Raw genomic sequence first — 57215 nt, 5'->3', positions numbered from 1 at the left:
ACGGCACCGGCGGCAAGATCACGCTCCTGGTGACGCCGATCAAGAACGCCGACGACGGCCTCGCCGGCGCCGTTCCCCTCTCCGTGCCGGCCGGCGTCGTCGGCTACGAGGCGATCGCCGTGCGCCGCATCTGGTCGACCGGCTCGACCGGCCTCGCCGCCGGTCTCGCCGCCGGCACGGTCGAAGTCATCCTGTTGACGGAGTGAGCCCATGACCTACGGAAATTTCGCCGGCGGTTCGCCGCGCCGGCCGATCGTCACCGGTCTCGGCTCGATCGTCGATACGCTCGCCCGCAACCTCAATTCCGTGGTGCTGGCGGTCAATGGCGATTCGACCTCGGCCGAGGTCGTCTCCCCGGGCTACGGCTTCCTGTTCTCGTCGCTGTTCACCCAACTCGCGCCGCTGGTGCCGCGGGCGCGGATCCAGTCGCGGCTGTGGTCCGACGCCACCCAGACCCATGCCCCGTGGGCCGTCGCCCAGGCCGGCGCGAGCGGCGAGCGCGGGATCTCGATGGGCACCACCAACGGCCGATATTGGACGGCGACGGAAGTCGGCAGTCCGGCCGGCGACTTCCTGCTCGAGGTCAAGGTCGCGCTCAACGAATGGAGCGACGCCGCCCTCAATCGCTGGTTCCTCTCGCAATGGAACCTCCCCACCGCGTCCGGCCGGCGCCTCCGCTTCGGCAAGACGACCGCCAACGCCATCATGTTCGAGTATTCGTTGGACGGCATCGCCTCGCAGTACTTCCCGGCGACGGCCGGGGCCTGGACGGTGCCCGCGAATGGCGCCCCGACCCGATTCCGGCTCGCCTATCAGGTCAACAACGGGGCCGGTCAGCGCGTTCTGACCATGTCGCAGTCGCTCGACGACGGCGCCACCTGGGCGCAGATCGCCACCACGACGACCGCCGGGGCATCCGCACCCTATGCCTCGACGATGAACGTCGAGGTCGGTTCGTCGTTCGGGGCCGCGGCGGCCGCCGGATCCGGCGGCATGAACGGCACGATCTTCGAGGCGATCTGGCTCGACGGCCTCGCCTCCGGCGCCGACCTTCTGCCGAAGCCGCTCGAGACCGCACGGCCCTATTTCGGCACCGACGGTTGCGCGGTCGTCGGCTCGCCGACCCTCTACCTCTACAACGCCTCCGCCGCCCAGAAGAACATCGCCTATCACGCCGACGCGACGCGCTTCCCCAAGACCGTGCCCAAGGCGTGGCCGCTCGTCCACGTCCTCAACGACGGCCACAACGAGGGCGCCCTGGTCGGCCCTTCGTGGACCGCCCAGCTCGCGGCTTGGGCGACGGCGGCGAAAGCCCGCAACCCCGACGCCGACCTCGTCGCGCTGACCCAGAACCCCCAGGCGCCGACGTCGCCGGATGGCTACTACCCGGTCCGCCATCTCGCCCGACAAGCCCAGCTGCCGATGTGGTGTGCCCGCAACGGGGTGCGCTGCATCGACACCGCCCGCGACTTCTGGGGCGCCGACGGCGCCGTCGTGGCGTCGCTGATCCAGGCCGATTCCGTCCATCCGACGCTCGCCGGCGACAAGCTGCGCGCCACGGCGATCCTGCGCGAGATGGCCGGGACCTGAACCGAACGGCGCCCTTCGGCGCCCGCTGCCACCGGTCGGGGCTCGCGCCCGCCGGCGGCTCACGCACGCGTCCGTCCGCGCGTCGCGGACCCGCGCTTTCCTCCAAGAGGTGCCAAGATGAAGGGTTATCGTACCATCGCTCTCAACACCGTCGCCGCCGTCCTCGGTGCCCTGATGTCGACCGACTGGGGCGCCGTCGCCGATCCGAAGACCGCCGGTCTGGTGGTCGGCGGCCTCGGCCTCGCCAACACCGTGCTGCGCTTCTTCACCGACGGTCCGGTCGGCGGCGCCCGCACCGGCGCGTGACCGCGTGCGCGACGCCGGCCCCCCGGCGTCGCGCCGTCGTTCATGGTGCATTCAGCGGCCGCTCCGCAGGATGGACCCCATGAAGCGTCTCCTCGCCGTCCTCGCCCTGATCGTCTCGTCTCTGCCCGTCGCGGCCGAGGAGCCTCTGCTTCCGCCCGGCAACGGCGGTCGCAGCCTGACCCCGCCCGCCGAGATCGTCTGCCTCGGCACCGCCGCCGCGCAAGGGGCGATCCGCGACGGCCGCGCCCGCCGCTTCGCCGAGGTCGGACGCGATCTCGACGGCGACCTGCTGCGCGCCGATCTCTGTCGCTCCGACGACACGCTGCTCTACCGGGTCACCGTCCTCGACCACGGCGGCCGGGTGCGCCGTCTGCAGATCGATGCCACCTCGGGACGGATGATGTACGATGGCCGCTGACCGCCCGCGAAGGGCGGTCAGCGCTGTCGATTCGCGAGGTGTGACGTGCGTCTGCTGGTGGTCGAGGACGATCGGAACCTGAATCGGCAAATCGTCGATGCGCTGGTCGAAGCGGGTTACGTCGTCGACAGCGCCGTCGACGGCACCGAGGGTCATTTCCTCGGCGACACCGAGCCCTATGACGCGGTGGTGCTCGACATCGGCCTGCCCGGCATGGACGGCATCACCGTGTTGGAGACCTGGCGTCGCGCCGGTCGCCGCATGCCGGTGCTGATCCTCACCGCCCGCGACCGCTGGTCCGACAAGGTCGCCGGCATCGACGCCGGCGCCGACGACTACGTCGCCAAGCCCTTCCACATGGAAGAGGTGCTGGCCCGAATCCGCGCCCTGGTGCGCCGCGCCGCCGGCCGCGCCTCCAACGAGATGGTGGTCGGCCCGGTCGTCCTCGACACCCGCGCCGGCCGCGTCACCGTGTCCGGGGCGACGGTCAAACTGACCTCCCACGAATATCGTCTGCTCGCCTATCTGATGCTCCACCAGGGGCGGGTGGTGTCGCGCACCGAGCTCGTGGAACATCTCTACGATCAGGACTTCGATCGCGATTCCAACACGATCGAGGTCTTCGTCGGGCGCCTGCGCAAGAAGCTCGGGGTCGACCTGATCCAGACGGTGCGGGGGCTCGGCTACAGCGTGGGCGCCACCGCCGATGCCGGGTAGTTCCCTCGCTCGTCGATTGTTCGTGCTGATCGCGCTGTGGAGCGCCCTGTCGCTGGCTTCCGCCGGCTTCGTGCTGATCACCGCCTATCGCTCGTCGGTGGAGGCCGCCTTCGACGAGCGGCTGGCGGTCCACCTGAAGACCCTGATCGGCGCGCTCGCCGCCCAGGCCGACGGCGCCGGCACCTTCCGCCAGCCCGAGAACCCCGGCGAGGCGCGGTTCGAACTGCCGCTGTCGGGCTGGTACTGGGTGGTCCGTCGCGTCTCCGACGACGGCATCGCCGCAATCTCGCGCTCGCTGGTCGGCGAAGTCCTGCGCCTGCCCGGCGACCTCGGCGCCACCGCCGGTCGCGACCACATCCTGCGCGCCTATTCCGAAGGGCCGGATCGCCAACATCTGCGCATCCTCGAGCGGATCGTCGATTTCGACGGCCGCGAGCGCTTCCGCATCGCCGTGGCCGGCAACGCCGGCGATCTGGAAGCCGACATTTCGCGCTTCTCCTGGCGCACCGCCTTCCTGCTCGGGCTGGTCGGCCTCGGTCTGGTGGTCGCCACCCTGGTCCTGGTGCGTATCGCATTGGCGCCGCTCGAACGCATGCGGCGGGCCCTGTGGCGCATCCGCTCCGGCCGTTCCGAGCGCCTGGAGGGCCGCTTCGCCGCCGAGATCGACCCGCTCGCCCAGGAGCTCAACGCCCTGATCGAGGCCAATCGCGAGGCCACCGAACGCGCCCGCACCCATGTCGGCAACCTCGCCCATGCGCTGAAGACGCCCCTGTCGGTGATCGTCAACGAGGCCCGCGCCTCCGATCAGCCGATGGCGCTCCGGGTCGTCGAACAGGCCGAACTGATCCAGAGCCACCTCGCCCATCACCTCGACCGCGCCCGCATGGTCGCCCAGCGGCGCACCATCGGCGTGGTCACCGAGGTCGAGCCGGTGGTCGAGCGGCTGATCCGCGCCATGCGCCGGATCCACGAGGACAAGAACCCCGAGATCACCCTGGCGCTCGATTCCGGCCTGCGCTTCCGCGGCGAGCGCGAGGACCTCGAGGAGGCGCTCGGCAATCTCCTCGACAATGCCTGCAAGTGGTGTGCGACCCGCGTCGCCGTGTCGGTGCGGGCGCTGCCGCCCGACGGGGCCGACGATCGCCGCCATCTCCTCGCCCGGGTCGACGACGACGGCCCCGGCCTCGATCCCGATCAGCGCGCCGCGGTGCTGGCCCGCGGCCATCGCCTCGACGAGAAGGTCCCGGGCTCGGGGCTCGGCCTGTCGATCGTCGCGGAGCTCGCCGCGCTCTACGGCGGTAGCCTGGTGCTCGCGGCCGCGCCCGAGGGCGGTCTGCGTTGCGATCTGCGCCTACCCGCCCTGTGATCGCGCTTCCCCGATCTCTGCTGGGAGTCTCGGCCCAATTCGGCCATGATGGCATGGCCAAGAGGTCGGGGTCCGGTGGCGATTCCGCCGCCCGCTTCTTCGACCCGTCCGATCGTCGCTTCTCGCCCGCCGCCCGGTGGGCGCAGGATCGGACCGCCATTGCGGGAAGTCCTCCATGCCGCTCCGCCGTCCGTTCCTGATCCTCGTCCTTTCGGCTTCGGTCGCCGGCTGTACCGCCACCTCCGACCCGAAGCCCACGCTCGGATCGGTCGCCGGCTCGCTGACCGGCGGCCTGATCGGCACCAAGGGCGGCAAGGCCGCCCATCGCCCGACGTCCCCGGAAGCCGCGGCTCTCGCCGACGCCTGGGCGGGAACCGAACTCGGCCGCCGCCTCGACGAACGCGATCGCCAGATCGCCGCGGAGGCCGAATTCGACGCGCTGGAGACCGGCGCCGCCGGTGCCGCGCGCGATTGGCAGAACCCGGCGACCGGCCGCCGCGGCACGGTCACGCCCGGCGCGCCCTACTCGGTCAATCAGTACACCTGCCGCGATTACGTCGACGTGGTGACCATCGAGGATCGGCCCGAGGCTCACCGTGCCACCGCCTGCCGCCAGCCCGACGGCAGCTGGCGCCCGCTCGGCTGAGCATCCCGCGACGATCCCTCGTCGTCACTCATCAATTCTTAAAATATCCGAACCATCTTGTAGGTGACGGCGGAAGTGCCGGGGCGTCGTCGAACCGGTCGGGTTCGTCGCTTCCGGTGACGTCGTCGGGTCGACGCGCGCTCGCGATGGAGCGCGCGGGCGATCGGTTCTGTTTCGAACGGGGGTCGCCGATGCCCGAACCCGGGCTGCTCACGTCCAAGGTCCGCGCCTACATGGAGTCGCTCACTCCGATGGCGCGCGCCATGCTGGTGCGCTCGCTGCGCGCTTCGGCGTCGCATGGCGACATTCCCAACGAGGTCATCCTGGCCGCCATCGAGGGCCTGGAGATCGCCGGCGAACCGACGACCCCGGTGCGGCGGCCCGCTTCCGCGCCCGCGCCGACCGTCGGCGAACCCTGGTCGCAGCGCCTGGAATCGGCGTTCTTCGCGCCGCTGGCGCCGTTCCTGGTCGACGATTCGGTCACGCCGCATCTCACCGGTCGCATCGCCCGCGCCCATCTGCCGGTGATCTGGAACTGGATCCGCCGCGACGCGGCCGCCGAGGACGTCGATCGGGCGCTCGCCGCCGACCCCTACGACGCCGCCGCCGACGCCACTCCGGTCGCCCGCAAGCTGCGCCGCGACGCAATGGTCCAGGTGGTCGGCTTCCTGCGCGACGCCGGCACCGAATCGCGCGCCCGCCAGAAACTGATCGGCCAACTCGGTGGCGAGGCGATCTATCGCGATCTCGTCGACGTCGCCTATGTGCTCCAGAACGAAGCGGCCTTCGCCAATCTGTTCGCGCAGCTGCCCTCCAACATCACCACCTTCGACGTGGCCGAGCCCTCGCGTCTCGCCGATGTGATCCGCGCCTCGATCGAACAGGTGCAGATGACGCTGGAGTGGATTACCGCCGCGGTGCTGACCCGCACCGCCAATCCGGTGGTGGTCGCCCATCTCGCCTGCCGTCTGGTCGGCTCGAGCGATCCGCGCCTCGTCGCCGGCAGCCGTTACGCCTGCCTGATCGAAGGTCTGCTCGCCCTGATCGAGCGCCACGCCGCCTGCGCCAAAAGCCGCGGCACCGATCCGCAGTCGCGCACTCGCTTCTTCTCGGATCTGCGCAGCTATCACGACATCAGCCGCTCCTTCGGCCATGTCTTCGTCATCGAGGACGTGCCGACCTGGTTCCGTCGCCTCGGCGCCGCCCGCGTCGTGATGTCGGAAGCCGTGTCGCAGCGCATCGAAGTGGCGCCGGGCCTCGTCCGCCGGGCGCTGCGCGTCGAAGCCTCGGGCGGCCAATACGGTTCGCGCTTCGACCCGGAAGCGGTCGAGGACGCCGAATTCGCGGTGCGCCTGTCGATCGAAGCCCGCCTCGCCGCCGAGACCCTCGCCGTCAACGAGGTGGTCGGGCGCATCCGCAAGCAGATCGAGACGACGCTGGAGCACATCTCCGGCAAGCTCCTGGCCGATCTCAAGGCCTCGCCGTCGCTCGACCGACGCGCCCTGGTCGACGCCAGCGACGCGGCGATTCGCCTCGCGGCGATCGTCTTCGGCGAGGATTATGCCGCGGTGCTGCGCAAGAGCCGCGACAACGCCCTGCAGAAGCCGGCCAAGGCCGCCGGCTGATCTCGCCGCTCCCCGCGGTCGCTTGATCCCGGTCAATACCCCGTGTGGCGCCCGACGATACGGTCGTGCACCATTGCTCCTCGGTCGCGCTCCGCGTATCTGACCGTTCGGGAGCGCGTCCCGCGTCGATCGACGACGGGCGCCGGTCGATGCCGAGACGACGAGGAGCGGGTGTCCACACGATGCTGATCTGGGCCCTGTTCGCCGCGATGACCGCGCTCGCCGCGCTGATCGTCCTCGTACCGCTCGCCCGTCGCGGGCGCGCCGGCGTCGGTGCCGCGACCGAGAGCGGCGACGCCTCGGTCTATCGCGACCAACTCGCCGAGCTCGATCGCGATCTCGCCGAGGGCCGGGTCGGCGACGGCGAGGGCGAAGCCGCGCGCGCCGAGATCGCCCGCCGCCTGCTGCGCGCCGCCCGCCGCTCCGACATGCTCGGCGATCCCGCCTCCGCCGCCGCTCGGCTGCGCCGCCGCGCCGTCGCAGCGATCGCCGTGATCGTCCTGCCGCTGGTCGCGGTCGGCGGCTATCTGGCGCTCGGCCGTCCCGACGTGCCCGATCGGCCGCTCGCGTCCCGACTCGCCGCCCGCCCCGAGGGCCAGTCGATCGACGAACTGGTCGCCCGCGTCGAGGCCCATCTCGCCGCCGAGCCGAACGACGCTCGCGGCTGGGACGTGCTCGGGCCGATCTACATGCGGCTGAACCGCCCGGCCGATGCCGCGGAAGCCTTCCGCACCGCCATTCGCCTCGCCGGCGCCACCGAGCTCCGCCAGAACGGCCTCGGCGAGGCGCTGACCGCCGCGGCGGACGGCGACGTCGGGCCCGAGGCCAAGGCCGCTTTCGAGGCCTCGCTGACCGTCGCCCCGGCCGGCGTGCTGCCGCGCATGTATCTGGCGCTCGAGCGCGCCCAGGCCGGCCGCCTCGACGAATCCGCCGAGCTCTGGCGCCGCCTGATCGCCGCCGGCACCGAGGCCGACGCCTGGCTGCCGGTGGCCCGCGCCGAACTCGCCAAGGTCGAGGCCGCGGCCCGCGAAGCGGCCGCCCCCGGCGCCGCCCCGCCGTCGCCCGCGCCCACCCCGGCCGAGGTCGAAGCGGCGTCGCGGATGACCGCGGCCGAGCGCGCGGGCATGATCGAGGCGATGGTCGCCCGGCTCGACGAGCGCCTGAAGCGCGACGGCGGCGGCATCGACGACTGGGAACGATTGATCCGTTCGCAACGCACGCTCGGACAACGCGACGCCGCCGCGGCGACGCTGGTCCGGGCCCGCGCCGCGCTGGCCGCCGATCCGGCGGCGCAGACGCGGCTCGACGCCCTCGCCGCCGGCGACGGGGAGGGGAAGGCACCATGACCCGCAAGCAGAAGCGACTGACCCTGATCGGCCTCGCCGGTCTCGTCCTGGTGGCGGCGGTCGGCCTGGTGCTGATGGCGCTCGGCGACAAGATCACCTTCTTCACCTCGCCCAGCGACCTCGCCGACGGCCACCTGCGCCCGGGCACCCGCCTGCGCCTCGGCGGGCTGGTCGAGCCGGGCTCGGTCGAGCGCGACACCGGCACCACCGTGCGTTTCCGCGTCACCGACGGTGCCAAATCGGTCGCGGTGTCCTATACCGGGATCCTGCCGGACCTGTTCCGCGAGGGTCAGGGCACGGTGGCGGAGGGCACGCTCGCCGCCGACGGCAGCTTCCGCGCCGACACGGTGCTGGCCAAACACGACGAGAAATACATGCCCAAGGAGGTCGCCGACGCACTCAAGGCGAGCGGCCACTGGCAGGAGGATGCCGCCAAGGCGACGCCGAAGCGGTGACGGGCGGGGGGCGCCCGCCGCCGATGGCGGGTGACCCTGTGAGTTTCGCGGAGCCGCGGGCGCTTCCTTCTCCCCTCGTGGGAGAAGGTGCCCGAAGGGCGGATGAGGGGGAGAGCGGTTCCCCGCGATGCGGCGTCGGTGGTGAGGTCGAGACCACTCATCCGGCGCTGACGCGTCCCCTTCTCCCGCAAGGGGAGAAGGGAACCGGGCTTCGCCCGCAACGGGATCGCGCGCCGTTCGGGGCCGGGCGCAACGCAAGAATCGGATCTTCGGATCCGCAGACGAACCGCCGATCGGCGGAACGAGGGGAGGGGAGCCGGAATGATCGTCGAACTCGGACATTATGCCCTGGTCCTGGCTCTCGCCCTCGCCCTGGTGCAGGCGGTGGTGCCGATCTGGGGGGCCCGGATCGGCGACGCCGCGCTGATGGCCACCGCCGGCCCGACCGCCGCCGGCCAGTTCCTGTTCGTCGCGCTGTCCTTTGCGGCGCTGACCTGGGCCCACGTGGTCTCCGACTTCTCGGTCGCCAACGTCTTCGAGAACTCCCATTCGCTGAAGCCGATGATCTACAAGATCTCCGGCGTGTGGGGGAACCACGAGGGCTCGATGCTGCTGTGGGTGACCATCCTGGCGCTGTTCGGGGCCCTGGTCGCCGTGTTCGGCCGCAATCTGCCGCCGATCCTCAAGGCCGACGTGCTCGGCGTCCAGGCCTGGGTCGCCGCCGCCTTCTACCTGTTCGTGCTGGTCACATCGAACCCCTTCGCCCGGCTCGTCTCGCCGCCGCTCGAGGGTCGCGACCTCAATCCGGTCCTCCAGGATCCGGGCCTGGCGATCCATCCGCCGCTGCTCTACCTCGGTTATGTCGGCTTCTCGATCGCCTTCTCCTTCGCGGTCGCCGCGCTGATCGAAGGCCGCATCGATGCCGCCTGGGCGCGCTGGGTCCGGCCGTGGACGCTCGCCGCCTGGGTGTTCCTGACGCTCGGCATCGCCATGGGCTCCTACTGGGCCTATTACGAGCTCGGCTGGGGCGGCTGGTGGTTCTGGGATCCGGTCGAGAACGCGTCCCTGATGCCCTGGCTCGCCGGCACCGCGCTGCTCCATTCGGCGATCGTCATGGAAAAGCGCGACGCGCTGAAGATCTGGACCATCCTGTTGGCGGTCCTGGCCTTCTCCCTGTCGCTGCTCGGCACCTTCCTGGTGCGCTCCGGCGTCCTGACCTCGGTCCACGCCTTCGCCTCCGATCCGACCCGCGGCGTGTTCATTCTGGCCATCCTGGTGGCCTTCATCGGCGGCTCGCTGACCCTGTTCGCGATCCGCGCCCCCGGCCTGACCAAGGGCGGATTGTTCGCGCCGATCAGCCGCGAGGGCGCCCTGGTCTTCAACAATCTGTTCCTGACTTCGGCCTGCGCCGCGGTGTTCTTCGGCACGCTCTATCCGCTGATGCTGGAGGCGGCGACCGGCGCCAAGATCTCGGTCGGCGCGCCGTTCTTCGACGCGACCTTCGGGCCCCTGATGGTGCCTCTGCTGATCGCCGTGCCGATCGGCCCGTTCCTCGCCTGGAAACGCGGCGACCTGCTCGCCGTCGCCCAGCGCCTCGCTGCGGTGCTGGCGCTGGCCATGGCCGGCTTCGCGGTCACCTGGTGGGCGACCCGCGGTGGCCCGGTGCTGGCGCCGCTCGGGGTCGGACTGGCGCTGTGGCTGGTGCTCGGGGCGCTGGCCGAGGTCGCCTTCCGCGTCCACCTGTTCTCCGAGGCGCCGCGCAATGCGCTTCGCCGCGCCGTCGGCCTGCCGCGCTCGGCCTGGGGCACGATGTTCGCCCATCTCGGCCTCGGCCTGACGCTGCTCGGCATCGTCGCCGAGAGCAATTGGCGGATCGAATCGATCCTCGTCATGAAGCCCGGCGACACCGTGCAGGTCGGCCGCTTCTCGCTCGCCTTCGACGGCGTGGTGATGCGCCGCGGTCCCAATTTCGACGAGGCGGTCGCCGGCTTCGCGGTGCGCGACGGCGGCGGCCGGCCGTTCCGCATGGAGCCGTCCAAGCGCACCTTCCGCGCCCGGCCGATGCCCACGACCGAGACGGCGATCGCCACCTACGACGGCTTCTCCCAACTCTACCTGTCGCTGGGCGACACCCAGGCCGACGGCGGCGTCGCCATGCGCATCTATTGGAAGCCGCTGGTGCTGCTGATCTGGCTCGGCTGCGTCGCCATGGCGCTCGGCGGATGCATCTCGCTGACCGACCGCCGCCTGCGCATCGGCGCGCCGCGTCCGCACCGGGTTGCCGCCGAACCGCCGGCCGGCGATCCGCAACCGGCCGAATGAGGAGGCGACCCATGCGTTTGCCCGCCGTCGCCGCCCTGGCGCTGCTCCTCCTCTCCGCCCTGCCGGCCGGGGCGGTGAAGCCCGACGAGATGCTCGCCGATCCGCGCCTCGAGTCGCGCGCCCGCGCCCTGTCGGAAGAACTGCGCTGCCTCGTCTGCCAGAACCAGTCGATCGACGACAGCGACGCCGATCTCGCTCGCGACCTGCGCCTGCTGGTGCGCGAGCGCATCGCCGCCGGCGACAGCGACCGCGGCGTCCTCGACTATCTGGTCGCCCGCTACGGCGAGTTCGTGCTGCTGCGCCCGCGCTTCAATCTCCAGACCGCGCTCCTGTGGCTGACGCCCTTCGCGGTGCTGGCGCTCGGCGGTCTGGCGATCGCCCGGGGCGTGCGCCGCCGCGCCGCCGCCGCACCGGCCGCGCCGCTCGACGACGACGAGCGCGCCCGCCTCGCCGCGCTGCTCGCCGAGGATCGTTGAAAGCGGCTCGCATTACCGATGTGAAATCGCAGCTACCGTCTTATGTGCGTAACGCTGCAAGGAGTACAACCTATGATTGATATCGTGCAAGTACTGATCGAAGCGTTGAACGCCATCCGCTCGCGCGATTGGCAAATGCCATCGCAGCGCATCCGGGTTTTTCTGGCCGTGGCCAAGGCGCCGGGTTGCAGCTTGGACAACATCGTGGTGGCTTTGGGAAACTCGGGGGAAGACCTCTCCTTGGCCTCGGTCTCTCGGCAGATCTCGTCACTGGCGAGCAAGCCCGGTGCGGGACGCAAGACGATGGAAACGCCCCTGATCGAGCAAGTCCTCGACCTCAATGGGGGGCCGCTCCAGCACTACCTCACCGCACAGGGAAGGATGATTGCACGAGAGATGATCAAGGCAATTGCCGGAGACGATGCGGCCTTGGCCTGGAAGGTCCCAACCGGGCGCGAGTCACGGCGTTGACGATGGTGCGATCATCTCAGGGGGTTAGTTTCATGTCTATCGAAGGTTACCGATCTTTAATCCCCATGCAAGCGGGCCGTAAGGCGACGGCGGCGATGATCGGGATCAACGACGGGGTGAGCCTCCGCCGAACCGATCAACCCACCGGATGCGCCACATGACCCATGGATTCCCCGATCCCCGCGCCACCGCCGAAGCGCGCGCGATTCGCCGCAAGGCGATCCTCGCCGGTGCCGTCTCGCTCGCCGTGGTCGGCGGCCTGACCGCCGTCGACATGCTCGGCCATATGCCGAGCGTGCGCGCCGAGACCCCGGCCGCGTCCCCCTCGGTCGTCTCCCCCCTGCTCCAGAACTTCTCCTTCGCGCCGATCGTCGAGCGGGTGCGTCCCGCCGTGGTGTCGATCCGGGTGCGCGGCGAAGCCCGCCCGAACCGCGAGAGCTTCATGGAGACCTTCCCCGATCTCCCCGAAGGCAGTCCCTTCGAGCGCTTCTTCCGCGAATGGAACGGCCCCGGCCGGCCCGGTGGTCGCGGCATGGGTCCCCAGGGCCCGGGTCAGGGTCGCGGTCCCGGCCGCGGCGAAGTCGTGATGTCCCAGGGTTCGGGCTTCATCATTTCGCCCGACGGCAAGGTCGTGACCAACTTCCACGTCGTCAAGGACGCGGCGGAAGTCACCGTGCTGACCGACGACGGCACCGAGTACAAGGCCAAGGTCCTCGGCTCCGACGAGAAGACCGACGTGGCGCTGCTGAAGATCCAGGGCGGCCGCACCGACTTTCCGACCGTACCCTTCGCGACCGGCGAGATCCGCCCGGGCGACTGGGTTCTGGCGGTCGGCAATCCCTTCGGCCTCGGCGGCTCGGTCACCGCCGGCATCGTCTCGGCCCGCGGCCGCGAGATCGGCGCCGGCCCCTACGACGACTTCCTCCAGATCGACGCGCCGATCAACCACGGCAATTCCGGCGGTCCGACCTTCGACCTCGCCGGCAACGTCGTCGGCATGAACACCGCGATCTATTCGCCCTCCGGCGGCTCGATCGGCATCGGCTTCGCCATTCCCTCGACCACCGTCCAGAAGGTCATCGCCCAACTCGAGAAGACCGGCGAAGTGGTGCGCGGCTGGCTCGGCGTGCAGATCCAGCCGATCGGCCGCGACATGGCCGATGGTCTCGGTCTGAAGGACGCCCGCGGCGCCCTGGTCGCCGAAGCCCTGCCCGACGGCCCGGCCGCCAAGGCCGGCATCAAGGCCGGCGACGCGATCCTGGCGGTCGAGGGCAAGCCGATCAAGAACGCCCGCGACCTGTCGCGGACCATCGCCGGCTACGATCCCGGCAGCAAGGTCAAGGTGACCATCGTCCGCGCCGGCAAGGAGCAGACCATCGAGGTCGATCTCGCCCGCATGCAGGCCGAGGCGCGGGCCTCGACCCCCGCCGCCACCGACGGCGCCCCGACGTCGCTCGCCGATCTCGGGCTGATGATCGCTCCGGCCTCCGAGGTCGGTGAGACCGGCGACGGCGTCGCGGTGGTCAAGGTCGATCCGCGCGGACCGGCCGCGGCTCGCGGCATCCGGGTCGGCGACGTCATCGTCGAGGTCCAGGGCCGCACCGTCGCCACCGCCGCCGACGTCGGCGAGGCGGTCAAGGCGGCGCGCACCGAAGGCCGCAAGGCGGTTCTGATGCGCGTCCGTTCGCCCGAGGGCACGCGCTTCGTGCCGGTGCCGATCGGCGCCTCCTGACCCGCGATCGCCGCCGCGGCGCTCGCCCCCCAGCCCCTCGCCGCGGTGTGCCGAGACCGGCGGTGGACCTTCGGGTCCGCCGCCGGTCGTCCTTCGATCGGCCGATATTCGGAGAATTCCGTCGATCGCCGAACCCGACTAGAGTGGTCCCATGCGAATCCTCCTCGTCGAAGACGACCGCGAAGCGGCGACCTATCTGATCAAGGCCCTGCGCGAGGCCGGTCATCTCGTCGAACACGAAGCCGACGGCGAGGGCGGCGCCCATGCCGCCGCGACCGGCGACTACGACGTGGTGGTGATGGACCGGATGTTGCCCAAGCGCGACGGTCTCGGCATCGTCCAGGAGATGCGGCGGCGCGGCGACCACACGCCCGTCCTGGTGCTCTCGGCACTCGGTCAGGTCGACGACCGGGTCGAGGGCCTGCGCGCCGGCGGCGACGACTATCTCGCCAAGCCCTATGCCTTCACCGAGCTCCTCGCCCGGGTCGAAGCGCTGGCCCGCCGCCACGCCCCCGGCGCCGTCGACACCAGCTACCGGGTCGGCGACCTGATGCTCGATCGGCTGTCCCACACCGTGACCCGCGCCGGCGAGGAGATCGTGCTGCAGCCGCGCGAGTTCCGCCTGCTCGAGTTCCTGATGAAGAACGCCGGTCAGGTGGTGACCCGCACCATGCTGCTCGAGAACGTCTGGGACTATCACTTCGATCCCCAGACCAACGTCATCGACGTCCACATGTCGCGGCTGCGCGCCAAGATCGACAAGGGCCAGGACCGGCCGCTGCTGCACACCGTGCGCGGCGCCGGCTACATGATCCGCGAGACCCCGCGATGACCGCCCGGCCGGCCGGGGCGGCGCGCGAACCGCTCTTCGCCCGCCTCGCGCGCGCCTCGCGCACTACCGCGGTGCGACTGTCGATCCTCCATCTCGTGGTGTTCTCGATCTTCTCGTTCTTCCTGGTGGTGGTGGTGTCCCACGACGCCGCCCGGATCATGACGCTGCAGCTCCACGAGGCGATCGACGTCGACGTCGCCGCGCTCGAGGATCAGTACCGGCTCGGTGGTCTGGTGCGGCTGTTCTACGCCCTCGACGAGCGCGGCCGCCGCCCCGACGCCGGCCTCTATTACGTGGTCGACACCTCGGGCAATCCGATCGCCGGCAACGTCGCCGAACTGCCGCCCTCCGCCTTCGACGACACCGACGACGAGGCCCGCCCGGTCGACTACGTGCGCTTCGAGGCCGGCAAGGCGATCCAGCACGTCGCCCTGGTGCGCTCCTTCGCGCTCGACAACGGCTTCCGCGTCCTGGTCGGGCGCGATCTCGGCGAGCGCGACCGCTTCCGCGTGGTGGTCCGCCGCGCCTTCCGGGCGATGGTCCTGATGCTGGTGGTGCTCGGCGGCGTCACTTGGCTGTTCCTGTCGCGCCGCGTCCTGCGCCGCATCGATCAGGTCTCCGAGACCTCCGGCCGGATCGTCGCCGGCGACCTCTCCGGCCGCCTGCCGGTGACCGGCGCCGGCGACGAGTTCGACCGCCTCGCCGTCGCGCTCAACGGCATGTTGGCCAAGATCGTCGACCTGATGAAGGGCCTCAAGGACGTCTCCGACAACGTCGCCCATGATCTCAAGACGCCGCTGACCCGGCTGCGCAACCGCGTCGAGGGCGCGCTGTCCGGCCCGCCCGACCTCGAGCGCTGGCGGGAGGCGCTGGAGGCGACGATCGAGGAATCCGACGCGCTGATCCGCACCTTCGACGCCCTGCTGATGATCACCCGGGTCGAGGCCGGCTCCGCCCTGACCACGCCCGAACCGGTCGACCTCGCCGCCCTGGTGCGTGAGATCGCCGAACTCTACGAGCCGGTCGCCGAGGACGCCGGTACCAGTCTGACGGTGAAGGCCGAGCCCGCCACCGTCTCGGGCAATCGCGAGCTCCTGGCGCTCGCCGTGACCAACCTCGTCGACAACGCCCTGAAATACGGCCACCCCGGCGATCGCCCGGCGACCATCACCCTGGCGGTGACCACCGGTCCCGCCGGCGCCGCCCTGTCGGTCGCCGACGACGGTCCCGGCATTCCCGAAGCCGACCGCGAGCGCGTGCTCGGCCGCTTCGTCCGCCTGGAGGCCAGCCGCAACGCCCCCGGCTCCGGCCTCGGCCTCTCGCTGGTCGCGGCGGTGGCGCAGCAACACCGGGCCACCCTGACGTTGGAAGAGGCCACCCCCGGCCTGCGGGTGGTGCTGCGCTTCCCGGCGCCTTGAGTCGCGATTTCTGCGAATTCTTCGCGTTCGCAGACTCCGGGACATTGGCGGCGCGCTTCTTCTCGGCCATTCTTCCCCGACGCTGCGTCGGCCGATGCGGCGATCGAGGGGGAAACCATCCATGTGTGACCAATGTCTGGGAATCGGTATGAAGCGCCGCGCCTTCCTCGGGCTCGCCGGCATGGCCGCCGCCGCCGCTGGCCTCGGCCTCGCGCCGCGGCCGGCCGCCGCCGCGCCGACCGGGCTCACCGCCGATCAGGCGCTCGCCAAGCTGAAGGACGGCAACGCCCGCTTCCTCGCCCAGCCGCAGGTCTGCGCCGCCGATCTCTCCGGCCAGCGCTCGAGCGTCGCCGGCGGGCAGGCGCCCTGGGCGACGGTGTTGTCCTGCGCCGACAGCCGCGTCCCCCCGGAACTGCTGTTCGGCGGGCTCGGGCTCGGGGAATTGTTCGTGTGCCGCAACGCCGGCAACATGATCGACACCGACGTGCTCGGCACCATGGAATACGGCGCGGAACATCTCGGCTCGCCGCTGATCGTGGTGATGGGCCACCAGCGTTGCGGCGCGGTTGCCGCGGCCTGCGACGTGGTGACCAAGAAGGCCAAGTTGCCCGGCTCGATCGGGCCGATGGTCGAGCCGATCCTGCCGGCGGTGAAGGCGGCGCAGAAGGCCGGCGCCACCGATCTGGTCGACGCCACGGTGCACGAGAGCGCCCGCCGCACCGCCGCCAAGATCCCCGGACGCAGCAAGATCCTTTCCCACCTCGTCCACGAGGGGAAGGTCAAGATCGTCGCCGCCTATTACGCCCTCGATACCGGCAAGGTCGAGTTCCTCGCCTGATCGCCGCGAATCGGCCTGCGCGTGAAAAATCGCGCTTCCGTCGCGCCGAGTTCGCGAAATCCGCGCCTCGAAACCGCCCGTTCGGTCCGCCGGACGGGCGATTTCGTCGTAGAACCCCGTCGACGCGTCCAAGGTCGGCTTGACCGCACCGCCCCGGCACCGTCATCTCGGGGCGACGATCCGCGCGGGATCGGCGGGAAGGACTCGACGGCGATGGACGTTGATACGGGCGGCGACGCCGGCGCACTGATCGATCGGATCGTCCGGCCCCTGGCCCCCGGCGACCGCAAGGCCGCCGAGATCGGCCTCTCGCGCGTCCTCGAGCGCGCCGCCGGCCCGGCGGGCGCCCCCTTCCGCGCCGCGCTCGCCGCCGATCCGCGCATCCGCCGGGTGCTGCTCGGGGTCTTCGGCAATTCCCCCCATCTCACCGATCTGGCGATGCGCGATCCCGCCCGCCTCGCCCGGATCCTGGCGAGCGACCCGGCGGCGATCCTCGCCGAGCTGGTCGCCGCCGCCGACGGTCTCGCCGCGCCCGACGAAGCCGCGCTGATGACGGCGCTGCGGCACATCAAGCAGGGCGCCGCCCTGACCATCGCACTCGCCGATCTCGGCGGCGTCTGGGACATCGTCCGGGTCACCGATGCGCTGACCCGCCTCGCCGATGCGACGCTCGGGGCCGCGGTGCGCTTCTGCCTCGCCGACGCGGTCGCCCGCGGCAAGCTGATCCTGCCCGACCCGGCAGACCCGGCGGCCGGCTCCGGCTGGGTGCTGCTCGGCATGGGCAAATACGGCGCCCACGAACTCAACTATTCCTCCGACATCGATCTGATCGTGTTCTTCGACCGCTCGCGCGCCAAGCTCGCCGATCCCGACGAGGCGGTCGATCTGTTCGTCAAACTGACCAAGCGCATGGTCAAGATCATGCAGGAGCGCACCGTCGACGGTTACGTCTTCCGGGTCGACCTGCGCCTGCGCCCCGATCCCGGCGCCACGCCGATCGCCATGTCGCTCGACGGCGCCTTCCAATATTACGAGAGCATGGGCCAGAACTGGGAGCGCGCCGCGCTGATCAAGGCGCGCCCGGTGGCCGGCGACCTCGCCGCCGGCTGGAACTTCGTCTCGGAGATCCGACCCTTCATCTGGCGCAAGTATTTCGACTATGCGGCGATCGCCGACGTCCATTCGATCAAACGTCAGATCCACGCCCACAAGGGCCATGGCGAGATCGCCGTCCACGGCCACAACGTCAAGCTCGGTCGCGGCGGCATCCGCGAGATCGAATTCTTCGTCCAGACCCAGCAGCTGATCGCCGGCGGCCGCAACCCGAATTTGCGCGGCCGCGGCACCCTCGACATGCTCGCCCGGCTGGCGGAAGAGGGTTGGATCGAGGCGGTGGCGCGCGACGAGCTGACCGAGGCCTACGGCTTCCTGCGCAACGTCGAACACCGCATCCAGATGGTCGCCGACGAGCAGTCTCACTGCCTGCCCGACGACGACGCCGGCGTCGCGCGGATCGGCCGGATGATGGGCTTCCGCGGCGCCCGCGACTTCGCCGCCGCCCTGCGCCGCCGCCTGACCTGCGTCCAGGGCCACTATGCCCGGCTGTTCGAGAATGCCCCCGACCTGTCGAGCGGCACCGGCAATCTGGTCTTCACCGGCGACGAGGACGACCCCGGCACCCTCGATGCGCTGACCGCCATGGGCTACGAGCGGCCGCGCGACGTCACCGCGGCGGTGCGGGCCTGGCACTTCGGCCGCTACCCGGCGACCCGCTCGACGGTCGCCCGCGAGCGCCTGACCGAACTGACGCCGTCGCTGCTGACCGCGCTGGCCGCCACCGACAACGCCGGCGCCGCCTTCCTCGCCTTCGACCGGATGCTCGCCCACCTGCCGACCGGGGTGCAACTGTTCTCGCTGCTGTGCTCCCATCCGGCCCTGCTCGAGCTGCTCGCCCTGGTGATGGGCGTGGCGCCCAAGCTCGCCGATACCCTCGGCCGCCGGCCCCACGTCTTCGACACCCTGATGGATCCCGCCTTCTTCGACGCGGTGCCGAGCGCCGCCGATCTCGAGCGCAACCTCGCCCGCGCCTTCGCCGAGGCCGCGACCTATGAGGACCTGCTCGACCGCGCCCGTATCTTCGGCCAGGAGCAGATCTTCCTGGTCGGCGTGCGGGTGCTGACCGGCACCCTGTCGGCGGTCGAGGCCGGCGTCGCCTATGCCACCCTCGCCGAGGTGGTGGTGCGCCGCCTGTTCGACGCCGTCGAGGCCGAGTTCGCGACGATCCACGGCCGGGTGCCCGGCGGTCGCGCGGCGGTGGTGGCGCTCGGCAAGCTCGGCGGCCGCGAGACCACCGCGGCCTCCGACCTCGACCTGATGCTGCTCTACGATTTCGACGCCGAGGCCGAGGCCTCCGACGGGCCGCGGCCGCTCGCCCCGAGCCAGTACTACATCCGCCTGACCCAGCGCCTGATCGCCGCCCTCTCGGCGCCGACCGCCCAAGGCCTGCTCTACGAGGTCGATTTCCGCCTGCGCCCGTCGGGCAACAAGGGGCCGATGGCGACGCGGCTCGCCGCCTTCGAGAGCTACCACGCGGGCGATGCCTGGACCTGGGAACACATGGCGCTGACTCGCGCCCGGGTGATCGCCGGTCCCGCCGACTTCGCCGCTCGGGTCGCCGCGGCGGTGCGCACCGTGCTGGCCCGGCCGCGCGATCCCGATCGCCTGCGCGCCGACGTCGTCGAGATGCGCGAGATGATCGCCACCGAGAAGGGCACCACCGACCCCTGGGACATCAAGCAGGTGGCGGGCGGCCTCGTCGACGTCGAGTTCGTCGCCCAGTATCTGATGCTGCGCGACGCGGCGCGCGACCCCGGAGTGCTCGACACCAACACCGCCGGTGCCCTGCGCCGCCTGGTCGCCCACGGCAGCCTCGATCCGGCGGCCGGCGAAGAGCTGCTCGCCGCGATGCATCTGTTCCAGGGCCTCACCCAGGCCCTGCGGCTCGCCGCCGACGGGCCGTTCCACCCGGCCGACGTGCCGCGCGGCATGTTGACCCTGCTCGCCCGGGTCGGCGAACTGCCCGACTTCGCCACGCTGGAAGCCCATCTGCGCGACACCGAGCAGCGCACTGCCGCACTCTGCCGGCGCCTCCTGGGCCGCTCGCGCGGGCGCCGACCCGCTGCCGCGGCAGAAAGCATGAACGATCGGTAATCCGCCGACAAAGTCGCGGCAATGTGGAAGGGGCTAGCGTCGTCTTCGAAGGGCGGGACGAAGCCCGGGCGATTCCTCTCGGCATCGCCGCCGTCCGCCGCCTTCGAGGAGACACGCACATGAAGACCTGGACCAAAGCGTTGATCGGTGTCGCCGCCCTGGCGGTCACCGCCGCCGGCGTCGCCCATGCCCGCGGCCCGATGGGCGCCTGCGGCAACCCCGACACGATGGGCTACGGCCCCGCCTGGGGCGATCACGCCGGCGGCCCCGGCATGAAGGGCGGCATGGCCGGCCCGCACGGTTGGGGCCATGCCCAGATGGTCGACCGGATGTTCGACAAGCTCGACACCGACAAGGACGGCGCGGTCACCCTGGCCGAAGCGATGGCCTTCGTCGACGCCCGTTTCGACAAGATCGACACCAATCACGACGGCGTGATCGACCGCGCCGAGATCGACAGCTGGGTCGGCCGCCGCGCTCCCAAGGCCGCCGAGCACTTCCTCGCCCAGCACGACCTCGACGGCGACGGCAAGGTCACCAAGGCCGAGTTCGAGAAGCCGGCGAAGAAGCTCTTCGCGCTGTTCGATCGCAACGACGACGGCAAGGTCACCAAGGACGAGCTCGAGAAGGCCCATGCCGCCATGCCGCACGGGCCCATGGGTCCCGGCCACGGCGGGATGATGCCGGGCGGCATGCCCTGGATGTCCCCGGGCGATGCCCCCGCCGCGCCTCCCGCGCCGCCGGCCAAGTGAAGATCCGGCGGAGGGCCCTTCCCGGGGGCCTCCGCCGCTCCATCGCCTGCCGGGTCGGCGGGGACGATCGCATGCCCGACGCGATCGGCCCCGTCTCCGGATGCGAGGCGCCGCGCCGGGCAACCGACGCGGCGCTTCTCGTTTCATGACCGGAGAGGGGCCTCAGGAAGCGACCGCGAGGCGCGTCTCGACCGGCTCCGGTCGGGGCAGGGTCAGCGACACTTCGGTGCCGACCCCCGGCGCCGAGCGGATCGACAATTCGCCGCCGTGCAGCTCGACCAGCGACCGAGCGATCGCCAGGCCGAGGCCCGAGCCCTTGTGCGATTTGGTGAACTGGTTCTCGACCTGGACGAAGGGCCGGCCGATCGAGGCGAGCAACGCTTCCGGGATGCCGATGCCGGTGTCCTCGATCGTCACCACGATCGCCGTCTCTTCGGCCTGCGCGCGCAGCACCACGCGTCCGCCGGTGGGCGTGAACTTCACGGCGTTGGACAGCAGGTTGAGCATTACCTGCTTGACCGCGCGACGGTCGCCGACGAACACCAGCCCCGGCTCGACCATCGGCGTCAGGACGATCTCCTTGTCGGCGGCGGCGCGGGCGATGATCCGGCTCGCCTCGGCCAGGATCTCGTCGAGGCCGACGGGATCGCGGGCGAGCTCCATCCGGCCCGATTCGATCTTCGACATGTCGAGGATGTCGTTGATGACGTTGAGCAGGAACATGCCCGAATCGTGGATGTCGCGGGAATATTCGGCGTATTTCTCCGGCCCGAAGGTGCCGATCATGTCGCGGCTCATGATCTCGGAGAAGCCGATGATCGCATTGAGCGGGGTCCGCAGCTCGTGCGACATGTTGGCGAGGAAGTCCGACTTGATCTTGTTGGCCTCTTCGGCGCGGACTTTTTCTTCCGAATATTTCTCGGCCAGTTCGACCAGCTGTTGCGCCTGGATCTCCAGCTTGCGCCGCGACGAGCGCAGGTCGAGCACCGTGCCCATCAGCCGCTTCTCGCTCTCCAGCAGGCGTTCCTCGTGGCGCTTCAACTGGGTGATGTCGGTGCCGACCGAGACGAAGCCGCCGTCCTTGGTCCGCCGCTCGTTGATCTGCAGCCAGCGTCCATCCTCGATCTGCGCCTCGAAGGTGCGGGCGCCGTCCTCGGTCGGGTCGACGGTGTCGACCGGCAGATGCACCATCGGCTGACGCCCGGCCTTCATCACGTCGGCATAGGACGCGCCCTGGCGTACCGAGCCTTCGGGCAGGTCGTGCAGCTGTTGGTACTTGGAATTGCACATCACCAGCCGGTTGTCGGCGTCCCACAGCACGAAGGCTTCGGAGATCGTCTCGATCGCGTCGCGCAGGCGCAGGTCGGCGGTGACCGTGGTCTCGACCAGCCGCCGATGCTCGGTGATGTCGGCGGCGATGCCGATCAGGTGGCGCGAGCCGGTCTCCGGCCGATCGACCACTTCGGCCCGCACCCGGAACCACAGCCAACCGCCGTTGGCGCGGCGCAGCCGGAAGGCCTTGTCGAGGGTGGTGACCTCGCCGCTGAGCAATTGATTGGCGAGCGTGCCGAAATCGATGTCGTCCTCGTGGGCGAGGCGGCAGATCTCGCCGAAGCCGACGATGCCGTCCTCGGTCGGCAGATCGAGCATCTCGAACATCGACGACGACCAGTAGAAGCGGCCGCGGGCCAGATCCCAGTCCCAGAAGCCGCAGCGCCCGCGCTTGAAGGCGGCGTCGGTGCGCGCCGACGTGGTCGCGTAGAGGGCGTCGGCACTGTTGGCGCGCAGGGCCTGGACGAAATAGGCGTAGGTCAGCACCAGGAGGATCACCGCGGTGAACACGAACAGCGTCACGTTCGTGCGCAGATCCTTGCGCCAGTCGATGAACACCGCCTGTTGCGGCTGGTAGACCGCCACCGAGCCGGCCCCGCCTTCGATGTGGTGGACCGTGGCGAAGGCTGGGCGGCCGTCGGCGAGGGCCACGTCGAGCACCCCGGCGCGCGCCCCGAAGGTGGTCATCGGCTGGGCCGCGGCGAAAATCGAGGTGAGCGGCCGCTTCTCGAGCGTCGCGGCGGTCGGCACCGTGGTGACCACGATGCCTTCGGAATCGGCCACCAGGATCTGGCGGCCGCCGGTGGTCACCCGGTTGGGCAGCAGTTCGGTGAGCACGTTGCGGGTCGCCGCCTCGAAGCCGATCTCGGCGAGGTGGGCGTCGGCGCGGCCGAGGCCGGAGGCGACCGCCGCGGCGACCAGGGTCGCCTCGTCGCGGGCGCCGTCCTCGAGCGCCTGACGGGTCTCCATCACTCCGACGATGCGGGTCAGCGCCAGCACGGCGATGAAGGTGATGATCAGCACCGGGATCGACCGGCGCAACAGCGGCTCGAGCCGGACGATGCTGCGATAGCTCGGCGTCGACAACAGGTCGATGTGACCGGTCAGCCGCGGGCGGCTTCCGAAACGGAATCGGCGTTGCCGAATCCCGGATGTGTCATGGGCAGAAGCCTGCGCCATGGGATCCCCCCGCGGTCGATTCGATGAATGATTCGACCGGGTTGATACCCCCACCGCCCCGCGAATCACGGTCATTTGAATCGACGTGTCGGGCCTTGTCCAGAGGGTCTTTACACTTCGGTAACCATCCGGATCGGGTTCCGCGACGTCTTCCGCTACGGCTCGGCCGAGTTCATTCCAACGATCGACCGGCGATGTCGGCGACGTCGCGCGACAGATCGGGGGCGGCGACGATCCGTTTCAGCTCGGCTTCGGCATAGGCCCGCCGCCGCGGCTCCAACGCCCGCCACGAGCGGAAGGCCGAGAGCAGGCGGGCGGCGACCTGCGGATTGATCCGATCGAGCATCAGGACCTGGTCCGCGACGAAGGCGAAGCCGGCGCCGTCGGCGCGGTTGAACTGGGTCTGGTTGCCGGTGGCGAAGGTGGTGATCAGCGCCCGCACCCGGTTGGGATTGGTCGCCGCGAAGGCCGGATGAGCGGTCAACGCCCGCACCCGGTCGAGGGTTTCGGCCCGCGGCGCCGTCGCCTGGACCATCAGCCACTTGTCGATCACCAAGGGATCGCCGGCGAAGCGCTGGTAGAAGTCGGCGAGCAGATCCTCGGCACTCGGCAGCCCGACGGTCACCGCGGCGGTGAGGGCGGCCAGCCGATCGGTCATGTTGTCGGCTTGCCTGTAGCGTTGGGCGGCGAGGTCGCCGTCGCCGGCCCGCACCAGGTGGTCCAGCACCGCATTGCGCAGCGCCCGCCGCCCGGCGGCCTCCGCGTCGGCGCGATAGGGACCGCTCGACGCCATCTCGGCGTGGATGCGGCGGAAGGTCGCGCGTCCGGCCGTCGCCACCCGAGCGCGCAACTGCTCGATCGCCGTGGCGATGGCGTCGGGATCGACGTCGGTGCCGATCTCGCGGGCGACGTCGGCGTCGTTGGGCAAGGTGATCGCCAGCGCCCGGAAGGCGGTGTCGAGGCTCTCGTCGGCGGCGACCGCGGCGAAGGCCGACGCCAGCGCCGGATCGATCTCGACCGTCTGTCCGGTCCGCGCCGCCTGAGTGCCGCTGATCAGCGCCCGCATCGCCAGGGCCTGACCGGCCTGCCAGCGGTTGAACGGGTCGCGGTCGTGGCTCATCAGATGCAGCAGGTCGGCGGTGTCGGAGCCGAGGGTCAGCCGCACCGGCGCCGAGAAGCCGCGCAGCAGCGACGGCACCGGCCGCGCCGTCACGCCCTCGAACACCACCTCGTGGTGGGCGCCGTCGAGCACGATCACGTCGCCGGCGACTTCGGCGCCGCTCACCCGCTCCCAGGCGAGGTCGTCGCCGGAGGGGCCGACCAGTCCGAAGCGGATCGGCACCACCATCGGCGCCTTCACCGGCTGGCCGGGGGTGGGCAGGGCGGTCTGGTCGAAGGTCAGGCGCAGCCGCCCGGCCGAGGCGTCCCAATGGGTCGAGACCATCACGTCGGGGGTGCCCGACTGGGTGTACCAGAGCTTGAAGCGCTCGAGATCGCGGCCGGTGGCGTCGGCGAAACAGGCGAGGAAGTCCTCGATGGTCGCTGCACTGCCGTCGTGGCGCGCGAAATAGAGATCCATGCCGGCCCGGAAGCCGTCGGCGCCGATCAGCGTCTTCAGCATCCGCACCACCTCGGCGCCCTTCTCGTAGACGGTCGCGGTGTAGAAGTTGTTGATCTCGCGATAGGTCGAGGGCCGCACCGGATGGGCCAGGGGACCGGCGTCCTCGGGGAACTGGTGGCTCTTGAGCAGCCGCACGTCGGCGATGCGCTTGACCGGCCGCGAGCGCTGGTCGCCGGAGAAGTCCTGGTCGCGGAAGACCGTCAGGCCCTCCTTGAGGCACAACTGGAACCAGTCGCGGCAGGTGATGCGGTTGCCGGTCCAGTTGTGGAAATACTCGTGGGCGATCACCCCTTCGACATGGGCATAGTCGGCGTCGGTCGCCGTCTCGGAGTCGGCCAGCACGTATTTCTCGTTGAAGACGTTGAGACCCTTGTTCTCCATCGCCCCCATGTTGAAGTCGTCGACGGCGACGATCATGAACACGTCGAGGTCATACTCGCGGCCATATTCGGTCTCGTCCCAGCGCATCGAGCGCTTCAGCGAATCCATCGCGTGCGCGGTGCGCGCGCCGCGGCCGGGCTCGACGTAGATCTCGAGGGCCACCTCGCGCCCCGAGGCGGTGACGAAACGGTCGGCGATCCGTTCGAAGGTGCCGGCGACCATCGCGAACAGATAGGCGGGCTTGGGGAAGGGATCGTGCCACACCGCGAAATGGCGGTCGGTGCCGGGGACGTCACCCGCGTCGATGCGGTTGCCGTTCGACAGGAGGTACGGCGCGGCGGCGCGCGGCGCCTCGATGCGGGTGGTGTAGACCGCCAGCACGTCCGGGCGGTCGAGGAAATAGGTGATCCGCCGGAACCCTTCCGCCTCGCACTGGGTGCACCAGTTGCCCGAGGTCCGGTAGAGGCCCATCAGCTTGGTGTTGCGCTCCGGATCGAGCCAGGTCGTCACCGTCAGGTGGAAGTCGTCGGCCGGCGGGGTCCGGACTTCGAGGCGTTGCGGCGTGGCGGTCCAGGCGTCGGGCGGCAGCGGTGCGCCGTCGAGGCGGATCTCGGCGAGGTCGAGCTCGTCGCCGTCGAGCACCAGGGGCGTGCCGGCGGCAATGCCGTCGCGGCGCCGGAACAGCGTCTCGGCGACCACCCGGGTGCCGTCGAGATCGAGCCGGAAGTCGAGCCGGACCTCGGTGATCGCATAGGGGGTCGGCCGATAGTCGGCGAGCCGAATCGTTTCGGACGTCCTGCCCTCGCTGCCCAGATCCATGATCACGTCCTTTCGCTCGGTGGTCCCGCGCGCTCGGCGCGGATCGCTCTCGCCCGGCCGCGGCGCGGGTCGAGAGCCGCGCACCCTATCCGCGATCGCGGGCGCCGTCAGCACCGGCGTCGCGACCGGCCCCGCGGGCGCGACCATGCCGCCGCAACCGCCGCCGCGTCGTTGATATCGATCACGCGCCACGGCCGTAGCGATCGCTTTCGGCCGCCGCCGGCCCGCGAGTTGCGCGTCCTCCGCAACGGTCCGCCGGGTTGACGGATCTGCGACTTTCGATTATCTTGTGACGAATAACGTAATTCGTCAGTCAACAAATCCTTACCGCGATCCCGCCGATCCGACCATCGGCGCCCGACGAGGACCCGCAATGACCGAACCGGACGCTCACGAGACCCGCGCCGACACTCGGACGCGCATTCTCGACACTGCGGATCGCCTGTTCGGCCATTACGGCTACGGCAAGACCACGGTCGCCGACATCGCCCGCGAGCTCGGCATGTCGCCGGCCAACGTCTATCGCTTCTTCGCCTCCAAGCTGGAGATCGTCGAGGCCAAGTGCGAGCGCATGTTGGCGCAGCGCCACGCCTACAATCTCGAGATCGTCGCCTCGGGCGGCAGCGCCGCCGATCGCCTGCGCCGCTTCTTCATCGACAACCATCGCCTGAATCTCGAGGCCTTCGTCTCCGACCCCAAGACCTACGAGATCGTCGAAGTGGCGATGGCCGAGGAATGGGAGACCATCCAGGCCCATCTGGTGCGCATGACCGACGTCCTCGAGGCGCTGATCGCCGAGGGCGTGGCCGCCGGCGAGTTCCCGCCCCAGGCCGACATCCGCCGATCGGCGGTCTGCGCGCGCCAGGCCCATGTGTCGCTGTTCCATCCGACCTTGCTGCGCCAGTGCGCCGACGACATCGAGCGCGCCGGCCCCGAGGAATTGTCCGAATTCATCCTCAGGGCGCTGAGATGCCCCTGACCGCGGGGACGCGCCCGGCCGCCGATCGGCCCATCCAGGAGAGGCTCCACTCATGACGTCTTCCGTCCTGCGGCGTTGTGCCGTCGCCGTCGTCCTCGTCGCCCTCGCCGGCTGCAAGGAGGAGAGCGCCGACAAGGGCGGCGAGCCGGTCCGCCCGGTCAAGGTGATGACCGTCGCCGCCGCCGCCGAGACCCGGCCGATCCGCTATTCCGGTTCGGTGCGCGCCCGCGTCGAGACGGCACTGGGCTTCCGCGTCGGCGGCAAGATCGTCGAGCGCAAGGTCGACGTCGGCCAGCGCGTCGAAGCCGGCCGCGTCCTCGCCCGCCTCGATCCGACCGATCTCAAGCTGTCGTTGCAGACCGCCGAGGCCAACGTCGTCGCCGCCCGCTCGCGGGTCAAGGTCGCCGAGGACGGCCGCGAACGCGCCCGCGCCCTGGCCGCCAAGGGCTTCGTCACCAAGGCCGGCCTCGACGGCGCCACCCTCGACGCCGATCAGGCGGTCGCGGGCCTGGAGGCCGCCCTGTCGGCCCGCGATCAGGCCGCCAACCAGATCGCCTATGCCGATCTCGCCTCCGATGCCGACGGCATCGTCACCGACATCCGCGCCGACGTCGGCCAGGTGGTCGCCGCCGGCACGCCGGTGGTCACCCTCGCCCGCGACGACGAGAAGGAAGTGGCGATCGCCGTGCCCGAGCAGGACGTGGTGCATTTCGCCAAGGACCAGACCGTCGGCGTTCGCTTCTGGGCCGACAAGGATCTGCGCCTCGCCGGCCGCATCCGCGAGATCGCCGGCAGCGCCGACCCCGCCTCGCGCACCTATGCCATCCGCATCGCCCTGCCGGCCGACGACCGCGTCCGCCTCGGCATGACCGCCACCGTCGAGGCCGACGTGCCGGTCGCCGCCGGAACCATCGTCGTGCCCTTGTCGGCGCTGGCCGAAGCCGGCGGCGTCACCCGCGTCTGGGTGGTCGATCGCGCCACCGCCACCGTCGATCCTCGGCCGGTTACCCTCGGCGCGGTGGTGCCCGAAGGCGTCGGCGTGGTCGCCGGCCTGAAGCGCGGCGACATGGTGGTCACCGCCGGCGTCCAGTTCCTGGTGCCGGGCAAGAAGGTCCTCCTGCCGGGGACCGCCGCCGACGGCCGCAGCGTCGTCGGCGCCGAGAACTGACGCTTCGCCGCCCGCTTCCCTCTCCGAGATCGTGCCGGCTGTCGGCAGGAGTTCGCCATGCTCAATCTTCCCGTCCCCGGCCAGGGCTTCAACCTCTCGCGATGGGCGATCCACCACGGCCATCTGACGCGGTTCTTCTTCGTCCTGACGGTGATCGCCGGCGTCCTGTCGGTGATGTCGCTGGGTCAGAAGGAAGATCCGGAATTCACCTTCCGCGTCATGGTCGTCCAGGCGGTGTGGCCCGGCGCCAGCCTCGAGGAGATGCAGGACCAGGTCGTCGACAAGATCGAGCGCAAGCTCCAGGAGACTCCCGGCCTCGAATTCGTCAAGTCCTACACCCGCGCCGGCTCGGCGGTGGTGATGGTGACGATTCGCGGCGACGTGTTCGGCCGCGACGTCGCCGACGCCTTCTATCAGGTGCGCAAGAAGATCGGCGACATCTCCGGCAACTTCCCCGCCGGGGTGCTCGGCCCCTATTTCAACGACGAGTTCGGCGACACCTACGTCGCGCTCTATGCCTTGACCGGTTCCGGCTACGGCTATCCGGAACTCAAGGAATTCGCCAAGCGCGCTCGCGACACCGCCCTTCGGGTGGGCGGGGTCGAGAAGGCCCAGATCCTCGGTGATCAGGATCAGAAGATCTACGTCGACGTCTCGTCGAAGACGTTGGCCGAACGCGGCATCAACGCCCAGACCATCGCCGATGCGCTCGCCCAACAGAACGCCATGGATCCCGCCGGTCGCGTCGAATCCGGCATCCGCTCGGTGCGCATCGCCGTCGAAGGGGTGTTCCACCGCGTCGAGGACCTGCGCGAGCTGCGCATCCGCGCCGGCGCCGAGGTGATCCGCCTCGGCGACATTGCCACCGTGTCCTCCGGCCTGATCGATCCGCCCGACCGCCTGTTCCGCTTCCAGGGCAAGGACGCGGTGCTGCTCGGCGTGGTCATGAACAAGGGCGGCAACGTCACCGCACTCGGCACCGAGCTGTCGGCGGCGATGAAGACCCTGGAGGCCTCGCTGCCGGTCGGCGTCGAACTCGGCCACGTCTCCGATCAGCCCAAGGTCGTCGCCCACTCGATCGACGAATTCTTCGAGGCGCTGATCGAAGCGCTGGTGATCGTGCTGGCGGTGTCCTTCCTGTCGATCGGCTGGCGCGCCGGTCTGGTGGTGGCGGTGACCATCCCGCTGGTGCTGTGCGCCACCTTCGCGGTGATGTCGGTGATGGGCATCGATCTGCAGCGCATCTCGCTCGGTGCCCTGATCATCTCCCTCGGCCTGCTGGTCGACGACGCGATGATCGCGGTGGAGATGATGGAGCGCAAACTCGACGAGGGCCTGGACAAGATCTCGGCCGCCTCCTTCGCCTATACCTCGACCGCCTTCCCGATGCTCACCGGCACCCTGGTCACCACCGCCGGCTTCATCCCCGTCGGCTTCGCCAAGTCGACCGCGGGCGAATACGTCAACACCCTGTTCTGGGTGGTCGGCATCTCGCTGTGCGTGTCGTGGGTCGCCGCGGTCTATTTCACCCCGTGGCTCGGCAACATGCTGCTCAAGGCCCGCCCCCATTCCGGCGAGCACCGCGACGCCTACGGCACCCGCTTCTACCGTGGCCTGCGCGCCGCCATCTCGTGGTCGGTCGGCCATCGGGTGATCGTCCTGGTGGCGACGCTCGCCGCCTTCGTGGTCGGGGTCAACGGCTTCAAATACGTGCCGAAGAGCTTCTTCCCCGAATCGACCCGGCTCGAACTGCTGGTCGACCTGTGGTTCCCCGAAGGCACCGGCATCGCCGAAGTCGACGCCCGCACCCGCGAGATCGAGGCCCGCATCCTCGCCGACGGCGATCAGGCCTATATCGCCACCTTCATCGGCGAAGGCGCGCCGCGCTTCTACCTGCCGCTCGACCAGCAGCTGCGCAATCCCAACTTCTCCGAGATCCTGGTGGTCGCCAAGGACCTGCCGGCCCGCGAACGTCTGGTCGGGGCGATCCGCGGCCTGCTCTCCCGCGACTTCCCCTCGATCCGCTTCAAGGTCGACAAGCTGTTCAACGGCCCGCCGGTCGGCTGGGCCGCCCAGATGCGGGTCACCGGCCCCGATCGTCGCGAGGTCCGGCGCCTCGCCGACCGGGTCACCGAAGCCTTCCGCGCCGATCCGGTGGTCTCCACCGTCCACGACGACTGGCTCGAGCCGGTTCCGGCCCTGCGTCTGGTGGTCGACCAGGACCGCGCGCGTGCTCTGGGGGTGACGTCTCAGGTCATTCGCCGCACCCTCCAGGCGGCGCTGTCCGGCGCGCCGATCGGCGAGTTCCGCGACGGCGACGAGACCGTGTCGATCCAGCTGCGCGAATCCGAAGGCGGCCGCAATCTCCTGACCGCGGTCGAGGAGACCTACGTGCCGACCGCGTCCGGCCGCAGTGTGCCGATGTCGCAGGTCGCCCATGTCGTGCCGGTGCTGGAGCCGGGCATCGAATGGCGGCGCAACCGCCTGCCGTCGATCACCGTGCGCGGCATCATCCCCGACGGCATGCCGTCCAACGACGTCACCCAGCGCATCTACGACGGCCTGAAGCCGCTGCGCGACCAGCTCGCCCCCGGCTATACCATCGAGATGCAGGGCGGCGTCGAGGAATCGGCCAAGAGCCAGGCCTCGATCAACGCCAAGGCGCCGATCATGATCCTCGTCATGATGGTGCTGCTGATGATCCAGCTGCAGCACTTCGGCAAGACCATGCTGGTGTTCATGACCGCGCCCCTCGGGCTGATCGGCGCCTCGGCGGCGCTGATCCTCACCAACTCGGCCTTCGGCTTCGTCGCCATCCTCGGCGTGATCGCGCTCGCCGGCATCATCATGCGCAACTCGGTGATCCTGATCGACCAGATCGGCCAGGATCTCGAAGCCGGCCACCCGCCGTGGCACGCCACCGTCGAAGCCGCGGTGCGACGCTTCCGGCCGATCATGCTGACCGCCGCGGCGGCGGTGCTGGCCCTGATCCCGATCGCCCAGTCGGCCTTCTGGGGTCCGATGGCCTACGCCATGATGGGCGGCATCCTCGCCGCCACGGTGCTGACCATCTTCGTGCTGCCCGCGGCCTATGCGCTGTTCTTCCGAGTGCGCCGGCCCGAGCCGGAATCCGGCGAGGACCGCATTCTCCATGGCACGTCGGTGGAAGAGGCGCTGACCGATCCGGAGGCCGGCGCGGCGGCCGGAACCTGATCCCGGCCGCGCCGGCTCAGCGGGCCGGCGCCACCGGTCCGTCGGAGTCGCGCAGGATCAGCTCGGCCGGCCAGATCGGGATCGCCTGCGGCGGCTGCCGGCGGATCATCCGTTCCAGCACGTCGACTCCGTGACGGGCCATGTCGCGCACCGGGGTACGCACCGCGGTCAGCGGCGGCCGGGTGTGCGGCAGCAGGGCGTCGTCGCCGAGCGAGATCACCGCGACGTCGCGTCCGGGCGTCAAGCCGCACCGGTACAGCGCCGTCAGGCCGCCGTGCGCCATGCGGTTGTAGAGATAGACGAAGGCGGTCGGCGGTGACGGCTCGGCGAGCACCGCCTGCGTCGTCTCCGCGCCGCCGTCCTCGCTCGGCGGACCCTCGTAGAGCACGACCTTCAGCCCGACCGCCGCGGCTCGGCGACGCAGCGCCGCCCCGTGGGCGCGGGCATACTGATGGCGCGCCACCGGCGAGATGCAGGCGACGGCGCGATGGCCGAGTTCGGTCAGGCGCGCCACCACCGCGGCGGCCGCGGCATCGGTGTCGGGACCGATGGTGATCACCCCCGGCAGCGGCTGTTCGGTGGCCCCGAGCACCACGAAGGGGAAGTCCGAGGCGCGCAGGAAATCGATCCGCCAGTCGTCGATCTGCGGCCGCAGCAACAGGATGCCGTCGACGCTGCGCTCGCGGACCGTGCGCTTGAACGGGCCGCGATCGGCGCGGTCGCGCTCGAGATCGAGCCCGGTACCGAGCAGCACCATGTCGAGTTCGAGCTCGTCGAGGCGCGACCACGCGGCGGCCACCGCATCGAACAACATCGTGTCGGAATTGCCGAGATTGTCGAGCCAGGCGACCACCCCGATCGAATCGGTACGCCCCTTCTGGAGCCGGCGCGCCACCGCGTTGGGCACGTAGCCGATACGTGCGGCTTCGGCGAGCACCCGCCGCTTGGTGTCTTCCGCGACGTCCGCATAGTCCGACAGCGCCCGGGAAACCGTAGTGACGCTGAGGCCGAGCGCCGTCGCGATGAGGCGGAGAGACATGATTCTACTTTTTGTTGAAGGATAAGAAAATACACCAGTAGGAGCGGCGGAAGCTGGTCATATTTACGGTTCGGGCTTTTCTGATGCAAGTTCCCACTGCGAAAAAGTCCGGCCTTCGAGCGTTGGTCGGATGGTTGAGCTTCACAGTGTCCAGAGATGGCGACTTTTTCGCGTCCGGTGCACTGTCGAAGGCAGGCGCGACCGAGCGGAAGGGCGCGCAGATCAGATCGAGTAGGACCGAGAAGAACGCCTCGGACATTCGCGCCGGTGTCTCACTACTCTGCAGAACGAATGTTACGCTGCGGAAGACGTGGCCGCCCGGAATCTTCCGACGGCGCCGGTTCGTCCCGGCGAACCACCTTCGCGCCGGGCCGCGGCGGGTTGCGCGCCGCGCCTCGATCCGTCCCGCGGGCCCCGCGATCGACCGCCGTCGCGCGTGCTCGTCGCCCGGCGATTCGCGCCGCGAGGCCCGTTGACGCGGTCGGACGGAGGGTGTCTATCGGGCCGAGGCGACCCTCGGGTCGCGATGCCGACCCGAACCGGAGACCCGTCATGGCCCCGACCCGCGAGACCGTGATCGCCGCCCTCGCCGACCTCACCGGCCCCGACGGCCGCACCCCGCTCGCCGCTTCGCCGGCGCTGTCCGAGATCGCCTTCGTCGGCGACCGGGTGTTCTTTTCGATCGCCGTCGATCCGGCCCGCGCCGCCGAGTTCGAGGCCCTGCGCAAGGCCGCCGAGAGCCGCGTCGCGGCCCTTCCGGGGATCGCCGCGGCCACTGTCTCGCTGACCGCCGAACGCGATCCCGCCGCCGCGCCGCCGCCGCGCCCGGCCGCCGCGCCGCGTCCCGAATCGAAGAACCGCGTCGATCTGCCCGGCGTCCGCCACATCGTCGCGGTCGCCTCCGGCAAGGGTGGCGTCGGCAAGTCGACCACCGCCGCCAATCTCGCCTTGGCGCTGGCCGGGCTCGGCCTGCGCATCGGTCTGCTCGACGCCGACATCTACGGCCCGTCGGTGCCCAAGCTGTTCGGCCTCGGCGGTCGCCGGCCGGAACTGCGCGACGGCCGGATCATCGTGCCGATCGAGGTCTTCGGTATCCGCGTGATGTCGATCGGCTTCCTGGTCGACGAAGAGGCGCCGATGATCTGGCGCGGGCCGATGGTGATGAGCGCCGTCACCCAGCTGCTGCGCGACGTCGACTGGGGCGAGCTCGACATCCTGGTGGTCGACATGCCGCCGGGCACCGGCGACGCCCAGTTGACGCTGGCCCAGGCGGTGCCGCTGGCCGGCGCGGTGGTGGTCTCGACGCCCCAGGACCTCGCGCTGATCGACGCCCGCCGCGGCGTCGCGATGTTCGAGAAGGTCGACGTGCCGATCCTCGGCATCGTCGAGAACATGTCCTATTTCGTCTGCCCGAACTGCGGCAGCCGCCACGACATCTTCGCCCACGGCGGCGCCCGCGACGAAGCCGCCCGCCTCGGCGTGCCCTTCCTCGGCGAGATCCCGCTGACCATGGCGATCCGCGAGGGCTCGGACGGTGGTCGCCCGATCGTCATCGACGCCCCCGACGGTCCCCATGCCGTGGTCTACCGCGAGATCGCCACCCTGGTGCGCGCCCGCCTCGACGGCGCCGGCGCGGTGCGCCGCCCGCCGACCATCGTCATCGAGTGAGCCGAGGCCCGGCGGGAAGCACCGTTCCGGCCGGTGCCCGGTCGGCCGCGTGATCGATGAGCCGAAATCCGGTTGAATCGCGGCTTCACGCCGCATTACCCGAAATCCGGTTCATCCGCGCATCCACAACCCACGCCCCGGCAGCCGGTCGCGATCGTGCGGGGCGGCGAAGTCGAGCGCCGGGCCCTTGGGCACGATGCCGGTCGGGTTGATGTGGCGGATCGAATAGTAGCCGCGCTTGATGTGGTCGATGTTCACCGTCTCGGCGATGCCCGGCCATCGATACAGCTCGCGCAGGTAGCCCGACAGCGCCGGGTGGTCGACGATCCGCCGCAGATTGCATTTGAACGCGCCGAAATAGGCGGCGTCGAAGCGCACCAGGGTCACGAACAGCCGCCAATCGGCTTCGGTGAGGTGCTCGCCGGCGAGGTAGCGCGAGGTCGCGAGATGCGCCTCGAGCGCCGCCAGCATCGCGAAGACCTCGTCGAAGGCCGTCTCGTAAGCCCTCTGGGTGCGGGCGAAGCCGGCGCGGTAGACGCCGTTGTTCAGCGCCGGATAGATCCGGGCGTTCCACGCGTCGATCGTCGGCCGCAGCGGTTCGGGGTAGAGCACCACCCGATTGCCGGTCAGCCCGTCGAAGGCGCCGTCGAGCATCCGTACGATGTCGGCGGATTCGTTGTTGACGATGGTCCGCTCGACCGTGTCCCACAGCACCGGCACCGAGACCTTGCCGGTGTAGCGCGGGTCGGCACGGGTGTAGAGCTCGTGCAACGCGCCGATGCCTTCGACCGGATCGCGGCTGCGGCCGTCGGGATCGCGGAAGCTCCAGCCCTCTTCGCCGAGCTCCGGATCGGCGACGGTGATCGGGATCACCGCGTCGAGCCCCTTCAGTTTGCGCCAGATCAGCGTCCGGCTCGCCCAGGGGCAGATATAGGCGACATAGAGCCGGTAGCGTCCGGCCACCGCCGGCAGGGTCGCCGGGACCGTCGCGCCGGGAGCGTGGAACTCCGGGGTGAGGATCTCGGGCGCCACCGGCCCGCCGTCGGCGGTCAGCCAGCGGCGGAAGCGGGTCGGTTCGCGATGGAAGGCGCCGTCGCGGGTCTCGCTCGCCGCCACTTCGCCCGTCATCCAGACCCCGTCGATCAGTTGCGGCATGGTCTCGCTCCTCTCGGTGGTCGCGCCACCCGTCGTCAGACCTAGCCCCTGCGGGCCGGCCTGCCCAGCGGCGCGCGCGACGACGCACCGTTCGCCCTGAGGCGACGACCGCGGTGGAGGACCATTCGAAAATCATGCTAGGGGAAGATCGCACCACGACACGGCGAACCCGTCACCGCGTCGGGCGGCACCCGGCGCGGACCGGGCGAGGGGAGGGCGGATGCGGCCCCAGAGCGCGGCACAGGGCGACGGCTACGTCTGGCAGATCGATGTCCTGCGCCTCGTCTTCGCGGTGATGGTGGTGGTCGGGCACGCCTATGTGCTGGTCCACGAGCTCCATCCCGGCTGGAGCCCGTGGCCGATGTCGCGCCTGGTCACCGGCGGGTTGTGGGTCTCCGGCTTCTTCGTGCTCTCCGGCTACTGCATCGAGCGCGCCGGCGGTGGCCGCGCCGATCGCGACGTCGCGACCTATCTGGTGGCGCGCCTGACCCGCATTCTGCCGCTCTATGCGGTCTTCCTCGCCGTGGTCGGGATCGGCGAACTCGGCCTCGCCGCGGTCGGCGGCCGCCCGGTGATGTGGGAACCCCACGAAATCAACCTGATCTGGCAGGCCGGGATGCTCCAGGGCATCCTCGACCCATACGGCGCCTACAACGCCAGTTGGTCGCTGACCCACGAATTGCTGAGCTATCTCGCCTGGGGCGCCTGTCTGGCCCTGGTGCCGGCGCGTCGGCGGCGCCTCGTCGCCTTCGCGCTGGCTTTCGCCCTGCTCGCCCCCGGCGTCGCCGCCCATGCGGCGATCGGCACCCGCGCCAGCTACACGCTGGTGTCGCTGCCGCTCTATTTCTTCTTCTGGCTGCTCGGCAGCCTCGCCGCCACCGACGTCGACCGCATCCGCGACGGCCACGGCCGCCGGTTCGGCGCCGCGGTCCTGGCGATCGCCGGCACCGTCGCGCTGTGGAACCTGTTCCAGCCGCGCTGGGGCGACACCGTGTGGATGGTGTTCTGGTCGCTGGCGCTGGCCGCCGCCCTGTGGCTCCTGCCGCCGCGCCCCGGCGGCGTCCGGCCGAGGCCGTCGCCCCGGCTGCTGGCGATCGCCCGCGTGGCGGGGCTGGCGAGCTACCCGATCTACCTCGGCCACGGCATCGCCCTGATCGCCGCCGGCACGGTGGTCAACCACCTCGACGCCGCGCCGCCGCCGGAGGTGCTGTTCCCGGTCTATGTGGCGGTGGCGGTCGGTTTCGCGGTGATCGTCGGCTATCCGGCCGAGGTGCGGACCCTGGCCTGGCGCGCCGGGGTGTTGCGGCGCCGGCGCGCGGCGGATGCGGGCGAGTGAGGGGGCTCTTCGAGAAACCCGTCGGCCCCCGGCGATGGCATCGATACCGGCACAAACGGCAGGGTTCAGCCGAGGACCTGCCGCGGCCATCCCTTCTCCCCTTGCGGGAGAAGGTGCCGCGAAGCGGCGGATGAGGGGTCTGGGCACCCCCTCTCGAGCCGGCGCGTGCGGAACGGTCGATCCCCTCATCCGGCCTTCGGCCACCTTCTCCCGCGAGGGGAGAAGGGAAGGGGCGCTCCGCGGCGCTACCACTCGTCGCAGTGGGCGCCCCCGAACCACCGGGTGCTATTTTGCCGGGTCTCCGCAACTCCGTCCCGCGCCCCGCTTCAACCGGAACGACCGTGCCAACTCGAACCAATTTCCGAGCTCTGGATCATACATGGTGATCGTTTCGAAGCCGGGTTTGCTGATGCACCATGAAAATTGAAAAAACCTCATGCCGTGAGGCATGAGGCTGCTCATATGAACTTCCCTCTGTGGTTCGAAATATACGTGTCCGGATCTGTTTGTCGTCTCCAATTTTACTCTATCTTCTGAAAACCCTGGAAATTGGTGGGAGGTCAACTCGACCAGGGCACCTTCGACGGGTGCCCCGGTCTCGTCGACGACGGTCACCTCCGCGGTGGGGGAAATCGTGTCGAGCGTCGGAAACGGAATGCAGCCGCCGAGCATCAACGGACCGAGCACCGCGAAGGCCGAGCCGAATCGCCGCGTCCCCCCGCCCATCACCGCCTCCCGCGCCGCCCTTTCCCCTTGTACCTGGCCGTCCCCGCCGCGGTCGACGGGGCCGGACGTCGCGGCGGCTCGCCCGCGCCGAGCGGCACTTCGGTGCGGCCGACGGTCATCTCGTCGAGCGAATTCTTCCTCACCTTGGTCGGCGGGAGATTGGCGTTGCGGCCGTATTTCTTGTCGCCGGCATAGCCGCCGGTGGCGTCGTCGACCGTCGATTGCCGCGCCAGCGGATCGTCGGCGAGCACCAGCTCGGTCGCCTCCAGCCGCTTGATCTCGTCGCGCAGCCGCGCCGCCTCCTCGAACTCGAGGTTGGTCGCCGCCTTCTTCATCCGCTCGCGCAAGGACGCGATGTGGGCCGCGAGGTTGTGGCCGACCAGATGGCCTTCTTCCGCGAAGCCCGCCTCGATGGTGACGTGGTCCTGCTCGTAGACCGACGACAACACGTCGGAAATGTTGCGCTTGATCGATTCCGGGGTGATCCCGTGTTCGAGGTTGTAGGCGACCTGCTTTTCGCGGCGCCGATCGGTCTCGGCGATCGCCAGCTCCATCGAGCCGGTCATGTGGTCGGCGTAGAGGATCACCCGGCCGTCGACGTTGCGCGCGGCGCGGCCGATGGTCTGGATCAGCGAGGTCTCGGAGCGCAGGAAGCCCTCCTTGTCGGCGTCGAGGATCGCCACCAGCGAACATTCCGGAATGTCGAGACCTTCGCGCAGCAGGTTGATGCCGACCAGCACGTCGAAGGCCCCGAGCCGCAGATCGCGGATGATCTCGATGCGCTCCAGGGTTTCGATGTCCGAGTGCATGTAGCGCACCCGCACCCCGTTCTCATGGAAATACTCGGTGAGATCTTCGGCCATCCGCTTGGTCAGGGTGGTCACCAGCACGCGGTTGCCGCGCGCCGCGACCTCGCGCACTTCGCCGAGCAGATCCTCGACCTGTTTGGTCGCCGGCCGGATGTCGATCGGCGGATCGATCAGCCCGGTCGGGCGGATCACCTGCTCGACGAACACGCCGCCGGCCTCTTCGATCTCCCAGCCGCCCGGGGTCGCCGACACCGCCACCGTCTGCGGCCGCATGGCGTTCCACTCCTCGAAACGCAGCGGCCGGTTGTCCATGCAGGACGGCAGGCGGAAGCCGTATTCGGCCAGCGTCGCCTTGCGCCTGAAGTCGCCGCGGTACATGCCGCCGATCTGCGGAATGGTCACGTGGCTCTCGTCGGCGAACACCAGCGCCTCGTCGGGAAGATATTCGAACAGGGTCGGCGGCGGCTCGCCCGGCTGGCGCCCGGTCAGATAGCGCGAATAGTTCTCGATACCGGCGCACGCCCCGGTCGCCTCCATCATTTCGAGATCGAAGGTGGTGCGCTGGTCGATGCGCTGCATCTCGAGCAGCCGCCCGGCCGCTTCGAGCTCGGTCACCCGGTGCTTCAGTTCCTTCTTGATCGACTGGATCGCCTGCTGCAGCGTCGGCTTGGGCGTGACGTAATGGGAATTGGCGTAGACCTTGACGAACTTCAGGTCCTGGCTCTTCTGTCCGGTCAGCGGATCGAATTCGGCGATGCTCTCGATTTCGTCGCCGAAGAACGAGATCCGCCAGGCGCGATCTTCCAAATGGGCGGGAAACACTTCGACCGTGTCGCCGCGCACGCGGAAGGCGCCGCGCTGGAAGGCGACGTCGTTGCGCTTGTACTGCAGCGCCACCAGATCGGCGAGCAACTGCCGCTGGTCCATGCGTTCGCCGACCTCGATCGAGAAGGTCATCGCCGTATAGGTCTCGACCGAGCCGATACCGTAGATGCACGAGACCGAGGCGACGATGATGACGTCGTCGCGTTCCAACAGCGAGCGGGTGGCGGCGTGGCGCATCCGGTCGATCTGTTCGTTGATCGAGGATTCCTTCTCGATGAACGTGTCGGTGCGCGGCACATAGGCTTCCGGCTGGTAATAATCGTAGTAGGAGACGAAATATTCGACCGCGTTGTGCGGGAAGAACGACTTGAACTCGCCGTAGAGCTGGGCGGCCAGGGTCTTGTTGGGGGCGAGGATCAACGCCGGGCGCTGGGTCGCCTCGATGATCTTGGCCATGGTGAAGGTCTTGCCCGAGCCGGTGACCCCGAGCAGCACCTGGGTGCGGTCCTGGCGATTGATGCCTTCGACCAGTTCGGCGATCGCCGTCGGCTGGTCGCCGGCCGGCTCATAGGGGCTCTCCAGCACGAAGCGGATGCCGCCCTCCGACTTGGGCGGCCGTTCGGGCCGATGCGGCGTCCACAACTTGCCGTCCTTGAACAGCGGATTGCCCGAGGAGATCAGCGCCGACAGCGCCTCGACCGTGGCGGTGGCGCCGCCCTGCGGCACCTGACCGGCGTCTTCCAGGCCGATCTCCAGGCCGGACACGGCGTTGAGCCCGCTCGCCACCCGTTCGGTGGCGGTCGCCGCGTCGCCGCCGGCCTTCTTCGGCCGTCCGCGGCTCTTGGCCGGCGCCGGCGCCGGCGGCTGCGCCGCCTTGGCGATCTCGTCGGCCCAGTCCGAGATCGATCCCGACAACGGTTTTGCCCCGACGTCGAATCCGGCCTGAGGCGCCTCGCCGAAACCGGGGGGCTGCGGCGCCTCGCCGAAGCCGAACGGCGCGGCGTCGTCGCTGCCCCACGGCGGATCGGCCGGCGCTCCGGCGTCCTCCGCGGGACCACGGGCGGGCGACCGCTTCGACGGGGCGGCGGGCGAGGACGGGCGGGACGAGCGGGGCGGTCGGGTCATGCCGGGAATATGGCGTGAGTCCGGCCCTGCGGAAAGGGTCGTGTTCCCTTTTCGTGCGCATGGACGTCGTTCGACATGACGTGGTGTCGGTGCGACGATCCGAACGCCGACGCGAGACTCTTGAAGGTCAGGTTTGCCGAGCAGATATTCAGGAATGGCCTTCGTTGTGATACCTTCATGCCCTCGGGATGGTTGGTTGTCGCGGCCTTTGGTCGAGCTTGGCTGAGCAGTTTCGAACGAAGCGCTCAGATGAAAGACGACGAAGGACCTATCGGTTCGCACGACGATCGGAATACGCGAATGTTTCTCGATTTGGGGAGATGAGTGCGATGGCTGACTCGATCGAGAGAGAAGTCGAATTGAATTTCAATGCCTTCCAAGAGAAGGTCGGGGATTTGATCAAGACGGATCGCGGGAAATTTGCGTTGATGCGGAACAGCGAAATCATCGGAATTTACGATACATTGCGCGATGCGCACACGACTGGGCGGAGTTTCTACACCGATGGTCTGTTCTCGGTGCAGGTAATCGAAACGAGCCCGGTAAATCTCGGGATGTTTTCCTATGCCGTGCCTTTGGCTCAACCACAATAAGTCGCAGATTTTCATAAACGTTGCGATCTTTGATGCCAACGGGCTGGTCGATCTCGGCGGCGGAGAGGTCGATTTTGGTGCGGGGAACATCAACGATCACATGTTCAAGGCTCTGGTCGACACCGGCGCTCAGCGTACGATGATTTCGAAAGCAGCGGCGCAAAAATTGAAGCTGCGGCCCATTGGGAAATTCCCGGTTCTGGGCGTCGGTGGAGTTTCATATCACAACAATTATTTGTTCAATGTCGGATTTGTCGTTGGTTCGAAGGGGTCAGGTGAGAATGAGTACAAATTTGAGGCACATATTTTACAGGATCTAATTCAGGGTGGGGAGCTCGATTTGGAAAATGCGGGCTTCGACGTGTTGCTCGGAATGGACGTTCTTGCGACGGGATCGTTGGCGGTTGAAGGCGTAGGCACGTTCAGCTTTTCGTTCTGAATTGTGATCGGAACTATTGTCTTTTCGAGATCGAGCAGTGCAATTCCGTCTGTTGGCGTCGTGAGTTGCATGGAGCGCGGCGACTTGCACCGTTCGCACCTGGAGTGCCGCGCCCCATGGTGCAAGTCGCTGCGCTCCAGGCACCCGACGGGCCGTGCCTCAGTCCCGGAACACTACCGTGCGCTTGCCGTTGAGCAGCACCCGGTCGTCGAGGTGATGGGCGAGCGCCCGCGCCAGCACCCGCCGCTCGATGTCGCGGCCCTTGCGGACCAGCGTGTCGGGCGTGTCGTGGTGGCTGATCCGCTCGACGTCCTGCTCGATGATCGGCCCCTCGTCGAGGTCCGGCGTGACGAAATGCGCCGTGGCGCCGATCACCTTGACGCCGCGCTCGTGCGCCTGGTGATAGGGCTTGGCGCCCTTGAAGCCGGGCAGGAACGAGTGGTGGATGTTGATGCAGCGCCCGGCCAGCGCCGTTGCGAACTCGCCGGACAGGATCTGCATGTAGCGGGCGAGCACCACGATCTCGGTGTCGGTCGCCTCGATCAAGCGCAGGATCTGCGCCTCCTGCGCTGCCTTGGCGCCCGGCTCGATCGGCAGGTGATGGAAGGTCGTGTCGGTGAATTCGACGTGGGCATAGGCCTCGCGCGGATGGTTGGCGACCACCGCGGTGACGTCCATCGGCAGTTCGCCGATCCGCCGGCGATAGAGCAGGTCGACCAGGCAGTGGTCGAACTTGGACACCAGGATCATCACCCGCCGCCGCTGCGCCCGGTCGCGCAGGCTCCAGGTCATGCCGAAGCGCTCGGCGATCGGCGTCAGCCCGGCGCGCAGGTCGGCCAGCGTCGGCCCGTCGACGTCGAACACCACCCGCATGAAGAACTGGTTCGACAGCGTGTCGTCGTACTGCGCGGCATCGGAGATGTTGCAACCGCGTTCGAACAGATGGGTCGACACCGCCGCGACGATGCCCGGGCGATTGGGACAGGACAGGGCGAGGACGAAACTGGCACTCGACATCGGCGGCGGACTCCCCGGGGCTGCGACGGACCGCGCGACGGTGGGGCCGCACCGTCGGCGTTCGGCGTTTAGACCCTTCCGCCGTCGTCGTCGAGAGCCGACGCGGCCGGCGGCGCCGGTCCCGTGGCGGTCGCGTCGAGGCCGAGTTCGGCGAGCAACGCCTCGACGCCGAGCACGTCGAGGCGCGGTGCCAGCTCGCCGTCGATCATCGCCGAGGGGCCGGAGGCGCACAGGCCGAGACAATAGGCCGGTTCCAGGCGCAGCCGACCGTCGCCGGTGCGGCCGTACCAGGCGATCCCCAGGCGGGCGGCGAGCCGGTCGCCGAGGGTGCGGCCGCCCCGCCTTGCGCAGCTCTCGCCGCGGCAGACGCCGATCACATGGGCCTCGCCCGGCGCCGGCCGAAAGGTCGCGGCGAAGGCGATCAGCGCCCGCGCCTCGAAGGCCGAGACGCCGAACCGCGCTTCGAGCAGGGCCGCCGTCTCGGCGGCGCGGTGGCCCGCTCGCGCCCGCAGCAGCGGCAGCGCGCCGTCGTCGGTGGGGCCGGAGGGCATCGGAGGTTCGGCAACGGCGGGCAGGGGCAGGGGGTGAGGGTTCGCGGTCATCGGCGGGGCCTAGCCGGCGAGGATCGCCGCCAGCGCCGCCGGCACCTCGGTGATCGAGGCGAGGCGGCGGTGGCGCGGCAGATCGTCGGGGATCTCGGCGCGCTCGTGCACCCAGGTGATCTCATAGGGAATGTGCAGGCCCCAGAATCCGGCCTGGATCGCCGGCAGCACGTCGGAGGCGGCGGAATTGCCGATCATCACCGCCTCGCCCTCGCCGGCCCCCCAGCGTCCGAAGATCCGCCGATAGGTCGCCGCGGTCTTCTCCGAGACGATCTCGACGGTCTCGAACAGCTCGGCGAGGCCGGAGCGCGCCACCTTCTGTTCCTGGTCGAGCAGATCGCCCTTGGTGATCAGCACCATCGGGTGGCCGGCGCCGCGCAGCGCCCGCAGGGTCTCGACCACCCCCGGCAGCGGCTCGACCGGATGCTGCAGCATGTCGCGGCCGATCGCCAGGATCTCGGCGATCACCGCCACCGGCAGGTCGGCGTCCGACACCGCCAACGCCGTCTCGACCATCGACAGGGTGAAGCCCTTGATGCCGTAGCCGTAGAGCTTGAGGTTGCGGCGCTCGGTGGCGACCAGCCGCGCGGCGAGGTCCTCGGTCGCGGCGTGGCCGGCGAGCAGGTCCATGAAACGCTGTTCCGAGAGATGGAAGATCGTCTCGTTGTGCCACAGGGTGTCATCGGCATCGAAGCCGAGAATGCGGATCGTCATGCGTCCCCCGTCGAAGCTCCGGCTGCGACAGTAGGGGCATCGCGGCGGCGCGGCAAGGCGGACGTCGGCGGTTGACAGCGCCGCGTCGGCGCGCACAGTGCCGGCCGATCGACATCCCAGGGAGAGACGAAATGCGCACCCATCCGTTCGGTGAGACGGGCTTCACCGTGAGCGAAATCGGCTTCGGGGCCTGGCAGATCGGCGGCTCGTGGGGCGAGGTCGGCGAGGCCGAGGGCCGCGCCGCGCTCACCGCCGCGCTCGACGCCGGTGTGACCTTCGTCGACACCGCCGACGTCTACGGCGACGGCCGCTCCGAGAAGATCATCGCCGATGTACTCGGCAACCGCCGCGGGCCGCGCCCGATGGTCGCCACCAAGGCCGGCCGCCGCCTCGACCCGCATGTCGCCGACGGCTACACCAAGGCCAATCTCGAGGCCTTCGTCGACCGCAGCCGCGCCAATCTGAAGGTCGACACCCTCGATCTGGTGCAACTGCACTGCCCGCCGACCGAGGTGTTCTATCGCCCCGAGGTCTTCGCCGGTCTCGACGAACTGGTCGCCCGCGGCAAGATCGCCCACTACGGCGTCAGCGTCGAGAAGGTCGAAGAGGCCCTGAAGGCGATCGAATACCCCGGCGTCCGCTCGGTCCAGATCATCTACAACCTGTTCCGTCAGCGCCCCGCCGGCCTGTTCTTCGCCGAGGCCAAGCGCCGCAACGTCGCGATCATCGCCCGCGTGCCGCTGGCCAGCGGGCTGTTGTCCGGCAAGATCGGCCGCGACACCGCCTTCGCCGCCGACGACCACCGCGCCTTCAACCGCCACGGCGAGGCCTTCGACGTCGGCGAGACCTTCGCCGGCGTGCCCTTCGAGGTCGGCCTGACCGCGGTCGAGGAAGTCCGCGCCCTGGTGCCGCTGGAGGCGTCGATGGCCGCCTTCGCGCTGCGCTGGATCCTGATGTCCGACGCGGTCACCGTGGTGATCCCCGGTGCCCGCAACGCCGCCCAGGCCCGCGCCAACGCCGCCGCCGCCGAACTCGCGCCGCTCACCCCGGCGGTGATGGCCGCGACCCGCGAGATCTACGATCGCCTGATCGCCCCCCACGTCCACCAGCGTTGGTGAGGCGAGCGGCGGGATCCGAATCCGCCGCCGCCACCGATTTCATCTCCGATTGCTGCGAGGCCCGCGAAACCGCCGTTTCGCGGGCCTTTTGCCCTTGTCCGGCGACCCATCCGGGATTTTACTGACACGGGCGTGCGACGCCTCCTGCGATCCGGGCTTGCCGGGCCGCGACGAGAGGCACGGACCGGGAGGGCCGGCCGAAGATCGCCACGGGGAGGGGACGGCATGGCCAACTACCTGATCGAAATGGTGCCCTATCGCTCGGTCGGCTTCGTCGTCTACGGCGACCTGGAGCGATGGAATTCGACCATGCCGCGGGTGCCGCAGGTGCTGCACGAGGTCGGCGGCCGGGTCCGCCGGCGCGACGGGGTCCGCGATCCTCGCCTGTCGGCCGGATCCTACGGGGTCGGCGCCATGGCCATGGCCTGGGACGAATTCGTCGAGTCCGGCATTCCGGCCGATTTCGTCGCCCAGCCCTTCGTCACCCTCGACTCCGACATGCACCCGCGCGCCGTGCTGGTGGTCCGCGCCCTGCCGGAGCCCGGCGCCGTCGTCGACGGCTGGCTGCTGGCGCCGACCGGTCGCGGCTATCGGCCGTGCCGCGTCGAGGGCCTGATCGCCAAGGTCGACGAGGCCGAGTTGTGGATCGGCCCGGTGTTCAAGTTCGGCGGCGTCGCCGCGGTGGCCGGCAAGGAGGGCGCGGTCGGGGCGCTCGGCAACGCCGCCACCGGTCAGGTGTTTCCGTTCCTGATGACCGCCACCCGCGCCGGTCTCGGCTGGGGCGGCTCGGTCGGCTTCGCCCTCGGCCTCGCCTATGGCTTTTCCGCGCCCGCCGCCTTCGTCGGCACCGACACCAGCAACATGATCGACTTCAGCCTGGCGCTCGGCGCCCGCTGGGGCACCTTCCTGAAGAGCGCCAATCCCAAGGCGATGAAGACCGGCGTCGCGGCGGTGCGCGCCGGCTCCGCCCTGTTGCGCGAGATCCGCGGCACGGTGCGTTCGACCCAGGCGCTGGTCTCCGCCGCCTCGCGCTTCGTCAATTCCGAGGCCGGGGTCAATCTCGCCAAGAGCATCGCCGGCCTCGGCCTGCTCGACACCGGCGGCACCACCTACACCACCATCGACATCCCGGTCGGCGGCGCGGGGGCCGAACTGGCGGTGTTCGCGTCCTTCGGTTCGATCAAGGCGGTCGACGCGGCGAGCGTCGACTCCTATCTGAAGAGCATCGGCACCAACCCCTTCGGCGCCTCGTGAGGGCCGCCGATGGGCGTCGATCGCCGAGGCCGAGCTCTGAGCGGCGGGGGACCCCGGCTCAGGCGCCCCGGCGGCGCAGGGGGCCGTAATTCCGGAGAATCTCCTCGGCCGGAATCATGCTGGTGAAGGGCCACGTACCGATGCTCACGACCTCGTAACCGAGATCGAGCAGGGAATAGGTGGCTTCGACGGCGAGCTCGAGCGTGGCGTATTTGTCGACACATTCGAGGTCTTTGCTGCGGTAGCAGACTTTCCATGATGTCATGTGGTATCAGGTGGTGTTTATTCCCACCGTCTCAATGAGTGGCATGTGTTCATTTCGTGATCATTTGCCATCGCGAGACACACCGTCGACATGATCGACGGCGTCGAATGGGCTGGTGGGGCGAGGTGAGAACTTCGAGGGAACGACGGATCTTGCGTCGACCCTCGTAGTAATACTTCATAGCTCCGTCGCTCACCCGGCGGCACGGCCGCGGGCGGTCCCGCGTTCGGGTCGCGGTCGACGCGGGCGGCGGTGGAGATTGCGGTCGCGTCGGCGCGCGATCTGCGCGATATAGCCGGCGCGGCGCGGCCTTCGGGCCCGCGCGACGGCGATGGAATCGACGCAGCCGGAACCGAACCGAAGATGACCCCGACCCCTGCCGCCCGTTTCTCGGTCGCCCCGATGATGGATTGGACCGACCGGCATTGCCGGGTGTTCCACCGTCTGCTGACCCGGCGCGCGACGCTCTATACCGAGATGGTGACCGCCCCGGCGGTGATTCACGGCGATCGCGACCGGCTGCTCGGCTTCGCGCCCGAGGAACACCCGGTCGTCCTGCAACTCGGCGGCTCCGACCCGGCGGAACTGGCGCGGGCCGCGGCGATCGCCGCCGACTACGGTTACGACGGCATCGATCTCAACTGCGGCTGCCCCTCCGATCGCGTCCAGTCCGGCCGCTTCGGCGCCTGCCTGATGGCCGAGCCGGATCTGGTCGCCGCTTGCGTCGCGGCGATGCGCGCCGCGGTGGCCCTGCCGATCTCGGTCAAGTGCCGGATCGGCATCGACGACGCCGATCCGCGGGAGCAACTGCCGCGCCTCGTCGAGGCCGTCGTCGCCGCCGGCGTCGCCACCGTGACCATCCACGCCCGCAAGGCCTGGCTCTCCGGCCTCAGCCCCAAGGAGAACCGCAGCGTGCCGCCGCTCGACTACGACCTGGTGTTCGAGATCAAGCGCCGCTGGCCGGATCTGCCGATCACCATCAACGGCGGCATCCGCGACCTCGACGGCGCCGAAGCGCTGCTCGCGCCCCGCGGCAGCGTGCGTCTCGACGGCGTCATGCTCGGCCGCGCCGCCTACGAGACGCCGGAGATCCTCGCCGGGGTCGACCGTCGGATCTATGGCGAGGCGGTCGCCGACGTCGATTCCTTCGCGGTGATGGAGCGCCTCGAGCCCTATTGCGCGGCGCTCATCGCCGACGGCGGGCGCCTGTCCCACGTCACTCGCCACATCCTCGGCCTGTTCGCCGGCCGCCCCGGGGCGCGGGCCTTCCGGCGCATCCTCACCGAAGGGGCGATCGTCCCCGGTGCCGGCCTCGAAGTGCTGCGCGCCGCCACCGCCGCGGTGCGTCGCCCGGCTCGCGAGGTCGAAGACAGCGCGTCGGGCGCCCTCGCGTCCGACGCCGCCGCCTGAGCGCTCAGCGCATCCGTCGGGTCTTGAGCATCTCCTCGCGCGCCGCCCGCGCCGCGCGCCGGGCCGGCAGATCGGCGGTGATGCGCGTGCGCTCGGCCTCCGACAGGCGGATCCACCGCGAGATCTCGTCGATCGTCCGAAAGCAGCCGAGGCACTGCTTCTCGATCGGGTGCAACTGGCACTCGCGGCGGCAGGGCGACGGGATCGGCGCGGCTTCCTCGGACATCGGTTCCTCGACGGGTCGGCTCGGACGGCAGCGGATTTGACCCGTTCGCGCCGCCCGACGCAAGCACGCTGCTCCAAAGAACGAATTGCAATAGATGTGAATTGAACGTTAGGATTGTGCATCTCAATCGTCGGGCCACCGGGGGGCAGCCATGACCGATCTGACGTCGTTCCTACACGTTCCGTGGTCGGGCCTCGCCGGCCTGGTGACGTTGGTGCTCGCGGTGCTGGTGCCGATCGCCTTCATCGTCTGCAATCACGAGGTACGCATCCGCCGCATCCGCCTGATCGAGGAGTTCCGCCGCAACTTCATCGAACCGGCGGCCGAGAAGCTCGAGAAGCGGGATCAGAACTCGCCGTCCTTCGAATTCGCGGTGACCAAATACACCGTCGATCTGTTCGGACTGATCAAGCCCGGAGAGATCGACGACCTGCGCCGTGGCGGCACGTCGTCGAAGGAACTCTATGCGCTGGTCGATATCGCCTGGATCCATCGCATCGTTGCCAATTGGGTGCTGCTCTTCGCCTTCCTGCCCTACGCCCTGGTGGTCGGCGCGGTGGTCCATCTCGTGTTCCGCCTGGAGCCGCCGATCGTCGATCAGGCCGTGACCTTCGTCGCCGGCGAAGCCGGTCCGCGGCTTCTGGTGGCCGGCCTGCTCGGCGCCTATTTCTTCACGATCCGCCTGCTGATGCGGTCGGTCACTATCTTCGATCTGACCGCCGGCACGGTATTGCGCGTCTTCGGCCATTTCCTCGAGACCGCCGTGGTGGTGCTGATCTTCGGCGCACTGAGCGACCAGTTGGGCTCGGCGATCGTCGGCACCAAGCCCTCCGCGGAGTCGATCGTCGGACATGTCGCCGCTCTCGGATCGGGGCTGATGCTGCTCGGCGCCTTCGTGATCGGCTCGGTGCCCGACGCCGGCATCCAGTTCCTCTACACGATGGGGCGCCAACTCGCCGCCGAAGACAAGATCGGTTTCCTCTTCAGTCTGATCAAGAAGACCGACAACCGCTTCACCGACATCACCCGCTCGATCTCCCTCGACGTCATCGACGGCATCGACTATTCGACGCGCTATCGTCTGGAATGGATCGGTCTCTACGAGGTCCAGAACCTCGCCGCCTGCAACCCGATCCTGCTGCACATCGAATCGCCCTACGGCATCTATCAGGCCGTCGATTGGGTGGCCCAGGCTCAGCTCTGCACCATCGTCGGGCTCGAACGCTTCCTGCTCCTACAGCAGTACAACATCCGCACCATCTTCGATCTCGAACGCGTGGTGCAGAGCGCCAAGTCGACCCACGAGGCCCGGCTGATGGTCGCCTCGATCCTGTTCAACCGTACCGAGACCTTCGGCGCGGTGCTGAAGGCGGCCGGCTGGGGCGAGCGAGGCATCGTCCCGCTCGGTACGCTGTCCTGCGGGCCCGATTGCATCGCCCCCGGCAAGACGGCGACCGACTACGCCACCTGGGTGCTCGACATGGTGCGCCGACCCTCGACCATCCTCGTCCGCAATCCCGAGTTCGATCCGGCGAATCCGTTGAAGAACCCGCGCTTCCTGCCGGTCGAGGCCGACGATGCCACGTTGCAGCATTTCGTCCGCACCATGGTCGACGACCTCCATGTCCACCGCCTGCGCGAGGTCTGGGAAAAGATCGCCCTTTCGCTCGGCCGTGACGGCGCCCATCTCGACGACAACATCGACGTCGACGATTGAGGTGACCACGACGCGCCGAATCCGAAGCGTCGACGGCGCTCAGGCCAGCAGCGCGACCAGCGCGGCGATCTCGGCGATCAGCGTTCCGGCGCCGATGACGTCGCCGGTGTGGCCGCCGATCGCGCATTTGGCGAGCGCCGCGAGCCCGACCAGACCACCCGCCGCGGCGATCGGCGCGGCGACGACGTTGGCGAGCGGCAGGAACGGTAGGGTGGCGGCGAGGAACAGCGCCGCGGCACCGAGCCCGGCGACCGCCAGCGTCGACGCGGTCGGCGCCCCGACGGCCCGCGCCAGCCCGTCCGGCCGCGCCGCCGGCGTCGCCACCATCAGGCCGAGCGGCAGCACCCGCACCAGGCCCGCCAGCCCGAGCGTCACCACGGCCGCCGCCGGACCGTCGACCCGGTCGAGGAGGTCGGCGACCAGCGCCGTACGCAGCACGAACTGCACCACCAGCGCCGCGCCGCCGAAGGCGCCGATGCGGCTGTCCTTCATGATCTCGAGCCGCCGTTCGCGGGTCGCGCCGCCGCCGAAGCCGTCGGCCACGTCGGCGAAGCCGTCCTCGTGGAAGGCGCCGGTCACCGCCGTGGTCACCGCCACGCAGAGCGCCGCGACGGTGAGCGAGGACAGGTCCGAGGCGCCGAGCAGCGCCAGCACCACCGCACCGGGCACGAGAATCACCGCGCCCGACAGCGGCAGCATCCGTACCGCCCGGGCGAAGGCCGGCAGCCGGCCGGGATCGTCGCTCGGCGACAGCTGCGGCACGGCGACGCGTGAATAAAAACGCACCATTCCGGCGAAATCGGCGAGCGCGTGGTCGAGGAACTCGGGGAGCTGCGGCATCTCGCGCCTTCCACTTTACGGCTGGGACAGAGGCGGCGCCGGCGCCGTCGCGCCGGGGCCGGGGGGTGGGGCGCCCGGTCGGGGACCGCCCGACCTTGCCGACGTCCGCCACCGGGTATAAGGCCGAGGACCCGACCCCCCCGTTCCGAGGACGATCATGGCCGCCGCGTCCCTTCCCTTCGACGACTTCCGCGATCTCGTCAATCTCCTGCCCGCCCCCGACGAGGCGGCGCTCGCCGCCTTCCGTGCCCGCGACGCACAGCTGACCAAGATTCCCGGCTCGCTCGGACGACTCGAGGAGATCGTCGAGCTCCTCGCCGCCCACACCGGTCAGATCCCGCCCAAGGTCGAGCGGCCGCTGGTCGCCGTCTTCGCCGCCAATCACGGCATCACCGCCCAGGGCGTCTCGGCCTTCCCGGCCGAAGTGACCAAGCAGATGGTCGCCAACTACGCCGCCGGCGGCGCCGCGGTGAACCAGATCTGCATCGCCGGCGACCTCGGCCTCAAGGTGTTCGAGCTCGCCCTCGACCTGCCGACCCCCGACATTTCGGTCGCCGACGCCTTCGACGAGGCCGGCTGCGCCGCCACCATGGCCTTCGGCATGGAATCGCTGGCCGGCGGCGTCGACCTGCTGTGCCTCGGCGAAATGGGCATCGGCAACACCGCGGTCGCCTCGGCGATCTTCTTCGCCCTGTGGGGCGGCAAGGCCGAAGACTGGGTCGGCCCCGGCACCGGCGTGGTCGGTCCGGCGCTCGCCAACAAGATCGCCGTGGTCGATCGCGCGGTCGCGCGGATCGGCGGGGAACAGGATCCCTTCGAGATCCTGCGCCGCCTCGGCGGTCGCGAGATCGCCGCGATGGTCGGCGCGATCATCGGCGCGCGCCACCAGAAGGTGCCGGTGATGGTCGACGGCTTCGTCACCACCGCTGCCGCCGCCCTGGTCCATGCCATGAACCCCCAGGCCATCGACCACTGCCTGTTCGCCCATGTCTCGGCCGAGCCGGCCCATGTCCGGGTGCTGGAGAAGCTCGGCAAGCGGCCGCTGCTCGATCTCGGCATGCGGCTCGGCGAAGGCACCGGCGCGGCGCTCGCCGCCGCCCTGGTCAAAGCCGCCTGCGCCACCCACGCCGGCATGGCGACCTTCGCCGAGGCCGGCGTCTCCAACAAGTAAGACCGACGCGCCCGACGGGCGATCGCCGACGCGAAGAGACCGCGGACTCCCTCGGGAGGTCCGCGGTCTCTCTGCATGGGACGCGATCTCAGGCGGCGCGGACCGTCGCCAGGAAGCGCTTCATCTCGTGGCCCAGCGTGTCCGACTGCTGGGCGAGGTCGCGGGCGGCGGCCAGCACCTGGGTGGCGGCGGTCGAACTGTCGCCGGCGGCATGGGTGATGCCGGTGATGTTCTGCGACACCTCGTGCGTTCCGGCCGAGGCCTGGGCGACGTTGCGGGCGATCTCCGACGTCGCCGAACCCTGCTGGTCGACCGCCGTGGCGATGCTCCCGGCGATGCGGTTGAGCCGTTCGATCACCTCGGTGATGGCGACGATCGCCGTTGCCGACGAGCGGGTCGACTCCTGGATGCCGCCGATCTGCGTCGAGATCTGCGACGTCGCCTTGGAGGTCTGGTCGGCGAGCTGCTTGACCTCGGCGGCGACCACCGCGAAGCCGCGGCCGGCTTCGCCGGCCCGGGCCGCCTCGATGGTGGCGTTGAGGGCGAGCAGATTGGTCTGGGCGGCGATGTTGTCGATCAGGTCGACGACCTGGCCGATGCGGCTGGCGGCGTCGGCGAGATCGCGCACCCGTGCCGCGGTCTCTTCGGCGTCGCGCGCCGCGCGCCCGGCGACGCTGGTGCTCTCGTCGGCCTGCCGCTTGATCTCGCCGATCGACGACGACAGTTCTTCCGCCGCCGACGCGACCGTCTCGACGTTGGCGGAAGCCTCTTCCGAGGCGCCGGCCACCGCCACCGCCTGAGCCGAGACCTCCTCGGCCGCCGCCGACATCGCCTGGGCGGAGGCCTGGAGCTGAGTCGCCGCTCCGACCACCGATTGGACGACGCCGCCGACCGCCGCCTCGAAGGCATCGGCCATGCGTGCCATTTCCGCCCGGCGGGCCGCCTCGCCGTCGATCTTGGCGCGCTCCTGGTCGGCGCGCAGGCGTTCGTTGTCCTCGAGCCCGCTCTTGAACACCGCCAGCGTCGCCGCCATCGTACCGACCTCGTCACCGCGTCCGGCACCGGGGATCACGACGTTGCGGTCGCCCTTCGACAGGCGCGCCATCGCTTGCGTGATCGCCACGATCGGGCGCGAGATGCCCCGCCCGATCAGCACGGCGACGACCAGTCCGGCGATCAGACCGCCGATCGCCAGGGCCCACAGGAGGGTGTGGATCGAGTCGAGGAGGCGCGCGGTCTTGGCCTGGAGGGCGGCGGCATCGGCCTGCGCGTCGGCGGTCGCCGCGTCGAGGGCCTTCGAGGCGACGCCGACGACGGCGCCCATCCGCGGGGCATTGTCGTCGAGCACCTGGGAGATTCCCATGAACCGATCGAAGGTCGAGGCGTACTCGCCATAGGTCGCCCGGATGGCTTCGGCGTCCTTGCGCACGCTCGCCGGTGCCCGGGTCGCAATCGTATCGAGGGCGGTCGCCAGTTTCTGGACCTGCTCCTTGAATTGCGCCCGCCCCGCAGCGTCGGCATTGTCGATCGTCGTGCGGGCCTGCAGGCGCAACGCGATGAAGCTGCGGGCGGCCTTCTCCACGGCGCGTCGAACGGATTCGTCGGCGGTCAGTTCGTCGCGGACCGCGAGCTGCTCGAGACCCTGCTCGATACGCGTGCCGAGCGGCGCCAGGACCGCGTTCTTCAGCCGCGCCAGCTCGAGTTTGCTGGTCAAGGTCACGCCCGAGAATCCGCGCATGTACTCGTCGAAATTGCTCTTGAATTCGAGGAGATATTTGTGCTGCTCCGGGTCGGTGATCCGCGCCAGAGACGTATCGAGATCTTCCACGACGATCTGAGCGTTCTTGCGCGTCGTGGCTTCGGAGTTCTCCTGCGTCATGTAGACGAATTCCCGCACCGAACGCCGAAACTCGAGAAAGCCGGCCTTGAGCTTGGCAACGGTGGCGATGGTCGTCGTGCTCCGTTCGAGATCGTCGAAGGCGACACGCGTATTGGCGAAAGAATAAATCGCGATGGCGGACACGACGACCAGAATTGCGAGCGTCGACGAGAACCCGGCCAGGATCTTGCCCGATATGTTCAGTCCGAAGCGCGCGCGGGACCGGTCGGAATTCTCGGAGATCTTCATATGGTGGCTCCAGTTCGACGCCTGGAGGGTGTCGCGGCGACGCGGACCGGCAGGCGGAGGGCAAGACGTCCCGTTCGCGCCGGGACGTGGCGGAACCGAGACGAGCGGTACTGTCGAGGTCGGTGGTTAATTCGGTGTTGAATTGAACGAGATTTCGCTGCCTGCGACGATCCGACCTGCGCGGCAGGTTCCTTTACGTAGTCGAAAACGAAACGCCTTCTCGCGGCGTATTCGGATCTCTGAACATGGCATGGTTGTGTACGGCCACCTCACGGAACGCCGTATGACGGCGATGTACGCGGGCGATGCACCAGCGATCGCCTCTGCGGCGCGATGGGCACCGCGTCGCCCGACCGGTCGATCTGCGCGACGAGGGTCTCAGCCCTCGACCTGGCGGCGCATCGCTTCGAGGATGCTGGCGGCGCCGGCGTGGCGCAGCGGTTCGCCGGGGGTGCGGCGCTGCGGCCGTTCGTCGATCTGCGGCAGGATCTCGAGCACCCGCGACTTCGGCACCGTGACGGTGATGTCGGTGCCCTCGCGCAGCTTCGACTTCAGCTCGAAAGTGCCGCCGTGCATCTTGATCAGCGCCTGGACGATGTTGAGTCCGAGGCCGGTGCCCTGTTCGGCCGACTTGATGGCGATCGAGCCCTGACCGAAGCGCGACAGGACGATCGGGATCTCCTCTTCGGGGATGCCCGGGCCGGTGTCGCGGATCGACACGTACTGGCCGCCGCCCGCCGTCCAGCCGACCTTGATCGTGACGGTCCCGCCCGACGGTGTGAACTTCACGGCGTTCGACAGGATGTTGAGGACGATCTGGCGCAGTGCCCGTTCGTCGGCCCAGATCTTCGGCAGCGCCTCTTCGTACTGCTCGACCAGCGTCAGGCCCTTGTTGCGGGCCCGCAGCCCCATCATGTGCACGCAGTCCTCGACCACGAAGGGCAAGGTGATCGATTCTTCGTTGAGGGTGTAGCGACCCGCCTCGATCCGGCTGATGTCGAGGATTTCGTTGATCAATTCGAGCAGGTGGCGGCCGCTGTCGTGGATGTCGCCGACGTAGCCCTTGTAATAGGCGTTGTCGAGCGGCCCCATCAGTTCCGACTGCATGACCTCGGAGAAGCCGAGGATGGCGTTCAGCGGCGTGCGCAACTCGTGGCTCATGGTGGCGAGGAAGCGGCTCTTGGCGAAGTTCGCCTCTTCCGCCTTGCGCAGGCTCTCGTCGGAGATCGCCTTGGCCTGTTCGAGTTCGCCGATCAGCGCATCCTTCTCGGCGCGCGCCTCGATCTCGGCGAGCGACGCCTTGTAGAGGCGATGGCCGAGCAGAATGAAGAACACCTGGGTGGTCGCCGCCATGCCGGCCATCACCATCTGCGGCGACACTGCGGGCAAGTCCATCGCCCCGGGGCGCGACAGCAGCCCGAGCGCGGTGGTCACGGTGATCGGGAAGGTCGCCGCGAACATCGCCGCCGGGATGTTGGAGGCGAGGATCGCCGCCATCGCCACCACCACCAGCATCGCCGAGAACTGGAACACGTCGACCAAGCCGGAGCCGTCGCCGGGCAGCAGGAACAGCATCGCCCAGGCGAGCCCGCAGGCCCCGTCGACCGCCGCCAGCCGTCGCCGCCAGCCAGCCAGCGACACGTCCTTGCGTTCGGTCTTGAGAAAGGCCTGCGCGAAATAGAGGCCGGTGAGATGGGCGGCGACCGTCACCGTGGTCCAGGCGCCGATCAGCACCTTGTCGGTCCACATCGCCCCGAGCGCCGCCACGCCGGCGACGAGAGCGAACACCCAAGGGGCGGAGGCGAGCCGCATCCGCGCGTGCTCGACCATCAGTTCCCAATCGAAGGCCGGCTTGACGTCGGTGCCCGAGTCGAGGCGTTCGCGCACGTCTCGGACGGTGCGCGCCACATGACGGCGGCGTTCGGCTCGCTGGGCATTCTTCGCGGTTCGGGCCGAACGGTTCGCGGCGACCTCGTCCGTCGACACGTCGCTCCTTCCCAGGGGTCTGTTGTGGTGTTGCGGGCCATTCGACGCTAAGGGGGAATGCTTAAGGAATCCCTCGGGAAGAGGGAGCAATTCGAACGAGGTCGGAGATGTCCCTGCTCCGCGTCCGCTCGCCGCGCTGGGGTCTGCGGATCGCGCTGGTCGCGGTCGCGGTGACCGTCGCGGCGCACTGGTGGCGCGGCGATCTCGGAACCTGGCGGCCGCCCGACGTCGAGGGACCGGTGATCGGCACCGTCACCGGCCGACCCCACCTCGCCGACGGCGACAGCCTGGCCTTCGGCGACCGCCGCATCCGCCTCGTCGGGATCGACGCGCCCGAACTCGACCAGGACTGCACCGTCGGCGGCAATCGCCGGCCCTGCGGCCTCGAAGCCCGCGATCGGCTCGCCCAGCTGATCGCCGGACGCGAGGTGACCTGCGCCTGGACGCGCTTCGACAAGTTCGGCCGCGGTCTCGCCCGTTGCCGCGTCGGTGGCACCGATCTCGGCGCCGCCCTGGTGCGCGACGGTTGGGCGGTCGCCTTCGGCGGCTATGCCGGCGAGGAGGCCGAAGCCCGCGCCGCCGGACGGGGCCTGTGGGCGGGAACCTTCGTCTGGCCGCAGGACTTCCGCCGACGCAAGGCGATTCACGGCACCGGCGGCGCCGGTCGCTTCGCCGACCCGGAGGACGACCCGTGACCGCCGATGCCCCCGACCTCGCCGGCCTCTGCGCCGAGATCGCCGCCTGTCGCCTGTGCCGCGACGCGCCCACCGGCCGGCCGTTGCCGCACGAGCCGCGGCCGGTGCTGGTCGCCTCGGCGACCGCCCGCATCCTGGTCGCCGGACAGGCACCGGGCGTTCGCGTCCACGCCTCCGGCCGCCCCTTCACCGACCCGTCCGGCGATCGCCTGCGCGCCTGGATGGGGATCGATGCGGCGACCTTCTACGATGCCGCGCAGATCGCCGTGGTGCCGATGGGCTTCTGCTTCCCCGGTCACGACGCCGCCGGCGGCGACCTGCCGCCGCGCCGCGAATGCGCGCCGCAATGGCGGGCCCGGGTGATGGCGGCGATGCCGGCGGTCGACTTCGTGCTGGCGCTCGGCCGTCCGGCCCAGCTCTGGCACCTCGGCGCCGATGCCGGTCCCTCTGTCGCAGCCGCGGTGGCCGATTGGCGCCGCCTGCTCGACCGTCCGGGCCTGCCGCAGGTGCTGCCGCTGCCCCATCCGTCCTGGCGGAATTCCGGCTGGTTGAAACGCCATCCCTGGTTCGACGCGGAAGTCGTGCCGGTCCTTCGCCGGCTGGTCGCGGAACGCCTGGCTCATGCTCCCGATCCCTCATGAATTGGAACATCGTTTTTATTTGCCGGCCGACATTGACGTCGATTGGAAAAATAGGCACCGATAGGGGCTGATTTTCGAAATTCAATACCAAATGCCGCCAGTGGAGTGGGCCCGTGATCGACCGCATCGACCGTAAGATCCTGCAGATCCTCCAGGAGGATTGCACCGTTCCCGTCGCCGAGATCGGCCGCCGCGTCGGCCTGTCGACGACGCCGTGCTGGCGCCGCATCCAGAAGCTCGAGGAAGACGGGGTGATCGTCGGCCGCGTCGCGGTGCTCGATCCGCGTCAGGTCAACGCCAAGGTCACCGCCTTCGTGGCGATCACCACCAACACCCATTCCGACGAATGGCTGAAGCGCTTCGCCGAGGTGGTGGCGCAGATGCCCGAGGTGGTCGAGTTCTACCGCATGGCCGGCCAAGTCGACTATCTGTTGCGGGTGGTGGTACCCGACATCGAGGCCTACGACGCCTTCTACAAGCGCCTGATCGCCAAGATCGACATCG

Annotated in this window: 46 protein-coding genes and 1 pseudogene (2 of these 47 running past the window's edge); 34 read left to right on the top strand and 13 right to left on the bottom strand. The window is 69.6% G+C overall.

The annotated features are described in order from the left end of the window. From EYW49_RS02135 to EYW49_RS02045, 19 genes are all read left to right on the top strand, one after another. Nucleotides 1–206, top strand: the 3' portion of a protein-coding gene (locus tag EYW49_RS02135) for a hypothetical protein (protein WP_131305486.1). 133 nt of this gene lie to the left of the window's left edge; only the last 206 of its 339 coding nucleotides appear in the window; its start codon lies beyond the left edge, outside the window; the stop codon is at nt 204–206. 4 nt (nt 207–210) lie between these two features. Beyond that, nucleotides 211–1590 (top strand): hypothetical protein, encoded by a 1380-nt coding sequence (locus EYW49_RS02130; protein WP_131305484.1) that lies wholly within the window; start codon nt 211–213, stop codon nt 1588–1590. A 117-nt stretch (nt 1591–1707) separates the two neighbouring features. Further along, complete coding sequence (locus tag EYW49_RS02125) at nt 1708–1896, top strand: hypothetical protein (protein ID WP_131305482.1); 189 nt, start codon at nt 1708–1710, stop codon at nt 1894–1896. Nucleotides 1897–1975: 79 nt separating this feature from the next. Then, nucleotides 1976–2314 carry a PepSY domain-containing protein gene (locus tag EYW49_RS02120; RefSeq protein WP_131305481.1) on the top strand — a complete coding sequence of 113 codons (339 nt, stop codon included), beginning with the start codon at nt 1976–1978 and terminating at the stop codon, nt 2312–2314. 45 nt (nt 2315–2359) lie between these two features. Then, entirely contained in the window at nt 2360–3031 is a 672-nt protein-coding gene (locus EYW49_RS02115) for a response regulator transcription factor (RefSeq protein WP_131305478.1), read from the top strand. Continuing rightward, nucleotides 3021–4397: a sensor histidine kinase gene (locus tag EYW49_RS02110; RefSeq protein WP_131305476.1), complete on the top strand. Its 1377-nt coding sequence runs from the start codon at nt 3021–3023 to the stop codon at nt 4395–4397. Before EYW49_RS02115 ends, EYW49_RS02110 begins: the two co-directional genes overlap by 11 nt. A 175-nt stretch (nt 4398–4572) precedes the next feature. Beyond that, nucleotides 4573–5043: an RT0821/Lpp0805 family surface protein gene (locus tag EYW49_RS02105; RefSeq protein WP_131305475.1), complete on the top strand. Its 471-nt coding sequence runs from the start codon at nt 4573–4575 to the stop codon at nt 5041–5043. Nucleotides 5044–5234: 191 nt separating this feature from the next. After that, a complete protein-coding gene (locus EYW49_RS02100) occupies nt 5235–6668 on the top strand; it encodes a hypothetical protein (protein WP_131305473.1) in 1434 nt (477 codons plus the stop codon). Nucleotides 6669–6850: 182 nt separating this feature from the next. Then, nucleotides 6851–8014: a c-type cytochrome biogenesis protein CcmI gene (ccmI, locus tag EYW49_RS02095; protein ID WP_131305471.1), complete on the top strand. Its 1164-nt coding sequence runs from the start codon at nt 6851–6853 to the stop codon at nt 8012–8014. Then, nucleotides 8011–8469 (top strand): cytochrome c maturation protein CcmE, encoded by a 459-nt coding sequence (gene ccmE, locus EYW49_RS02090; RefSeq protein ID WP_131305468.1) that lies wholly within the window; start codon nt 8011–8013, stop codon nt 8467–8469. The genes ccmI and ccmE overlap by 4 nt, the downstream gene beginning before the upstream one ends. A 321-nt stretch (nt 8470–8790) precedes the next feature. Then, a complete protein-coding gene (locus EYW49_RS02085; RefSeq protein ID WP_131305466.1) occupies nt 8791–10791 on the top strand; it encodes a heme lyase CcmF/NrfE family subunit in 2001 nt (666 codons plus the stop codon). An 11-nt stretch (nt 10792–10802) separates the two neighbouring features. Beyond that, on the top strand, nt 10803–11267 hold the full coding sequence (locus EYW49_RS02080) for a cytochrome c-type biogenesis protein (protein WP_228259402.1): 465 nt from the start codon (nt 10803–10805) through the stop codon (nt 11265–11267). A 72-nt stretch (nt 11268–11339) separates the two neighbouring features. Further along, entirely contained in the window at nt 11340–11738 is a 399-nt protein-coding gene (locus tag EYW49_RS02075) for a hypothetical protein (protein ID WP_131305462.1), read from the top strand. 157 nt (nt 11739–11895) lie between these two features. Next, nucleotides 11896–13470 (top strand): Do family serine endopeptidase, encoded by a 1575-nt coding sequence (locus EYW49_RS02070; RefSeq protein ID WP_131305460.1) that lies wholly within the window; start codon nt 11896–11898, stop codon nt 13468–13470. A 151-nt stretch (nt 13471–13621) separates the two neighbouring features. After that, nucleotides 13622–14302 carry a response regulator transcription factor gene (locus tag EYW49_RS02065; protein ID WP_131305458.1) on the top strand — a complete coding sequence of 227 codons (681 nt, stop codon included), beginning with the start codon at nt 13622–13624 and terminating at the stop codon, nt 14300–14302. Then, nucleotides 14299–15720, top strand: a complete 1422-nt coding sequence (locus tag EYW49_RS02060) for a sensor histidine kinase (RefSeq protein ID WP_131305456.1) — start codon at nt 14299–14301, stop codon at nt 15718–15720. Before EYW49_RS02065 ends, EYW49_RS02060 begins: the two co-directional genes overlap by 4 nt. 121 nt (nt 15721–15841) lie before the next feature. After that, nucleotides 15842–16558: a carbonic anhydrase gene (locus EYW49_RS02055; RefSeq protein ID WP_131305454.1), complete on the top strand. Its 717-nt coding sequence runs from the start codon at nt 15842–15844 to the stop codon at nt 16556–16558. Between the two features lie 213 nt (nt 16559–16771). After that, nucleotides 16772–19768, top strand: coding sequence for a bifunctional [glutamine synthetase] adenylyltransferase/[glutamine synthetase]-adenylyl-L-tyrosine phosphorylase (locus tag EYW49_RS02050; RefSeq protein ID WP_131305452.1), 2997 nt, complete (start codon nt 16772–16774; stop codon nt 19766–19768). A gap of 119 nt (nt 19769–19887) precedes the next feature. Beyond that, on the top strand, nt 19888–20520 hold the full coding sequence (locus tag EYW49_RS02045) for an EF-hand domain-containing protein (protein ID WP_131305450.1): 633 nt from the start codon (nt 19888–19890) through the stop codon (nt 20518–20520). 162 nt (nt 20521–20682) lie between these two features. On the opposite strand, the gene EYW49_RS02040 is transcribed toward EYW49_RS02045, so the two are convergent. Beyond that, entirely contained in the window at nt 20683–23031 is a 2349-nt protein-coding gene (locus EYW49_RS02040) for a sensor histidine kinase (protein ID WP_131305448.1), read from the bottom strand. Between the two features lie 172 nt (nt 23032–23203). Next, nucleotides 23204–25852 carry an aminopeptidase N gene (gene pepN / locus EYW49_RS02035; protein WP_131305446.1) on the bottom strand — a complete coding sequence of 883 codons (2649 nt, stop codon included), beginning with the start codon at nt 25850–25852 and terminating at the stop codon, nt 23204–23206. 373 nt (nt 25853–26225) lie between these two features. Between pepN and EYW49_RS02030 the strand changes: the two genes are divergently transcribed. Genes EYW49_RS02030 through EYW49_RS02020 form a run of 3 tightly spaced genes read left to right on the top strand, consistent with a single transcriptional unit; the run spans nt 26226 to nt 31212 of the window. Beyond that, a complete protein-coding gene (locus tag EYW49_RS02030; protein WP_131305444.1) occupies nt 26226–26831 on the top strand; it encodes a TetR/AcrR family transcriptional regulator in 606 nt (201 codons plus the stop codon). Between the two features lie 52 nt (nt 26832–26883). Continuing rightward, nucleotides 26884–27999 carry an efflux RND transporter periplasmic adaptor subunit gene (locus EYW49_RS02025; RefSeq protein ID WP_131305442.1) on the top strand — a complete coding sequence of 372 codons (1116 nt, stop codon included), beginning with the start codon at nt 26884–26886 and terminating at the stop codon, nt 27997–27999. Nucleotides 28000–28056: 57 nt separating this feature from the next. Further along, the gene (locus tag EYW49_RS02020) at nt 28057–31212 is read left to right on the top strand and encodes an efflux RND transporter permease subunit (protein ID WP_131305440.1); all 3156 of its coding nucleotides are present in this window, start codon (nt 28057–28059) and stop codon (nt 31210–31212) included. 16 nt (nt 31213–31228) lie between these two features. Here EYW49_RS02020 and EYW49_RS02015 read toward each other — a convergent pair whose 3' ends face one another. Beyond that, on the bottom strand, nt 31229–32251 hold the full coding sequence (locus EYW49_RS02015) for a LacI family DNA-binding transcriptional regulator (protein WP_131305438.1): 1023 nt from the start codon (nt 32249–32251) through the stop codon (nt 31229–31231). 552 nt (nt 32252–32803) lie between these two features. Here EYW49_RS02015 and apbC point away from each other — a divergent pair. After that, nucleotides 32804–33919, top strand: a complete 1116-nt coding sequence (gene apbC, locus EYW49_RS02010; protein WP_131305436.1) for an iron-sulfur cluster carrier protein ApbC — start codon at nt 32804–32806, stop codon at nt 33917–33919. Nucleotides 33920–34030: 111 nt separating this feature from the next. Here apbC and EYW49_RS02005 read toward each other — a convergent pair whose 3' ends face one another. Further along, on the bottom strand, nt 34031–35074 hold the full coding sequence (locus tag EYW49_RS02005; RefSeq protein WP_131305434.1) for a glutathione S-transferase family protein: 1044 nt from the start codon (nt 35072–35074) through the stop codon (nt 34031–34033). Between the two features lie 220 nt (nt 35075–35294). On the opposite strand from EYW49_RS02005, the gene EYW49_RS02000 reads away from it, so the two are divergent. Then, complete coding sequence (locus tag EYW49_RS02000) at nt 35295–36410, top strand: acyltransferase family protein (protein WP_131305432.1); 1116 nt, start codon at nt 35295–35297, stop codon at nt 36408–36410. Between the two features lie 875 nt (nt 36411–37285). Here EYW49_RS02000 and uvrB read toward each other — a convergent pair. Continuing rightward, nucleotides 37286–39895 (bottom strand): annotated as a pseudogene (gene uvrB, locus EYW49_RS01995) (excinuclease ABC subunit UvrB); the annotation flags it as partial. Nucleotides 39896–40224: 329 nt separating this feature from the next. Between uvrB and EYW49_RS01990 the strand changes: the two are divergent. Then, nucleotides 40225–40488: a hypothetical protein gene (locus EYW49_RS01990; protein ID WP_131305428.1), complete on the top strand. Its 264-nt coding sequence runs from the start codon at nt 40225–40227 to the stop codon at nt 40486–40488. Beyond that, nucleotides 40460–40927: a retropepsin-like aspartic protease gene (locus EYW49_RS01985; protein ID WP_131305426.1), complete on the top strand. Its 468-nt coding sequence runs from the start codon at nt 40460–40462 to the stop codon at nt 40925–40927. Before EYW49_RS01990 ends, EYW49_RS01985 begins: the two co-directional genes overlap by 29 nt. A gap of 159 nt (nt 40928–41086) precedes the next feature. Here the strand turns inward: EYW49_RS01985 and purU are convergent, their stop codons facing one another. From purU to EYW49_RS01970, 3 genes are all read right to left on the bottom strand, one after another. Next, nucleotides 41087–41944: a formyltetrahydrofolate deformylase gene (purU, locus tag EYW49_RS01980; protein WP_131305424.1), complete on the bottom strand. Its 858-nt coding sequence runs from the start codon at nt 41942–41944 to the stop codon at nt 41087–41089. Between the two features lie 68 nt (nt 41945–42012). Further along, on the bottom strand, nt 42013–42495 hold the full coding sequence (locus EYW49_RS01975) for an NAD(P)H-dependent oxidoreductase subunit E (protein ID WP_206365356.1): 483 nt from the start codon (nt 42493–42495) through the stop codon (nt 42013–42015). 60 nt (nt 42496–42555) lie between these two features. Continuing rightward, the gene (locus EYW49_RS01970; protein WP_131305421.1) at nt 42556–43260 is read right to left on the bottom strand and encodes an HAD family hydrolase; all 705 of its coding nucleotides are present in this window, start codon (nt 43258–43260) and stop codon (nt 42556–42558) included. A 131-nt stretch (nt 43261–43391) separates the two neighbouring features. Between EYW49_RS01970 and EYW49_RS01965 the strand changes: the two genes are divergently transcribed. Both EYW49_RS01965 and EYW49_RS01960 read left to right on the top strand, forming a co-directional pair. Then, entirely contained in the window at nt 43392–44378 is a 987-nt protein-coding gene (locus EYW49_RS01965) for an aldo/keto reductase (RefSeq protein ID WP_131305419.1), read from the top strand. A 225-nt stretch (nt 44379–44603) separates the two neighbouring features. Next, on the top strand, nt 44604–45632 hold the full coding sequence (locus tag EYW49_RS01960) for a hypothetical protein (RefSeq protein ID WP_131305417.1): 1029 nt from the start codon (nt 44604–44606) through the stop codon (nt 45630–45632). A 58-nt stretch (nt 45633–45690) separates the two neighbouring features. On the opposite strand, the gene EYW49_RS01955 is transcribed toward EYW49_RS01960, so the two are convergent. Further along, entirely contained in the window at nt 45691–45897 is a 207-nt protein-coding gene (locus EYW49_RS01955) for a hypothetical protein (protein WP_131305415.1), read from the bottom strand. 363 nt (nt 45898–46260) lie between these two features. On the opposite strand from EYW49_RS01955, the gene dusA reads away from it, so the two are divergent. Continuing rightward, on the top strand, nt 46261–47307 hold the full coding sequence (gene dusA, locus EYW49_RS01950; RefSeq protein WP_131305413.1) for a tRNA dihydrouridine(20/20a) synthase DusA: 1047 nt from the start codon (nt 46261–46263) through the stop codon (nt 47305–47307). Nucleotides 47308–47311: 4 nt separating this feature from the next. On the opposite strand, the gene EYW49_RS01945 is transcribed toward dusA, so the two are convergent. Next, entirely contained in the window at nt 47312–47533 is a 222-nt protein-coding gene (locus EYW49_RS01945; protein ID WP_131305411.1) for a DUF1289 domain-containing protein, read from the bottom strand. Between the two features lie 151 nt (nt 47534–47684). Between EYW49_RS01945 and EYW49_RS01940 the strand changes: the two genes are divergently transcribed. Further along, nucleotides 47685–49250, top strand: coding sequence for a hypothetical protein (locus EYW49_RS01940; RefSeq protein WP_131305409.1), 1566 nt, complete (start codon nt 47685–47687; stop codon nt 49248–49250). A gap of 39 nt (nt 49251–49289) precedes the next feature. Here EYW49_RS01940 and EYW49_RS01935 read toward each other — a convergent pair whose 3' ends face one another. After that, entirely contained in the window at nt 49290–50090 is an 801-nt protein-coding gene (locus tag EYW49_RS01935; protein ID WP_131305407.1) for an adenosylcobinamide-GDP ribazoletransferase, read from the bottom strand. 157 nt (nt 50091–50247) lie between these two features. On the opposite strand from EYW49_RS01935, the gene cobT reads away from it, so the two are divergent. Beyond that, entirely contained in the window at nt 50248–51261 is a 1014-nt protein-coding gene (gene cobT, locus EYW49_RS01930; RefSeq protein WP_131305405.1) for a nicotinate-nucleotide--dimethylbenzimidazole phosphoribosyltransferase, read from the top strand. Between the two features lie 88 nt (nt 51262–51349). Here cobT and EYW49_RS01925 read toward each other — a convergent pair whose 3' ends face one another. Together EYW49_RS01925 and EYW49_RS01920 are read right to left on the bottom strand one after the other, a co-directional pair. Then, nucleotides 51350–53389 carry a HAMP domain-containing methyl-accepting chemotaxis protein gene (locus tag EYW49_RS01925; RefSeq protein ID WP_131305403.1) on the bottom strand — a complete coding sequence of 680 codons (2040 nt, stop codon included), beginning with the start codon at nt 53387–53389 and terminating at the stop codon, nt 51350–51352. Nucleotides 53390–53767: 378 nt separating this feature from the next. After that, entirely contained in the window at nt 53768–55375 is a 1608-nt protein-coding gene (locus tag EYW49_RS01920) for a sensor histidine kinase (protein ID WP_131305401.1), read from the bottom strand. A gap of 107 nt (nt 55376–55482) precedes the next feature. Between EYW49_RS01920 and EYW49_RS01915 the strand changes: the two genes are divergently transcribed. From EYW49_RS01915 to EYW49_RS01905, 3 genes are all read left to right on the top strand, one after another. Further along, nucleotides 55483–56070: a thermonuclease family protein gene (locus EYW49_RS01915; RefSeq protein ID WP_131305399.1), complete on the top strand. Its 588-nt coding sequence runs from the start codon at nt 55483–55485 to the stop codon at nt 56068–56070. Next, nucleotides 56067–56711, top strand: coding sequence for a uracil-DNA glycosylase family protein (locus tag EYW49_RS01910; RefSeq protein WP_131305397.1), 645 nt, complete (start codon nt 56067–56069; stop codon nt 56709–56711). Before EYW49_RS01915 ends, EYW49_RS01910 begins: the two co-directional genes overlap by 4 nt. A 116-nt stretch (nt 56712–56827) precedes the next feature. After that, nucleotides 56828–57215, top strand: partial view of an Lrp/AsnC family transcriptional regulator gene (locus tag EYW49_RS01905; RefSeq protein ID WP_206365363.1) — the 5' portion only. It continues 107 nt past the right edge of the window; only the first 388 of its 495 coding nucleotides appear in the window; it begins with the start codon at nt 56828–56830; its stop codon lies off the right edge, out of view.

The sequence above is a fragment of the Siculibacillus lacustris genome (assembly GCF_004328075.1).
Classification (GTDB): domain Bacteria; phylum Pseudomonadota; class Alphaproteobacteria; order Rhizobiales; family Ancalomicrobiaceae; genus Siculibacillus; species Siculibacillus lacustris.
The sequence above is the reverse complement of the archived record's forward strand: the minus strand, read 5'-3'. Positions and strand labels throughout refer to the sequence as shown.

Coding starts and splice junctions, on each gene's coding strand:
- EYW49_RS02130 (WP_131305484.1), top strand. CDS start 211: ATGACCTACGGAAATTTCGCCGGCGGTTCGCCGCGCCGGCCGATCGTC.
- EYW49_RS02125 (WP_131305482.1), top strand. CDS start 1,708: ATGAAGGGTTATCGTACCATCGCTCTCAACACCGTCGCCGCCGTCCTC.
- EYW49_RS02120 (WP_131305481.1), top strand. CDS start 1,976: ATGAAGCGTCTCCTCGCCGTCCTCGCCCTGATCGTCTCGTCTCTGCCC.
- EYW49_RS02110 (WP_131305476.1), top strand. CDS start 3,021: ATGCCGGGTAGTTCCCTCGCTCGTCGATTGTTCGTGCTGATCGCGCTG.
- EYW49_RS02105 (WP_131305475.1), top strand. CDS start 4,573: ATGCCGCTCCGCCGTCCGTTCCTGATCCTCGTCCTTTCGGCTTCGGTC.
- EYW49_RS02100 (WP_131305473.1), top strand. CDS start 5,235: ATGCCCGAACCCGGGCTGCTCACGTCCAAGGTCCGCGCCTACATGGAG.
- ccmI (WP_131305471.1), top strand. CDS start 6,851: ATGCTGATCTGGGCCCTGTTCGCCGCGATGACCGCGCTCGCCGCGCTG.
- ccmE (WP_131305468.1), top strand. CDS start 8,011: ATGACCCGCAAGCAGAAGCGACTGACCCTGATCGGCCTCGCCGGTCTC.
- EYW49_RS02085 (WP_131305466.1), top strand. CDS start 8,791: ATGATCGTCGAACTCGGACATTATGCCCTGGTCCTGGCTCTCGCCCTC.
- EYW49_RS02080 (WP_228259402.1), top strand. CDS start 10,803: ATGCGTTTGCCCGCCGTCGCCGCCCTGGCGCTGCTCCTCCTCTCCGCC.
- EYW49_RS02075 (WP_131305462.1), top strand. CDS start 11,340: ATGATTGATATCGTGCAAGTACTGATCGAAGCGTTGAACGCCATCCGC.
- EYW49_RS02070 (WP_131305460.1), top strand. CDS start 11,896: ATGACCCATGGATTCCCCGATCCCCGCGCCACCGCCGAAGCGCGCGCG.
- EYW49_RS02065 (WP_131305458.1), top strand. CDS start 13,622: ATGCGAATCCTCCTCGTCGAAGACGACCGCGAAGCGGCGACCTATCTG.
- EYW49_RS02060 (WP_131305456.1), top strand. CDS start 14,299: ATGACCGCCCGGCCGGCCGGGGCGGCGCGCGAACCGCTCTTCGCCCGC.
- EYW49_RS02055 (WP_131305454.1), top strand. CDS start 15,842: ATGTGTGACCAATGTCTGGGAATCGGTATGAAGCGCCGCGCCTTCCTC.
- EYW49_RS02050 (WP_131305452.1), top strand. CDS start 16,772: ATGGACGTTGATACGGGCGGCGACGCCGGCGCACTGATCGATCGGATC.
- EYW49_RS02045 (WP_131305450.1), top strand. CDS start 19,888: ATGAAGACCTGGACCAAAGCGTTGATCGGTGTCGCCGCCCTGGCGGTC.
- EYW49_RS02040 (WP_131305448.1), bottom strand. CDS start 23,031: ATGGCGCAGGCTTCTGCCCATGACACATCCGGGATTCGGCAACGCCGA.
- pepN (WP_131305446.1), bottom strand. CDS start 25,852: ATGGATCTGGGCAGCGAGGGCAGGACGTCCGAAACGATTCGGCTCGCC.
- EYW49_RS02030 (WP_131305444.1), top strand. CDS start 26,226: ATGACCGAACCGGACGCTCACGAGACCCGCGCCGACACTCGGACGCGC.
- EYW49_RS02025 (WP_131305442.1), top strand. CDS start 26,884: ATGACGTCTTCCGTCCTGCGGCGTTGTGCCGTCGCCGTCGTCCTCGTC.
- EYW49_RS02020 (WP_131305440.1), top strand. CDS start 28,057: ATGCTCAATCTTCCCGTCCCCGGCCAGGGCTTCAACCTCTCGCGATGG.
- EYW49_RS02015 (WP_131305438.1), bottom strand. CDS start 32,251: ATGTCTCTCCGCCTCATCGCGACGGCGCTCGGCCTCAGCGTCACTACG.
- apbC (WP_131305436.1), top strand. CDS start 32,804: ATGGCCCCGACCCGCGAGACCGTGATCGCCGCCCTCGCCGACCTCACC.
- EYW49_RS02005 (WP_131305434.1), bottom strand. CDS start 35,074: ATGCCGCAACTGATCGACGGGGTCTGGATGACGGGCGAAGTGGCGGCG.
- EYW49_RS02000 (WP_131305432.1), top strand. CDS start 35,295: ATGCGGCCCCAGAGCGCGGCACAGGGCGACGGCTACGTCTGGCAGATC.
- EYW49_RS01990 (WP_131305428.1), top strand. CDS start 40,225: ATGGCTGACTCGATCGAGAGAGAAGTCGAATTGAATTTCAATGCCTTC.
- EYW49_RS01985 (WP_131305426.1), top strand. CDS start 40,460: ATGCCGTGCCTTTGGCTCAACCACAATAAGTCGCAGATTTTCATAAAC.
- purU (WP_131305424.1), bottom strand. CDS start 41,944: ATGTCGAGTGCCAGTTTCGTCCTCGCCCTGTCCTGTCCCAATCGCCCG.
- EYW49_RS01975 (WP_206365356.1), bottom strand. CDS start 42,495: ATGCCCTCCGGCCCCACCGACGACGGCGCGCTGCCGCTGCTGCGGGCG.
- EYW49_RS01970 (WP_131305421.1), bottom strand. CDS start 43,260: ATGACGATCCGCATTCTCGGCTTCGATGCCGATGACACCCTGTGGCAC.
- EYW49_RS01965 (WP_131305419.1), top strand. CDS start 43,392: ATGCGCACCCATCCGTTCGGTGAGACGGGCTTCACCGTGAGCGAAATC.
- EYW49_RS01960 (WP_131305417.1), top strand. CDS start 44,604: ATGGCCAACTACCTGATCGAAATGGTGCCCTATCGCTCGGTCGGCTTC.
- EYW49_RS01955 (WP_131305415.1), bottom strand. CDS start 45,897: ATGACATCATGGAAAGTCTGCTACCGCAGCAAAGACCTCGAATGTGTC.
- dusA (WP_131305413.1), top strand. CDS start 46,261: ATGACCCCGACCCCTGCCGCCCGTTTCTCGGTCGCCCCGATGATGGAT.
- EYW49_RS01945 (WP_131305411.1), bottom strand. CDS start 47,533: ATGTCCGAGGAAGCCGCGCCGATCCCGTCGCCCTGCCGCCGCGAGTGC.
- EYW49_RS01940 (WP_131305409.1), top strand. CDS start 47,685: ATGACCGATCTGACGTCGTTCCTACACGTTCCGTGGTCGGGCCTCGCC.
- EYW49_RS01935 (WP_131305407.1), bottom strand. CDS start 50,090: ATGCCGCAGCTCCCCGAGTTCCTCGACCACGCGCTCGCCGATTTCGCC.
- cobT (WP_131305405.1), top strand. CDS start 50,248: ATGGCCGCCGCGTCCCTTCCCTTCGACGACTTCCGCGATCTCGTCAAT.
- EYW49_RS01925 (WP_131305403.1), bottom strand. CDS start 53,389: ATGAAGATCTCCGAGAATTCCGACCGGTCCCGCGCGCGCTTCGGACTG.
- EYW49_RS01915 (WP_131305399.1), top strand. CDS start 55,483: ATGTCCCTGCTCCGCGTCCGCTCGCCGCGCTGGGGTCTGCGGATCGCG.